Annotated in this window: 50 protein-coding genes (1 of these 50 only partly in view); 25 read left to right on the top strand and 25 right to left on the bottom strand. The window is 63.4% G+C overall.

Annotated elements, in window-relative coordinates:
- Window positions 1–338 carry the 5' portion of an ABC transporter substrate-binding protein gene (locus tag EN990_RS11365; RefSeq protein ID WP_013527993.1) on the bottom strand. The gene continues 1255 nt to the left of window position 1, outside the view, so 338 of the gene's 1593 nt are visible here — the first part of the coding sequence; its start codon is at window positions 336–338; its stop codon lies off the left edge, out of view.
- Between the two features lie 453 nt (window positions 339–791).
- On the opposite strand from EN990_RS11365, the gene EN990_RS11360 reads away from it, so the two are divergent.
- Together EN990_RS11360 and EN990_RS11355 are read left to right on the top strand one after the other, a co-directional pair.
- Window positions 792–2798, top strand: coding sequence for a long-chain fatty acid--CoA ligase (locus EN990_RS11360; protein WP_063171132.1), 2007 nt, complete (start codon window positions 792–794; stop codon window positions 2796–2798).
- Window positions 2795–3532, top strand: coding sequence for a methyltransferase (locus tag EN990_RS11355; protein ID WP_127384956.1), 738 nt, complete (start codon window positions 2795–2797; stop codon window positions 3530–3532). The genes EN990_RS11360 and EN990_RS11355 overlap by 4 nt, the downstream gene beginning before the upstream one ends.
- 359 nt (window positions 3533–3891) lie before the next feature.
- Here the strand turns inward: EN990_RS11355 and EN990_RS11350 are convergent, their stop codons facing one another.
- Complete coding sequence (locus EN990_RS11350) at window positions 3892–4614, bottom strand: HAD family hydrolase (protein ID WP_063173538.1); 723 nt, start codon at window positions 4612–4614, stop codon at window positions 3892–3894.
- A 5-nt stretch (window positions 4615–4619) separates the two neighbouring features.
- On the bottom strand, window positions 4620–6263 hold the full coding sequence (pgi, locus tag EN990_RS11345) for a glucose-6-phosphate isomerase (RefSeq protein ID WP_082827282.1): 1644 nt from the start codon (window positions 6261–6263) through the stop codon (window positions 4620–4622).
- Window positions 6264–6586: 323 nt separating this feature from the next.
- Here pgi and EN990_RS11340 point away from each other — a divergent pair, with 323 nt between their 5' ends.
- From EN990_RS11340 to EN990_RS11330, 3 genes are all read left to right on the top strand, one after another.
- Window positions 6587–8080 carry a PLP-dependent aminotransferase family protein gene (locus EN990_RS11340; protein WP_024503382.1) on the top strand — a complete coding sequence of 498 codons (1494 nt, stop codon included), beginning with the start codon at window positions 6587–6589 and terminating at the stop codon, window positions 8078–8080.
- Window positions 8081–8271: 191 nt separating this feature from the next.
- Window positions 8272–9861, top strand: coding sequence for a trimethylamine methyltransferase family protein (locus EN990_RS11335; RefSeq protein WP_024503381.1), 1590 nt, complete (start codon window positions 8272–8274; stop codon window positions 9859–9861).
- 62 nt (window positions 9862–9923) lie between these two features.
- Window positions 9924–11153: an aromatic ring-hydroxylating dioxygenase subunit alpha gene (locus tag EN990_RS11330; protein ID WP_063171129.1), complete on the top strand. Its 1230-nt coding sequence runs from the start codon at window positions 9924–9926 to the stop codon at window positions 11151–11153.
- A gap of 146 nt (window positions 11154–11299) precedes the next feature.
- Here the strand turns inward: EN990_RS11330 and EN990_RS11325 are convergent, their stop codons facing one another.
- The 4 genes from EN990_RS11325 to EN990_RS11310 all read right to left on the bottom strand — a co-directional run bounded on the left by EN990_RS11325 (window position 11300) and on the right by EN990_RS11310 (window position 15987).
- Window positions 11300–11698: a hypothetical protein gene (locus EN990_RS11325; RefSeq protein ID WP_082827526.1), complete on the bottom strand. Its 399-nt coding sequence runs from the start codon at window positions 11696–11698 to the stop codon at window positions 11300–11302.
- Window positions 11699–11762: 64 nt separating this feature from the next.
- Window positions 11763–13151 (bottom strand): chromate efflux transporter, encoded by a 1389-nt coding sequence (gene chrA, locus EN990_RS11320; RefSeq protein ID WP_013528002.1) that lies wholly within the window; start codon window positions 13149–13151, stop codon window positions 11763–11765.
- Window positions 13148–13966: a chromate resistance protein ChrB domain-containing protein gene (locus tag EN990_RS11315; protein WP_127368184.1), complete on the bottom strand. Its 819-nt coding sequence runs from the start codon at window positions 13964–13966 to the stop codon at window positions 13148–13150. The genes chrA and EN990_RS11315 overlap by 4 nt, the downstream gene beginning before the upstream one ends.
- A 215-nt stretch (window positions 13967–14181) precedes the next feature.
- A complete protein-coding gene (locus EN990_RS11310) occupies window positions 14182–15987 on the bottom strand; it encodes an IlvD/Edd family dehydratase (RefSeq protein WP_013528004.1) in 1806 nt (601 codons plus the stop codon).
- Between the two features lie 146 nt (window positions 15988–16133).
- Between EN990_RS11310 and EN990_RS11305 the strand changes: the two genes are divergently transcribed.
- A complete protein-coding gene (locus EN990_RS11305; protein WP_013528005.1) occupies window positions 16134–16586 on the top strand; it encodes a carbon monoxide dehydrogenase subunit G in 453 nt (150 codons plus the stop codon).
- Window positions 16587–16616: 30 nt separating this feature from the next.
- Here EN990_RS11305 and EN990_RS11300 read toward each other — a convergent pair whose 3' ends face one another.
- Window positions 16617–17798 (bottom strand): Mrp/NBP35 family ATP-binding protein, encoded by a 1182-nt coding sequence (locus EN990_RS11300; protein ID WP_127365781.1) that lies wholly within the window; start codon window positions 17796–17798, stop codon window positions 16617–16619.
- Window positions 17799–18067: 269 nt separating this feature from the next.
- On the opposite strand from EN990_RS11300, the gene EN990_RS11295 reads away from it, so the two are divergent.
- A complete protein-coding gene (locus tag EN990_RS11295) occupies window positions 18068–18445 on the top strand; it encodes a VOC family protein (RefSeq protein ID WP_063169927.1) in 378 nt (125 codons plus the stop codon).
- Window positions 18446–18456: 11 nt separating this feature from the next.
- Here the strand turns inward: EN990_RS11295 and EN990_RS11290 are convergent, their stop codons facing one another.
- Together EN990_RS11290 and EN990_RS11285 are read right to left on the bottom strand one after the other, a co-directional pair.
- Window positions 18457–19461: an inorganic phosphate transporter gene (locus tag EN990_RS11290; RefSeq protein WP_013528008.1), complete on the bottom strand. Its 1005-nt coding sequence runs from the start codon at window positions 19459–19461 to the stop codon at window positions 18457–18459.
- A 3-nt stretch (window positions 19462–19464) separates the two neighbouring features.
- The gene (locus EN990_RS11285) at window positions 19465–20106 is read right to left on the bottom strand and encodes a DUF47 domain-containing protein (protein WP_013528009.1); all 642 of its coding nucleotides are present in this window, start codon (window positions 20104–20106) and stop codon (window positions 19465–19467) included.
- A 151-nt stretch (window positions 20107–20257) separates the two neighbouring features.
- Here EN990_RS11285 and EN990_RS11280 point away from each other — a divergent pair, with 151 nt between their 5' ends.
- From EN990_RS11280 to EN990_RS11235, 10 genes are all read left to right on the top strand, one after another.
- The gene (locus EN990_RS11280; protein WP_013528010.1) at window positions 20258–21172 is read left to right on the top strand and encodes a LysR family transcriptional regulator; all 915 of its coding nucleotides are present in this window, start codon (window positions 20258–20260) and stop codon (window positions 21170–21172) included.
- A 176-nt stretch (window positions 21173–21348) separates the two neighbouring features.
- On the top strand, window positions 21349–21828 hold the full coding sequence (locus EN990_RS11275; RefSeq protein ID WP_023811689.1) for a formate dehydrogenase subunit gamma: 480 nt from the start codon (window positions 21349–21351) through the stop codon (window positions 21826–21828).
- Window positions 21825–23381, top strand: a complete 1557-nt coding sequence (locus EN990_RS11270) for an NADH-quinone oxidoreductase subunit NuoF (RefSeq protein ID WP_127368389.1) — start codon at window positions 21825–21827, stop codon at window positions 23379–23381. Before EN990_RS11275 ends, EN990_RS11270 begins: the two co-directional genes overlap by 4 nt.
- Window positions 23382–23391: 10 nt before the next feature.
- Window positions 23392–26304 (top strand): formate dehydrogenase subunit alpha, encoded by a 2913-nt coding sequence (fdhF, locus tag EN990_RS11265; RefSeq protein WP_127368388.1) that lies wholly within the window; start codon window positions 23392–23394, stop codon window positions 26302–26304.
- 2 nt (window positions 26305–26306) lie between these two features.
- Window positions 26307–27137, top strand: a complete 831-nt coding sequence (fdhD, locus tag EN990_RS11260) for a formate dehydrogenase accessory sulfurtransferase FdhD (protein ID WP_127368387.1) — start codon at window positions 26307–26309, stop codon at window positions 27135–27137.
- On the top strand, window positions 27127–27438 hold the full coding sequence (locus EN990_RS11255) for a formate dehydrogenase subunit delta (protein WP_013528015.1): 312 nt from the start codon (window positions 27127–27129) through the stop codon (window positions 27436–27438). The genes fdhD and EN990_RS11255 overlap by 11 nt, the downstream gene beginning before the upstream one ends.
- Window positions 27439–27551: 113 nt before the next feature.
- The gene (locus EN990_RS11250; RefSeq protein ID WP_127368386.1) at window positions 27552–29105 is read left to right on the top strand and encodes an alpha/beta fold hydrolase; all 1554 of its coding nucleotides are present in this window, start codon (window positions 27552–27554) and stop codon (window positions 29103–29105) included.
- A 110-nt stretch (window positions 29106–29215) separates the two neighbouring features.
- On the top strand, window positions 29216–29695 hold the full coding sequence (locus tag EN990_RS11245) for a carboxymuconolactone decarboxylase family protein (protein ID WP_013528017.1): 480 nt from the start codon (window positions 29216–29218) through the stop codon (window positions 29693–29695).
- 81 nt (window positions 29696–29776) lie between these two features.
- Window positions 29777–30139: a nuclear transport factor 2 family protein gene (locus EN990_RS11240; RefSeq protein WP_024503372.1), complete on the top strand. Its 363-nt coding sequence runs from the start codon at window positions 29777–29779 to the stop codon at window positions 30137–30139.
- Between the two features lie 54 nt (window positions 30140–30193).
- Window positions 30194–30508, top strand: a complete 315-nt coding sequence (locus tag EN990_RS11235; protein ID WP_013528019.1) for a hypothetical protein — start codon at window positions 30194–30196, stop codon at window positions 30506–30508.
- Between the two features lie 174 nt (window positions 30509–30682).
- Here EN990_RS11235 and EN990_RS11230 read toward each other — a convergent pair whose 3' ends face one another.
- The 7 genes from EN990_RS11230 to EN990_RS11200 all read right to left on the bottom strand — a co-directional run bounded on the left by EN990_RS11230 (window position 30683) and on the right by EN990_RS11200 (window position 38172).
- The gene (locus tag EN990_RS11230; RefSeq protein WP_013528020.1) at window positions 30683–32110 is read right to left on the bottom strand and encodes a gamma-aminobutyraldehyde dehydrogenase; all 1428 of its coding nucleotides are present in this window, start codon (window positions 32108–32110) and stop codon (window positions 30683–30685) included.
- A gap of 95 nt (window positions 32111–32205) precedes the next feature.
- Window positions 32206–33021, bottom strand: a complete 816-nt coding sequence (locus tag EN990_RS11225; RefSeq protein WP_024503371.1) for an ABC transporter permease — start codon at window positions 33019–33021, stop codon at window positions 32206–32208.
- Window positions 33011–33961: an ABC transporter permease gene (locus EN990_RS11220; RefSeq protein ID WP_196815398.1), complete on the bottom strand. Its 951-nt coding sequence runs from the start codon at window positions 33959–33961 to the stop codon at window positions 33011–33013. Before EN990_RS11220 ends, EN990_RS11225 begins: the two co-directional genes overlap by 11 nt.
- Window positions 33962–33975: 14 nt before the next feature.
- Window positions 33976–34986: an ABC transporter ATP-binding protein gene (locus EN990_RS11215; RefSeq protein WP_013528023.1), complete on the bottom strand. Its 1011-nt coding sequence runs from the start codon at window positions 34984–34986 to the stop codon at window positions 33976–33978.
- Between the two features lie 168 nt (window positions 34987–35154).
- The gene (locus EN990_RS11210) at window positions 35155–36309 is read right to left on the bottom strand and encodes an ABC transporter substrate-binding protein (protein ID WP_013528024.1); all 1155 of its coding nucleotides are present in this window, start codon (window positions 36307–36309) and stop codon (window positions 35155–35157) included.
- Between the two features lie 219 nt (window positions 36310–36528).
- Window positions 36529–37440, bottom strand: a complete 912-nt coding sequence (locus EN990_RS11205) for a LysR substrate-binding domain-containing protein (RefSeq protein WP_013528025.1) — start codon at window positions 37438–37440, stop codon at window positions 36529–36531.
- Between the two features lie 75 nt (window positions 37441–37515).
- Entirely contained in the window at window positions 37516–38172 is a 657-nt protein-coding gene (locus EN990_RS11200; RefSeq protein WP_081714289.1) for a DedA family protein, read from the bottom strand.
- A 263-nt stretch (window positions 38173–38435) separates the two neighbouring features.
- On the opposite strand from EN990_RS11200, the gene EN990_RS11195 reads away from it, so the two are divergent.
- Together EN990_RS11195 and EN990_RS11190 are read left to right on the top strand one after the other, a co-directional pair.
- Window positions 38436–38885 (top strand): Rrf2 family transcriptional regulator, encoded by a 450-nt coding sequence (locus EN990_RS11195; protein WP_027161832.1) that lies wholly within the window; start codon window positions 38436–38438, stop codon window positions 38883–38885.
- Window positions 38875–39774 (top strand): NAD(P)/FAD-dependent oxidoreductase, encoded by a 900-nt coding sequence (locus EN990_RS11190; protein WP_127368765.1) that lies wholly within the window; start codon window positions 38875–38877, stop codon window positions 39772–39774. The genes EN990_RS11195 and EN990_RS11190 overlap by 11 nt, the downstream gene beginning before the upstream one ends.
- On the opposite strand, the gene EN990_RS11185 is transcribed toward EN990_RS11190, so the two are convergent.
- A complete protein-coding gene (locus EN990_RS11185) occupies window positions 39771–40547 on the bottom strand; it encodes a DeoR/GlpR family DNA-binding transcription regulator (RefSeq protein ID WP_127368764.1) in 777 nt (258 codons plus the stop codon). The two genes, EN990_RS11190 and EN990_RS11185, sit on opposite strands and share 4 nt — an antisense overlap.
- A gap of 403 nt (window positions 40548–40950) precedes the next feature.
- Here EN990_RS11185 and EN990_RS11180 point away from each other — a divergent pair, with 403 nt between their 5' ends.
- Entirely contained in the window at window positions 40951–41838 is an 888-nt protein-coding gene (locus tag EN990_RS11180) for a phosphotransferase family protein (protein WP_127368763.1), read from the top strand.
- Window positions 41835–44288, top strand: a complete 2454-nt coding sequence (locus EN990_RS11175) for an FAD-dependent oxidoreductase (protein ID WP_024503363.1) — start codon at window positions 41835–41837, stop codon at window positions 44286–44288. Before EN990_RS11180 ends, EN990_RS11175 begins: the two co-directional genes overlap by 4 nt.
- Before the next feature lies 1 nt (window position 44289).
- On the opposite strand, the gene EN990_RS11170 is transcribed toward EN990_RS11175, so the two are convergent.
- Entirely contained in the window at window positions 44290–44922 is a 633-nt protein-coding gene (locus EN990_RS11170; protein ID WP_164753586.1) for a class I SAM-dependent methyltransferase, read from the bottom strand.
- A 103-nt stretch (window positions 44923–45025) separates the two neighbouring features.
- Here EN990_RS11170 and EN990_RS11165 point away from each other — a divergent pair, with 103 nt between their 5' ends.
- The gene (locus tag EN990_RS11165) at window positions 45026–45928 is read left to right on the top strand and encodes a phosphotransferase family protein (protein WP_027161837.1); all 903 of its coding nucleotides are present in this window, start codon (window positions 45026–45028) and stop codon (window positions 45926–45928) included.
- 7 nt (window positions 45929–45935) lie between these two features.
- Here EN990_RS11165 and EN990_RS11160 read toward each other — a convergent pair whose 3' ends face one another.
- Both EN990_RS11160 and EN990_RS11155 read right to left on the bottom strand, forming a co-directional pair.
- Window positions 45936–46859, bottom strand: coding sequence for a DMT family transporter (locus EN990_RS11160; RefSeq protein ID WP_013528034.1), 924 nt, complete (start codon window positions 46857–46859; stop codon window positions 45936–45938).
- A 105-nt stretch (window positions 46860–46964) separates the two neighbouring features.
- Window positions 46965–48245, bottom strand: a complete 1281-nt coding sequence (locus EN990_RS11155; protein ID WP_127368372.1) for an amidohydrolase family protein — start codon at window positions 48243–48245, stop codon at window positions 46965–46967.
- Window positions 48246–48414: 169 nt separating this feature from the next.
- Here EN990_RS11155 and EN990_RS11150 point away from each other — a divergent pair, with 169 nt between their 5' ends.
- Window positions 48415–50169 (top strand): ABC transporter ATP-binding protein, encoded by a 1755-nt coding sequence (locus EN990_RS11150; RefSeq protein WP_027161839.1) that lies wholly within the window; start codon window positions 48415–48417, stop codon window positions 50167–50169.
- Window positions 50170–50327: 158 nt separating this feature from the next.
- On the opposite strand, the gene ilvD is transcribed toward EN990_RS11150, so the two are convergent.
- The gene (ilvD, locus tag EN990_RS11145) at window positions 50328–52172 is read right to left on the bottom strand and encodes a dihydroxy-acid dehydratase (protein WP_063171117.1); all 1845 of its coding nucleotides are present in this window, start codon (window positions 52170–52172) and stop codon (window positions 50328–50330) included.
- A 253-nt stretch (window positions 52173–52425) separates the two neighbouring features.
- Here ilvD and EN990_RS11140 point away from each other — a divergent pair, with 253 nt between their 5' ends.
- On the top strand, window positions 52426–52896 hold the full coding sequence (locus EN990_RS11140) for a VOC family protein (RefSeq protein WP_027163762.1): 471 nt from the start codon (window positions 52426–52428) through the stop codon (window positions 52894–52896).
- A gap of 75 nt (window positions 52897–52971) precedes the next feature.
- Here the strand turns inward: EN990_RS11140 and EN990_RS11135 are convergent, their stop codons facing one another.
- The 3 genes from EN990_RS11135 to EN990_RS11125 all read right to left on the bottom strand — a co-directional run bounded on the left by EN990_RS11135 (window position 52972) and on the right by EN990_RS11125 (window position 56187).
- Window positions 52972–54564, bottom strand: coding sequence for a peptide chain release factor 3 (locus EN990_RS11135; RefSeq protein ID WP_063171116.1), 1593 nt, complete (start codon window positions 54562–54564; stop codon window positions 52972–52974).
- A 100-nt stretch (window positions 54565–54664) separates the two neighbouring features.
- Complete coding sequence (locus tag EN990_RS11130) at window positions 54665–55594, bottom strand: haloalkane dehalogenase (RefSeq protein WP_127368373.1); 930 nt, start codon at window positions 55592–55594, stop codon at window positions 54665–54667.
- Window positions 55591–56187, bottom strand: a complete 597-nt coding sequence (locus EN990_RS11125) for a TetR/AcrR family transcriptional regulator (protein ID WP_127368374.1) — start codon at window positions 56185–56187, stop codon at window positions 55591–55593. Before EN990_RS11125 ends, EN990_RS11130 begins: the two co-directional genes overlap by 4 nt.
- 121 nt (window positions 56188–56308) lie before the next feature.
- Here EN990_RS11125 and EN990_RS11120 point away from each other — a divergent pair, with 121 nt between their 5' ends.
- Window positions 56309–57385: an FAD-binding oxidoreductase gene (locus tag EN990_RS11120; protein WP_127368375.1), complete on the top strand. Its 1077-nt coding sequence runs from the start codon at window positions 56309–56311 to the stop codon at window positions 57383–57385.
- Window positions 57386–57438 lie beyond the last annotated feature (53 nt).

The raw sequence follows: 57438 nt of genomic DNA, 5'->3' as shown, positions 1-57438 counted from the left end.
ACGTCGTCGGCGTTGAAGTCGCGCGTCGGGGTGAAATAGTCGGTGGCGGCGAACTTGACGCCCTTGCGCAGCTTGAAGACATATTCCTTCCCATCGTCGGAGATCGTCCAGCTTTCGGCCAGGCCCGGCGAGGTCGTCGTCTTGCCGTGATCGAATTCGACGAGGCGGTTGAAGACGGTGCGCGAGGACGCGTCGAACGTCTGGCCTGCGGTATACGGCGCCGGATCGAAACCTTCCGGCGAAGCTTCCGCGCAGTAGACCAGAGTTTTCGCATTGGCCATGCCGCCCAGGACGCTTGCAGCCAGCAACGCGGCTGCAAAAGTCAGCTTCTTATTCATTGAGCACTCCCTGATGTTCTTCCAAGCCCCTCTATCAGGCTCGCGAAGCGCGCATATAAGCACCGTTTTTCCGGCTTTGGAACACCCCGTTTGCTTACCCCGCGGGAAGCAGGAAAAAAATCCGCAACTTTGCCAAATTGCAGAAAAAATTAGCCGTTTCTTCCGTTCACGAGATTATTAACAGCCGAATTTTTTTATTGATCGCCAGGCTGACGATATAAATGTTCCCGGCGCTTCCGAGCGGCCGTGGGATGCGTCAGGACACCGCCTGGAGCGCTGGCGGCGGCAAAGACTTTCGACGGCAAATCTTTCGCCGCGTTGCCGCAAGGGCAAGACTTGCACGCTCACCAAGGGAGGCAATACATAGGGTGTAGCGGCCGCAGCGGAGGGCGCCCTTGCCAATTCAGGGGCGAGTGCGGCACGGATGAACAAGACTTGTCCAGGGAGGAACGGTTGGCAAAAGCATCAAGGACGACGGCGCCGGTGAAAGCGGGAGCCAAGGCGCCGTCGAAAGCAGCCGGTACTGCCAAGCCGAAAGCACCCGTTGCCAAAGCCGCCAAGCCGAAGGCGGCCGCGGCACCTGTAAGGGCAAGCACAAAGCCGGCGGTGAAAGCCCCGGCCAAGGCTGCGGCCGGAAAGACGGCGCCGGGGCGTAAAGCGGGTGCGGCAAAGCCCGCTGCCAGGCCGGCCTCGAAGGCCGCGGCGGCGGTGAAGGCCCCACCGGCGGCAAAGCCGGCCGACGCCACCGCCAACCGATTGCCGAAAGCGCTGACGGCACTGGCCGCCGGCTTGCCGGAAAAGCCGTGGCTCAAGAGCTATCCGAAAAACGTGCAGGCCGAGATCGGCGCCCTGCCCTACAGCTCGATCGGCGATTTCCTCGTCGCCGCCTGCAAGCAGTTTTCCGCGCAGCCGGCCTTCACCTGCATGGACAAGTCCATCAGCTACACCGATGTCGAGCGGCTGTCGGCGGCCTTCGGCGCCTACCTGCAATCGAAGGGCCTGCAGAAAGGCGCGCGCGTCGCGCTGATGATGCCCAACGTGCTGCAATATCCGGTGGCGATGATGGCGATCTTGCGAGCGGGTTATGTGGTGGTGAACATCAATCCGCTCTACACGCCGCGCGAGCTCGAACACCAGCTGAAGGATTCCGGGGCGCAAGCCATCGTCATCCTGGAGAACTTCGCGAACACCTTGCAGGCGGTGATCGCCAGGACCGCAGTCAAGCATGTGGTGGTCGCCGCGATGGGCGACATGCTCGGCGGACTGAAGGGCACAATCGTCAATTTCGTCGTGCGCCGCGTGAAGAAAATGGTGCCGGCATGGTCGCTGCCCGGGCACGTCAAGTTCAATGCGGCCATGAAGGCCGGCGCCGGTTTGGGCTTCAAGCCGGCCAAGGTGGAAGCCGACGATGTCGCCTTCCTGCAATATACGGGCGGCACCACGGGCGTCTCGAAGGGCGCCACGCTGCTGCACAGCAACGTGCTCGCCAACGTCGCGCAGAACGCGCAGTGGATGGAGGACGCCTACACGATCAAGCCGAAACCCGCGCATCCCAACTTCATCTGCGCGCTGCCGCTCTATCATATCTTCGCGCTGACGGTGAACGCGCTGATGGGCATGCAGCAGGGCGCCCGCAATGTGCTCATTCCCAATCCGCGCGACATCCCAGGCTTCGTCAAGGAATTGCAGAAATATCCGGTGCACATCTTTCCCGGCCTCAACACGCTGTTCAACGCGCTGCTCAACAATGAGGATTTCCGCAAGCTCGACTTCAAGCCGCTGGTGCTGACGCTGGGCGGCGGCATGGCGGTGCAGAAGGGCGTCGCCGAACGCTGGAAGGCGCTGACCGGATGTTCGGTCACCGAAGGCTACGGCCTCTCGGAAACCTCGCCGGTGGCCACCGCCAACAAGTTCACCGCCGGCGACTTCACCGGCACCATCGGCTTGCCGCTGCCCTCGACGGAGATCGCCATCCGCGACGAAGACGGCAACAATTTGCCGCTCGGCGAGGTCGGCGAAGTCTGCATCCGGGGGCCGCAAGTGATGGCGGGCTACTGGAACCGGCCGGATGAGACCGCCAAGGTGATGACCAAGGACGGCTACTTCAAATCCGGCGACATGGGCTTCATGGACGAACGCGGCTACACCAAGATCGTCGACCGCAAGAAGGACATGATCCTGGTCTCGGGCTTCAACGTCTATCCCAACGAGCTCGAGGAAGTCGTGGCGATGCATCCGGGTGTGCTCGAAGTGGCGGCGATCGGCGTCCCGGACGAGCATTCGGGCGAGGTGCCGAAACTGTTCGTGGTCAGGAAGGATCCGGCGCTGACCGCCGAGGCACTGACCGCCTTTTGCCGCGAGAACCTGACCGGCTACAAGCGGCCCAGATACATCGAATTCCGCACCGAACTGCCGAAGACGCCGGTCGGCAAGATCCTGCGGCGAGCGCTGCGCGAATGATTGCAGCCGTCGGCGCGGATGCCGTAGATGCACCTTGCCGTCCTGACCCGGCAGAGTTCATCAGGACGAACATGCGCCTCGCCCCGGTGCCGTCGGTGCCTGAGATCCAGCTTTTTACACCGCACCCGGCCAGTGGCCTGAGACGGCTTACCGATACGCACCAAAGCGCTGACGACGATGACGACACGATCGAGGCGGACAACAATGGACCTGAGCCGCAGCCGCCTTACTGGGCTTATGTGTGGGCCGGCGGCGCGGTGCTTGCGCGCCATATACTGGATCATCCGCAAACGGTAGCCGGTCGCCGCGTGCTCGACCTTGGTGCCGGCTCCGGCCTTGTCGGCATCGCCGCAGCCAAGGCAGGTTCGCGCGAAGTGATCGCCGCCGAGATCGACCGTAACGGCGTTGCCGCGATCGGCCTCAACGCCGCGGCCAACGGCGTCGAGATCGCCATTGTCGACAAGGACATTACCACGGGTCCCCCGCCGGCGGTCGAGCTCGTGCTTGCCGGCGACGTGTTCTACGGCCCAGAGGTCGCTCTGCGGGTTATCCCGTTCCTCGACCGCTGCCTGGCGGCCGGCATCGAGGTGCTGGTCGGAGATCCCCGCCGCAACGACCTGCCGCTGTCCCGGCTGCAGTTGGTCGCCGAATACCGGGTGCCGGATTTCGGCGACGCGAAGGGTGCCGCGACGAGGCTTAGCGGCGTCTTTTCGTTTGAGGAGGGAGCGCGCTGACGCCACAGAGCAAGCCTAAATTCTACTCATTGTGGACAAACATCGAGGGCAGAAAATAGATTCGACTAGCCGTTGGTCGGAGAAGTCGAGTGGCGTGGATTAAAGTTGTTCAACGTATCGGTTTCACAGTTTGCCCAAAATGCGAAAATCGGGGCTTCGATCTTCAGCCAGGCGAAGACATCGACAGCGCAAAGCGCCAAGATCAGGTGCGGCAAATGCGGGTACGTTTGTTCTGCTGATGAGTGGCCCATTGTGTCCGAAAACAAACCAGAAGCTCGATAGTTTCCATGGACTGCTCCCCCATCTCGGCCATTGGCAGAAAATCCCGAGGTGAATCGAGTTTGACCTAGCCTTTCCCGTCAGATCGTCTCCCTGACCCGCGCCGAGAGAAAATCCGGCAGGTCGGCGACCGAATCCAGAACCACATCGGCAATGCCGGCCAGCGATTCGCGGGTGCCGGTGCCGGAGAGCACGCCGATCGCCAGCCCGCAGCCGCCGGCACGCGCCATTTCGAGGTCGTGCCTGTTGTCGCCGACCATAGCGATTTCCGCCGGTTTGAGGCCGGTGAGATCGCTGAAGGCCTGGATCGTGTCGGGGGCGGGCTTCGGATTGGCCACCGCGTCGTAGCCATAGGCCGCGTCGAACAATTGAGCGACGCCGAGCGTAACCAGCGTCTTTTCCGCGCCGCTGGTCGAATCGTTGGTGGCGACGCCAAGCCGGTAGGATTTGCTGTGCAGTGCCGTCAGCGTATCGACGATGCCCGGCAGCGCCACAGCCATCGCCGAGCCCTGTACGGAGGTGATCTCGTTGAAGCGGGCAACCGCAAGCATCTGATCCTCGTTGGACAGGCGTGGGAACCACAATTCGACGACGTCGAGATTGGTGCCGGAGGCAAAGATGGAGTCCGGCTTGAAACGCTTGTTGGCGAAATCGAAGCCGGCAGCGGCCAGCAGCCTGTCGGCTTTCCAGCGATCGCCTTCCGACGCATCCATGGCCATGAAGTCGGCAACGCCGAGCCAGGTGGCGTTGAAGTCGACAAGCGTGCCGTCCTTGTCGAACAATATTCCCTTGATGTCTGCCAAGCTTTTCACTCCGAGCCACGCAAATGCTGGATGAATCCCACAAGGCCAGCGGTCGATGCATCCCGATTGGCGGCACTTTCCTTGCCCTCCACGACAGGCAACAGGCCGGTGGCCAGTTCCTTGCCGAGTTCGACGCCCCACTGATCGAAGGAGTTGATGTTGAACAGCGTGCCCTCGACGAAGACGCGGTGCTCGTAGAGCGCGATCAGCCGGCCGAAGGTGCGCGGGTCGAGCTTTCTGTAGAGGATGGTGACCGAGGGACGGTTACCCGAGAAGACGCGGTGCGGCGCGATCTTGTCGACCTCGGCCGGCTTCATGCCCTTGGCCAGCATCTGGGCGCGCGCCTCGTCCAGCGTGCGGCCCTTCATCAGCGCTTCCGACTGCGCCAGGCAGTTGGCGAGCAGCAGATCATGCTGGTGCTTGAGATCGGGCTCGTGACCGATGGCCGCGGCAAGGAACTCGACCGGAATGAAATCGGTGCCCTGGTGCAGCAGCTGGAAGAAGGCATGCTGGCCGTTGGTGCCGGGCTCACCCCAGACCAGCGGTCCGGTCGGCGTCGTCACCGCCGTGCCTTCGAGGGTGACGCTCTTGCCGTTCGATTCCATGTCAAGCTGCTGCAAATAGGCCGGCAGCCTGGACAGGCGCTGGTCGTAAGGGATGACGGCGCGCGCCGGGTAACCGCAGATCACGCGATGCCACCAGCCGACCAGTCCCAGCAGTGCCGGCAGGTTCTCCTGCACCGGCGCGGTGCGGAAATGCTCGTCCATCTCATGCGCGCCATCAAGGAAGGCGCGAAAATTCCGCGGGCCGACAGCGATCATCACCGGCAGGCCGATGGCGCCCCAGAGCGAATAGCGGCCACCGACCCAGTCCCAGAAGCCGAAGACGCGATCGGGCGCGATGCCGAACTTGGCCACCAGGTCGAGCGCGGTCGAGACGGCGGCGAAATGCTTGCCGACCGCTTCCTTGCCGAGCGCCTTCTCCACCCAGTCGCGCGCCGTCTGCGCATTGGTCATCGTCTCGACGGTGGTGAAGGTCTTGGAAGCGATGATGAAAAGCGTGGTCTCGGCGGAGAGGCCCTTCAGCGTGTCGTGGATATGGGCGCCGTCTATGTTGGAGACGTAATGCGCGCGCGGCCCGTCATGATAGGGCGCCAGCGCCAGCGTCGCCATGGCCGGGCCGAGATCGGAACCGCCGATGCCGATGTTGACGATGTCGGTGATCTTCTTGCCGGTGGCGCCGGCCGCCTTGCCCGAGCGCACGGCATCGGCAAAGGCGCCCATGGCGTCGAGCACGGCGATGACGTCCGCCTTGACGTCCTGGCCATCGACGGTGACGCCCTTGCCGGTCAGGTTGCGCAGCGCCGTGTGCAGCACGGCACGGTCCTCGGTGACGTTGATCTTCTTGCCCGCGAACATGGCGGCGCGGCGGCCTTCGAGATCGGCGGCCTGCGCGAGCTTTTCCAGCAGCTCCATGGTGGTCGCGTCGACCGCGCACTTCGACCAGTCGAGCAGCAGATCGCCGTCGGTGGCGGAGAATTCCACGAACCGCTTGGGATCGGCGGCGAAGGTCTGGCGCATGCTGGCGGGCGCCGCCGCGCGGTGATCGCGCAAGGCGGCGAGCTGTTTTTGAAAGGACGATTGATCCACTGCCAAACTCCGAGACCTCGAGCCATCATTACGGACCGGATGTTTCCGGCGCGTGTCGTCGCGACAATCTATCGGGCCGAACTCCATCCGTATCAATGCGCAGCGATGACGCACACCCTCACGCCGCCATGACGCACGATGTCATCGCCGGGATGAAGCGCCGCGTCACCCCACGATGCCGCAACGCGGCATCAAAAGGACGTGAAGGATCACTGGCATAAATCCCAACGATCAGAAAAATTGATTGGCGCAACCCCTTGTGCCACGGTTACGTTCGGCTGGTCCAGCCAAACGAAAAAGGCTGGCCATCGAGGAAATCTCCCATGCCACAGCGAAACGACACGGCGATATGGTCCGGCCTGTTCCGGATTTCGGCCGAATCCGGCCAAACCCTGCAGGCGCAGATCCGCCAGGCCATCGTAGCCGCCATTCTCGACCGCCAGATCGCCGCTTCGATGCCGCTCCCTTCCTGCCGCATCCTGGCCGAAAAACTCGGCGTGGCGCGCGGAACCGTGGTGCTGGCGTTCCAGCAGCTCGTCGACCAGGGTTTCCTGGTGGCGCGCGAACGGCGTGGCCATTTCGTCAATCCCGATGTGCTGGCGACACCGGCCAAGCCGCACCAGAAGGCGCCCGACCAGGCCAATGAGATCGACTGGAAGGCACGCCGCAAGATCGCCGCAAGCGACATGCCGCCGCCGGCCAAGCACGAGAACTGGATCAAGTCGTCCTATCCTTTCGTCTACGGGCAGTTCGACCCGGCGCTGTTCCCGACCGCTGAATGGCGCGAGTGCAACCGCATGGCGCTTGCCGTGCTGGAAATCCGCAACTGGGCATCCGACATGGTCGACCGTGACGATCCGCTGCTGATCGAGCAGATCCAGGCGCGGCTCCTGCCCCGGCGCGGCATCTTCGCCAATCCCGACGAGATCATCGTCACGCTGGGCGCCCAGAACGCGCTCTACATGCTGGCGACGCTGCTGATGTCCAAGGGCTCCAAGGTGGCGATGGAGGACCCCGGTTACCCCGACGCGCGCTCGATCTTCCGCCTTGCGGGCGCAGAGATACAGCCGGTGCCGGTCGACCAGTCCGGCATCGTAACTGCTTCTATTCCCAATGATTCCGGCTTCGTCTTCGTCACGCCCAGCCATCATTGCCCGACCATGGTGCCGTTGTCGGCGGAACGGCGGCAGGATCTTCTGGCGCGCGCCAACCGCTACAACCAGATCATCATCGAGGACGGCTATGACAGCCAGCTTCTCGACGAGGCACCGCAGCAAGCGCTGAAGAGCCTCGATCGTTCCGGCCGCGTGGTCTATGTCGGCTCTATGTCCAAGACGTTGGCTCCCGGCCTGCGGCTCGGCTACATCGTGGCGTCCGCCGGACTGATCGCGGAGCTCCGGGCGCTGCGCCGCTTCATGCTGCGTCATCCGCCGGCCAACAATCAGCGCGCCGTCGCACTGTTCCTGTCGCTCGGCCACCACGAGGCGCTGGTGCGGCGGCTGTCGTCAGCCTTCGACGAGCGGCGCAAGCGGCTGGTCCATGCGATTTCCGCCTTCCTGCCGGAATGGCGTTCGACCGATTCGGCCGGCGGTACGTCGCTGTGGCTCGAAGGGCCGCGCGGCACCGATTCGCGCGGGCTTGCCGAGGCAGCGGCCTCGCGCAGCGTCATCATCGAGCCAGGCGACCGCTTCTTCGATCGCACTGAAAAGCCTTCGCGTTTCATGCGGCTGGGCATCTCGTCGATCGCGCTACAGCACATCGAGCCAGGCATCCGCGAACTGGCCACGGCCGCCGGACGCAGACCCGCGGCCGCCTGATCCATCATCGACCTCTCGTGACCGGAGCCGCTCGCAGCGGCTCCGGTATTTTAGTTCTGGCACATGGAACTGAGCCAGCTGGCCCATAGGATGGGCCAGTGCCGGCGGCATAGTCGGCGTCATCAGGGGAAGAAGCAGGCCGATGGTGGACCAACCGCCACGAGTTCCTGCCGACGAAGTTGGAGTGCTCCATGCCAGTGGCTGTCGAACAGCAGGACACGCCGGCGAACCGTCGTCCACAACGCTCCGGTCTTCGCGAAACAGGACATGCCATGCGATCATCTCCCCTGGTGGAGGATACCAGACCACAGCACAAGGCCATCGAGGGCGGCGGCTACGGGCCGCTTCGCGGGGATGACCGCGAGCGTATCCACGAAGGCGTACTGACGCTTCTGGAGACAGTGGGTTTCGCCAACGCCATTCCTTCCTGCATAAAGGTGCTGACCAAGGTGGGGGCGATCCATGGCGACGATGGCCGGGTCCGCTTTCCGCGCGCGCTCGTGCTCGACACCATCAAGCGGGCGGCACGACATTTCACGCTTCATGGCCAGGACCCCAGGCACGACATGGTGGTCCAGGGCAAGCGCGTGCACTACGGCACGGCAGGCATCGCCGTGCACCTGGTGGATCTGGAGAAGCGTGAGTACCGCGAATCCAAGCTGCAGGATATTTATGATGCCGCCCGCATCGTCGACGGGCTGGACAACATTCATTTCTTCCAGCGGCCGATGGTGGCGCGCGACATCGCCGATCCGCTCGAGATGGATTTCAACACGCTTTATGCCTGTGTGATGGGAACATCGAAGCACGTCGGAACATCCTTCACGGTGCGTGAGAACGTGAAGCCTGCACTTGAAATGCTGTACGCCATCGCCGGAGGCGAGGAGAATTTCCGCGCCCGGCCATTCGTTTCCAACTCCAATTCATTCGTCGTGCCGCCGATGAGGTTCGCCGAGGATGCGTGCGGCGTGCTTGAGGCCTGCGTCGAAGGCGGCATCCCGATCCTGCTGCTGTCGACCGGCCAGTCCGGCACGACGGCACCCGCGGCGATGGCCGGCGCCGTCGTGCAGGCAGTGGCCGAAGTGCTGGCCGGCCTGGTCTATGTCAACGCGCTCAAGCCCGGCCATCCGGCGATCTTCGGCGCATGGCCGTTCATGTCCGACCTGCGCACCGGCGCCATGGCCGGCGGGTCGGCCGAGCAGTCGGTGGCAACGGCGGCCTGTGCCCAGATGGCGCAATTCTACGACCTGCCCGGTGGCTCCGCCGCCGGCATGACGGATTCGAAATTGCCCGACATTCAGTCCGGCTACGAAAAGGGCATCACCAATGTGATGGCCGGCCTCTCCGGCCTCAACCTCGTCTATGAGGCGGCCGGCATGCATGCCTCGCTGCTCGGCTTCTGCCTGGAGAGCCTGGTCATCGACAACGACATGCTCGGTCATTGCCTGGGCTGCGCGCGTGGCATCGACGTGACTGACGAGGCCCTGTCGATCGACAGCATCGCGGAGGTCTGCCTCAAGGGTCCGGGCCACTATCTCGACAACGAACAAACGCTCAAGCTGATGCAGACCGAGCACTTCTATCCTGCCCTCGGCGATCGTTCCTCGCCGAAGGAATGGAACGAAAAAGGCCGGCCTGATATATTGCTGCGTGCGATCACCGAGAAGAAGCGCATTCTTGCCGAACGATTTCCGCGCCATGTGCCAAAACAGGTCGACGACAGATTGCGTGCCCGTTTCGGCAACCTGATCCACCTGCCGCGCACGCATATGGGCGGCTGACCGGAGACAAGTCTCGTGCAGCCATACAGCCATACACGACCAACCATCGGGCAGAACGACAAATGAGTGTGCATCCTATCCAGCAAGCCCCCACCGACGGCGACGCGATCGATCGGCTGGTGGCATCTCATCGGCCAGGCCACGGCCTGGTGCGTGCCTTCTATCATGACCCGGCGATCTTCGAGCGCGACATGGAACGGGTCTTTCGCCGCCACTGGCATTGCCTGGCCCACGCCAGCGTTATCCCGAACCCCGGCGATTTCGAGCTGTTCAAACTGGGCGACGAGGCGGTCATCCTGACACGCGGCATGGATGGCACCGTGCATGCCATGCTCAACGTCTGTCGCCACCGCGGCGCCGAGGTCTGCACCAAGCAGAAGGGCAACGCGAAGATGTTCGTGTGCCCCTACCACGCCTGGGCCTATTCCAATGACGGATCGTTGCGCGCTGCCCGCCTGATGCCGAAGGATTTCGACCGCACGGCGCACGGCCTGAAGAAGCTTCATGCCCGCGTCGCATCCGGTCTGGTCTTCATTTCCTTCGCCGAGACGCCGCTCGATTTCGATCCTATCGAACAGTCGCTGCGAACGAGCTGCGGCCAGTATGGCTGGGGCGACGCCAAGGTTGCGTATCGTCAGTCCTATCCGCTCGACGCCAACTGGAAGCTCGCCGTCGAGAACTATGTCGAATGTTACCATTGCGGGCCGGCGCATCCGGAATATTCGCAGACGCATGCGCTGGAAAAGCCGGCAGAAATGATCGAGCAGCTCAATGCGGCGATGGAGCAACGCACCTGCGCGCTCGGCATCGAGATCGGCAGCGCCAACCGCTGGCAGAACTCGGCGGCCGGCCAGGAAGCAATCCACACCTTCCGCTATGCGCTCTATGACGGCGTTTCGAGCGGCAGCCAGGATGGATCGCCGGTGGCCCCGCTGATGGGACGCTTCTCCGACTATGACGGTGGCGTCACTTCCATCCATCTCGGCGGCACGACCTTCCTCGTATGCTATCCCGATCACGGCATGATCTACCGCTTCATCCCGAAAACGGCTGGCACCTGCGAGATGGAGCTGATCTGGCTGGTGCGCGGCGACGCGGTCGAGGGCCAGGATTACGATCTGGAGAAGCTGACCTGGCTGTGGAAGATCACCACCGAAGAGGACAAGAAGATCATCGAGCACACCGCGCGCGGCGTGCGCTCGCACTATTTCGTGCCCGGACCTATCGCGCCGATGGAATACAACGAACTGCGCTACATCGGCTGGTATCTCGAGGAGATCAGCCGGGCCTGAACGGCTCGGCTGCCTTAGAGCATTCACCGTTTCACGGAAACGGCGATCTGCTCTAACTCTTTGTTTTGACGCAATTCTAGACGGAAAACCGCTCACACTTTTCCTAGAATTGCTCTAGGAGAATCAGGCAGATCTTGCCTTTCGCGTCATTCCGCGCTGAGCCCGTATCGGTCGACGACTTCGGGGTTGATGAGCTTGGCATGCAGCGTCATCAGCACGATCTGCGCGTCGAGGCTGTCACCGGCTTCAAGCGCCGCCTCGATGCGGCGCTCGGCTCCCAGCGCCCGCTCATGGCCATTGGCTTGCTCGAAGGTTTCGGGACCCGCGATGCAATAGCTGCATAATTGTGCCACCGACGCATAGGTGCCCGGTGGCGGCTCGTCGGGCCAGCGATCCTTCATGAGATTGACGAGGGTAAGCTTCACGCCCTCCGGCACAAGGGCTGGATGCAGATCGGCGCCGCGCAATGCATCGTCGAGCTGCCTCAAGTCGCCCGAACGGCCGAACACTCCGAGGAAGCCGAGGGAAGATCGCCGTCCGGCCATGATGTTTCCTTCCATTTCCAGCCCACTTAGGTGGTGGGCAAGCGGATTGCAAAGGCGGTGCTGTCTAACCAGCCGCCGCCAGCAAGATCCCTGCAAGGGCGGATAGCGCGAGTGTCGGCAGCATGCCGACTTTCAGCTTCAGGATGGCGACCATGGCGGCCACGGAAAGCAAGGCCGCGCGCCAGTCGATCGACGAAGGCACCGGCACGTTCATGCCAAGGCCCGTCGCGTGCACCTCACGGAAGATGACGTGCAAGGCAAACCATAGGGCCAGATTCATAATTACCCCGACAACGGCGGCGGTGATCGCGCCCAGTGCGGCCGACAGTGCCTTGTTGCCGCGCAAGGCCTCGATGTAGGGCGCACCGAGGAATATCCAGAAGAAGCAAGGCGTGAACGTCACCCACAGAGTGAGCAAAGCCCCCAGCGATCCGGCAACCAACGGGTCCAGCGAGCCGGAATGGCGGAACGCGGCGATGAAGCCGACGAACTGCAGCACCAGGATGAGCGGCCCTGGCGTCGTTTCGGCGAGCCCAAGGCCATCGACCATTTCACCCGGCGCCAGCCAGCCGAAGGACTGGACGGCTGCCTGTGCGACATAAGCGAGGACCGCATAGGCGCCACCGAAGGTGACGACAGCCATGAGACTGAAGAACCGGCCTATCTCGGTCCAGACGCTTGCAGAGCCGGTGAACCACCAGATCAAAAGAACAGGCCCGAGCCAGAGCGGCAGCCAGATGGCGACGGTGCGCGGTGCATGCCATCTGGTCGGTTTGACATGGGCCAGTTCGCCACGCTCGAACATCAGGTCGACCGCTCCCTTGAAGTCGGCAACATCGTCCTTGCCATGGGCCGAGCCGGAAAACAGGGCGGGAGCAATGCGATCCCCCAGCCATCCCGTCAGGCCGGCTAGCAGGACGATGAGCGGAAAGGGCACATTCAACGCATAGATGGCGATGAACGCCGCGACCGCGATCGACACCATGACCCGGTTCTTGAGGGCACGCCGGCTGATCCGGACCACCGCCTCGACGACGATGGCAAGCACAGCCGCCTTGACCCCGAAAAATAGCGCCGCGACAAGCGGCACGTCGCCATAGAGGACGTAGAGGCTGCTCAAGGCGAGCATGACGAGCGCGCCCGGCAAGACGAACAGGATGCCGGCGACAAGGCCGCCGGCCGTCCTGTGCAGCAGCCAACCGATGTAGATGGCGAGTTGCTGGGCTTCCGGGCCAGGCAGCAGCATGCAGTAGTTCAGCGCGTGCAGGAAACGCCGCTCACCGATCCAGCGCCGCTCCTCGACCAGTTCCTTGTGCATCAGCGCGATCTGCCCGGCCGGACCGCCAAAGCTGAGCAATCCGATTTTCGCCCAGACCTTCACGGCCTCGGTGAAGGTCGGTGCAGCCGGCACCGGGACGGTTCCCGCCTTATTGTCCGGGACAAGAGCGGTCACGACGGCTTACCCGCAGCCGGCCAGTTGTGCGTTTCTTCGGTGGCGTCGCGACACCAGCGGAAGAACGCGTCGTAGAGCAGCATGCCTGCTTCCAGTTGTTCCAGATCGTCGCGGTACATACGCGACAAACCAAGCGAGGCAGCCAGAAAGCCGGCCGCCTGAGGCACCAGGTCGAGGCTTGCAGTGTCGGCCGCCCGCACGATTGCAGCGAGGCGATCGAGCGCCACGGATTCCAGCCCGAACTCCTCGATCATCGTGTCGAAGGTGCAGCGCTCGCCGCGATGGCTCCAAAACACATTGTCGATGTCGAACGGCACGGCCTGAAAGCGGTCGGCAACAGCCAACACTTCAGCGGGTTCGACGAACAGGAACACCGCGTCGGGGTCGACGAAACGCCGGATCAGCCACGGGCAAGCGATGCGGTCGACCTTCGGGCGCGATCGCGTCACCCAGACGGTGGCGCCCTTTTCATTGCGTGGCGGCATCTTGGCGGTGCGGGCCAAAAGCCCTCCGGCATCGCGCCAGGCATCAAACCCGCCTTCGAGAGATTCAGCTGATATCCCCTCATGGCGCAGCCATGCGGCCACGCCTTGCGAGAGCTTTTGCCCCCTCTGGCAAACGACGGCCACCGGCTTGCCGGCGAACGTGGCCGCCCAGGTTGAAACGGTTTTGAAATCGCGACGGCACGACGCCGGCAACAGCCGCGGATCGGCGTCGAAATCTTCATCTATGCGAACATCGACAATGACTGGGGCGCCCGGCAGACCTATGAGCCGGGACAATTGCGGTACGGTGATAGCGGTTGTTGACGGCATGGCGTCCACCTCCTGAAAAGAGAAGCTTGGACGCGAACGTTGGGCTGACGCCTCACGGGGTCGTCGCGATGCACCCCTTGTCATGATGGTGGATTTGTTGGGCGCGCTTGTCAAGGACGGTGGCCGTTCTCGACCTACCCGGCCGCGATGCAACACGCTGACCGGAAAACCGACGGCGGCCTGATTTGATCAAGCCGCCATCCGTCGATCCAGAATCAATGATTGTCCCTGGGGACACCGCTGGTGTGCGCGACATCCTGGTATTTCACCGCCGGCTTCAGCACCATTCCCTCCGAAAACTGCGCGACCATACCGCGCTGGATCTCCTGCCAGGGCGTCTGGTGCTCGGGATAGTGGAAGCCGCCATTGTTCTGCAGTTCGGCGCGGCGCCGGGTGATCTCGTCGTCGGTGACGAGGATGTCGGCCGTGCCCTTGCGCAAGTCGATGCGGACCCGGTCGCCCGTCTTGAGCAGCGCCAGTCCGCCGCCGATCGCCGCTTCCGGCGAGGCGTTGAGGATCGACGGCGAACCCGACGTGCCCGACTGGCGGCCGTCCCCGATGCAGGCGAGCGCGTGGATGCCCTTCTTGATGAGATAGGCCGGCGGCTGCATGTTGACGACCTCGGCACCGCCGGGATAGCCGACCGGGCCGGCGCCGCGCATGAACAGGATGGTGTGTTCGTCGATGCCTTGCGCCGGGTCGTCGATGCGGGCGTGGTAATCCTCCGGCCCGTCGAAAACCATGGCGTTGCCTTCGAAAGCCTCGGGATCCCTAGGATTGGACAGATAGCGCTCGCGAAACTCGGGCGAGATGCCGCTGGTCTTCATGATCGCCGAATCGAACAGATTGCCCCGAAGATTGATGAAGCCGGCATTGGCCTTCAGCGGCTTGGCGACAGAGCGGATGACGTCGGGGTTTTCGTTGGCGACGCCCTCGCTATTCTCGCCGATCGACTTGCCGTTGACGGTGCGTGCGCCGGGATGCGGCAACAGGTCGCCCTTCATCAGTTCGGCAATGACCGCCGGCACGCCGCCGGCATGATGGTAGTCCTCGCCAAGATATTCGCCCGTCGGCTGCAAATTGACCAGCAGCGGCACATTGAGGCCGACCGTCTGCCAGTCGTCATTGTCGAGCTTGACCCCAAGGTGGCGGGCGATGGCGTTGAGATGGATCGGCGCGTTGGTCGAGCCGCCAATGGCCGAATTGACGACGATGGCGTTCTCGAAAGCCTCTCTCGTCATGATGTCGGACGGCTTCAGATCCTCATGCACCATCTCGACGATGCGTTTTCCGGTCTCATAGGAAATCTGGCCACGCTCGCGGTAGGGCGCGGGAATGGCGGCCGAGCCCGGCAACTGCATGCCAAGCGCCTCGGCCAGCGAGTTCATCGTGGTGGCGGTGCCCATGGTGTTGCAATAGCCGGTGGACGGCGCCGACGAGGCGACGATGTCCATGAACTCGTCATAATCGATCTCGCCGGCCGACAGGCGCTGGCGTGATTCCCAGACGATGGTACCGGAGCCGGTGCGCTTGCCCTTGTGCCAGCCATTGAGCATCGGCCCGACCGACAGCGCGATCGCCGGAATGTTGACGGTGGCCGCTGCCATCAGCAGCGCCGGCGTCGTCTTGTCGCAACCGATGGTCAGCACGACGCCATCGAGCGGGTAGCCGTAAAGCACCTCGACCAGGCTGAGATAGGCAAGGTTGCGGTCGAGCGCTGCGGTCGGGCGCTTGCCGGTCTCCTGGATCGGATGGCAGGGGAACTCGAACGGAATACCGCCCATCGAGACGATGCCTTCGCGCACACGCTTGGCCAGTTCGATATGATGACGGTTGCAGGGCGACAGATCCGAGCCGGTCTGGGCGATGCCGATCAGCGGCTTGCCGGACATCAGTTCGGCGCGCGTCAGGCCGTAATTGAGATAGCGCTCGAGATAGAGAGCCGTCATGCCCGGATTGTCGGGATTGTCGAACCACTCCTGCGAGCGAAATTTTTTCTTATGGGTGGGGGCGCCTGCCATCATGGTCTCCGTATTTGTAAGACAAATCGATATGGCAACGCGCGGGAGCAGGCAAGAGGGCGTGCGGTCGCAACCGGACTTTGGTGCGATAGACACGCACTAAGCCGTGCGTTACGGGTTCGGACAGTCTTGTCCGGGAGGTTTTCATGGCTTTGGTGATCGAAGGCGAGGAGCGCATTGCCGCACCGCTGCAAAAAGTGTGGGAAGCGCTGAACGATCCCGAGGTCTTGAAGGCGACCATTCCCGGTTGCCAGAGCCTGGAGATGAAGTCGCCGACCGAGATGGCGGCAACCGTGGTGGTGAAGATCGGACCGATCAAGGCGACGTTCAACGGCGAAGTGACGCTGAAGAACCTGAAGCCGCCGCACTCCTACACCATCCAGGGCGAAGGCAAGGGCGGCATTGCAGGCTTCGCCAAGGGTGGCGCCGACGTGACGCTGACGGCAGATGGACCCGACGCCACGATATTGAACTACGCGGCCAAGGCCGATGTCGGCGGCAAGATCGCCCAACTCGGCAGCCGGCTGATCGAATCGACCTCGAAGAAACTGGCCGGACAGTTTTTTTCCAGTTTCGGCGAGAAGGTCGGCGCGGCCTAGGCTGCAGAGCGGCGGCGGCTACCGAACAAGCTACTCGAAAACAATACTCGGCACCGCCGCTGCCGCAGCACCACGCTCTTCGTTAACCCGGTCCCAGACCTTCGAGGCGATGTCGCGGTAGATTTTCGCCTCGGCGCCGTCGGGCTTGGAGACGACAACCGGCGTGCCGGCATCCGAGCTTTCGCGAATGCCCATCTCGAGCGGCACCTCGCCGAGGAAGGTGACGCCAAGGCGCTCGGCCTCGCGCCGCGCCCCGCCATGACCGAAGATGTCGTAGCGCTTGCCGGTGTCCGGGGCGATGAAATAGCTCATGTTCTCGACGATGCCGAGCAGCGGCACGTCGACCTTCTTGAACATGTTGAGGCCTTTTCGCGCGTCGATCAGGGCCAAGTCCTGCGGCGTCGAGACGATGACGGCGCCAGCCAGCGGCACCTGCTGGGCCATGGTCAGCTGCGCGTCGCCGGTGCCGGGCGGCATGTCGACGACGAGCACGTCGAGACGGCCCCATTCGACTTCACGCAGCATCTGCGTCAGTGCCGACATCACCATCGGGCCACGCCAGATCATCGGCGTTTCCTCGTCGACGAGGAAACCCATCGACATCACCTTCAGGCCGTAATTCTCCATCGGTTTCAGGATCTTGCCGTCGACGGTCTGCGGCCGGCCGTGGATGTTGAGCAGCCTTGGCATGGACGGGCCGTAGATGTCGGCATCGAGCACGCCGACGCGCAGGCCGTTGGCGGCGAGGCCGAGCGCGATGTTGACGGCGGTGGTCGACTTGCCGACGCCGCCCTTGCCGGAAGCAACGGCAATGATCCCCTCGATACCGGGTACGCCACGCTTGCCCGAGCTGTGCGAGGCCGGCGCGTGCGGAGCCGCACGCGGCGCGGCGGCAGCGGGCGCAGCCGGCGGAACGGGCCTGGGTGCGGGGCGCGACGGAACCGGCGCCTCCATGCCGCCGCCCTTCTTCTCGGCCGTCAGCGCGACGACGGCGCCGGCGACACCGGGGATCGCCTTGACGACACGCTCGGCAGCGGCGCGCAGCGGCTCCATTTCCTGGGCGCGGGCGGCGGGAACGGTAATCGAGAAGAAGACCTTCCCGTCGGCGATGAAAATTTCCGAAACCATGCCGAGGTCGACGATGTTGCCGGTGAAATCCGGTCCGTTGACCGTCTTCAGACGCTCGGTGACGATTTCCTTGGTGACGGACATGGCAGTTTTTCCTTACGCAGCTTGCGCCTGAGATGCAGCTTGCACCTGAGATAATGCAGTTTCCGGACAGAACCAAGCCGTGGAGCAATGGCTGTCATGGCGTGCCTGAAAAACCGGCGGGTCCTGCCGGATTTCATCCGCGCCAAACGTCCTCCAGATAAGCGAGCGCCGATGCGGCCAGCAATCAATCCAGCCGACAGTCGCCAAACGATCGCGGCGACCTATTTCAACGACCAGCACGGGACCGACAAGCCGAGAAGGAGGCGATTATGCTCGCAAACAGCAACGCAACGGCAAATCTGGCGGTAAGCGATCTGGCAAAGGCCAAGGCTTTCTACGAAGGAACGCTTGGCCTGAAACAGGTGCAGGATGAGGGGGGCGAACTGATCGTGTACAAAAGCGGCGATACCACCCTCAACGTCTATCATTCCCAATTTGCCGGAACCAACAAGGCGACAGCGGTGACCTGGATGGTTGGCGACGAGATCGGCAACATCGTCAAGGAGCTGAAGTCGAAGGGCGTCGCCTTCGAGCACTATCAGATGCCGGGCTTGACGCTGGAGGGCGATCTCCACGTCGGTTACGGAATGAAGGTTGCCTGGTTCAAGGATCCAGACGGCAACATCCTGAACCTTGTGGACAGGTAGATTTCTTCACCTCACCTCGCCAGGCCAACCGCGAGGTAGGTGAGCGCCGAAATCAAAGCGGTGGCCGGCAAGGTAACGATCCAGGCGATGACGATGTTGCCGGCAATGCCCCAGCGCACGGCCGAGACGCGGCGGGCGGCGCCGACGCCGATGATGGCGCCGGTGATGGTGTGGGTGGTCGATACGGGAACGCCGAGCCAGGTCGCCGCAAACAGCGTGATCGCCCCACCGGTTTCGGCGCAAAAACCCTGCATCGGGTTCAGCCGGGTTATCTTCGAGCCCATGGTGTGGACGATGCGCCAGCCGCCGAACAGGGTGCCGAGCGCCAGTGCCGACTGGCAAGTGAGGACCACCCACAGCGGCACGTAGAAAGTCGCGCCGAGCATGCCTTGCGAATAGAGCAGCACGGCGATGATGCCCATGGTCTTCTGGGCGTCATTGCCGCCGTGCCCGAGGGAATAGAGCGAGGCGGAAAAGAACTGCATGACGCGGAAGGTGCTGTCGACCGCAAACGGCGTCTGGCGCACGAAGAGCCACGAGACGACGAGAACCAGGACGAGCGCCAGGATAAAGCCCGTCGCTGGCGACAAGACGATTGCCGCGACCGTCTTGCCAAGCCCGGTCCAAACGATGGCGCCCACGCCTGCCTTCGCAACACCGGCGCCGACCAGGCCGCCGATCAGCGCATGCGAGCTGCTCGAAGGGATGCCGGCGATCCAGGTGACGATGTTCCAGACGATGGCGCCGACCAGGGCTGCAAAGATCACCGCCGGGGTGACGATGCTGACGTCGACGATGCCTTTGCCTACGGTCTCAGCAACGTGGAGGCCGAAGAACATGAAGGCGATGAAATTGAAGAATGCCGCCCACAGCACCGCATATTGCGGCCGCAGCACGCGGGTGGAAACGATGGTGGCGATGGAATTGGCGGCGTCGTGCAGGCCGTTGAGAAAGTCGAAGAACAGTGCGACGGCGACGAGGCCGGCCAGCACGGGAAAGGCAATGGTTGCTTCCATCACCTAGACATTCTCAATGACGATGCCGCTGATCTCGTTGGCGACGTCCTCGAAGCGGTCGACCACCTTTTCCAGTTGGCCATAAATCTCGCTTCCGATCATATAGGCCATCGGATCGCTGCTGCCGTGCTTCCTGAAGAGATCCTTCAGCCCTTGCTCGTGCAGGTCGTCGGCCCGGCTTTCGACGCGCATCACCTCTTCGGCGATGGCGTTGAGGCGCACAGTATGCGTTGCGACCTTGTTGAGCAGCGGGATCGCCTCGGCCACCAGCTTGGCGGCGGCGACGATGACGCCACCCATTTCCTGCATCAGCGGATCGAACTCCTTGCGCTCGAACAGCTTCACCGTCTTGACCGTCTTGTGCATCATATCGATGGCGTCATCCATCGACTGGATCAGGTCCTTGATGTCGCCGCGATCGAAAGGCGTGATGAAGGAGCGCCGTACAGCCAGCAGGACTTCCGCGGTGATGTGGTCGGCCTCATCTTCGAGATCGATGATTTTCTGGCACCAGAGATCGATATCCCTGCCCTGGAGAAGCTGCTCCAGCGCCTCGGCGCCGCCGACCACGGTGCGGGAATGTCGTTCGAACAGGTCGAAGAAGCGATCTTCGCGCGGCAAAAGCTTGCGGAACCAGCCCAGCATGGTCGATCTCCCAGTTTCATCCACATAGCGCCGCATTCAGCCGCGGGAAACAGGTAGCCGGCTTAAAGGTGTGGATGCAGGGCAATTGTGCGTGGCGCTTGCGGTAGAGCACAATTTCCCCGACCTTGCAGCGAACGACCGGAAAGATCACATGATCGACAAGCTGGAATTCTTCATCGCGCTCGCCAGGGAGGAGCATTTCGGCCGGGCGGCGGAGGTGTGCGGCGTCACGCAGCCGACGCTGTCGGCCGGCATCAAGCAGTTGGAAGGCCAGCTTGGCGTCATGCTGGTTCTGCGCGGCTCACGCTTCCAGGGGCTGACGCCGGAGGGAAAACAGGTGCTGGTGTGGGCACGCCGCATCGTCGGCGACACCAGGACCATGCGCGAGGAAATGCGCGCGGCGCGCCACGGACTTTCGGGCCGTATCCGCATCGCCGCCATCCCGACGGCGCTCGCCATGCTGCCGCGGCTGACGACGCCATTTCGCGAAAAGCATCCCGGCGTCACCTTTTCGGTGCTGTCGCGGACCTCGATCGAGGTGCTGTCGCTGCTCGGCAATTTCGACATCGATGCCGGCATCACCTATCTCGACAACGAGCCGCTGGGGCGGGTGACCAGCGTGCCGCTCTATGACGAGCGTTACCAACTGATCACCGCGATGGGAAATCCCTATTCCGACCGCGACAAAGTGACATGGGCGGAGCTCTCAAGCCTGCCGCTGTGCCTGTTGACGCCGGACATGCAGAACCGCCGCATCATCGACCAGCATCTGGCCGAAGCCGGCGTGCAGGTGCGACCGACGCTGGAATCCAATTCGATGATCGTGCTGTTTTCGCACATCCGCACCGGCAAATGGTCGTCGATCATGCCGCTCAACCTTGCGGAAACATTCGGCTTTTCCGAACCGATCCGGGCCATTCCAATCATCGAACCAGACGCCAGCCACACGGTCGGCCTGGTGGCGACACCGCGCGAACCGCACACACCTTTGGTCTCGGCGCTGCTGGACGAGGCAATGGCGCTGGCGGACGATTTCCATGCCAACCGTTCCGCTAGACAGGGTTAGTCAAACGGAACGATAGAAGATTTCTATCGTACAACGAAACCGCTTTATTGATTTCAGAGGTTTTCTCTGGTTTCTTAAGCACTTAGCGATAAAGCGGCACGCGCATGTCGTTGTTCCAAAACAGCTTGATGCTTTTGGCCGATATGCGTGGGTCGCTACGATAGGGAGGGCGCTGCATGACAATGCAGCCTGCAAGTACCGAGATTACGTCGCGCACGGCCGCGATCATCCAGGAGATGAAGGGGCTCGAAGGCCCTTTGCTGCCGATCCTCCACGGCATCCAGGAAGAGTTCGGCCATGTGCCCAAGGATGCGCTGCCGGTCATCGCCGAGGCGCTGAACATTTCCAGGGCCGAGGTGCACGGCGTCGTCAGCTTCTATCACGATTACCGAAGCCATCCGGCAGGCCGGCATGTGTTGAAGCTCTGCCAGGCGGAATCCTGCCAGTCCATGGGGTCGGATGCCATCGCCGCCAAGCTGAAGCAACTGCTGGGCATCGGCTTTCATGAAACGACCCGCGACGGTTCGGTGACGCTGGAGCCGGTCTACTGTCTCGGCCTGTGCGCCTGTTCGCCCGCCGCCATGCTCGATGGCGAGGTGATCGGACGGCTCGATGACGAGAAGCTCGACGAGATCGTTGCAGAGGTGCGCTCATGATCCCGCGTATCTACATTCCCGGCGATTCCGGTGCGCTGGCGCTTGGTGCCGAAAAGGTCGCCAAGGCGATCGCCGGCGAACTCGCCGAGCGCGGCATCGAGGCCAAGATCGTGCGCAATGGTTCGCGCGGCGCCTATTTCCTCGAACCGATGGTCGAAGTCGCTACAGCCAACGGCCGCATCGCCTACGGGCCGGTCAAACCGTCCGACGTCAAAAGCCTGTTCGACAGCGGCTTCCTTACCGGCGGCCATCATAAACGCTGGCTGGGCGCGCCGGACAAGATCCCCTTCCTGGCCAAGCAGACGCGGCTGACTTTCGCGCGCTGCGGCGTCACGGATCCGCTGTCGCTCGAATCCTACAAAAAACATGGCGGGTTGAATGGACTGATGAACGCGCTGGCGCTGACGCCTGCCGCCATCGTCGCAGAGGTGACCGAATCGGGCCTGCGCGGACGCGGCGGCGCCGGCTTCCCGACCGGCATCAAATGGAAGACGGTGCTCGATACAGCAGGCGACCGCAAATACATCGTCTGCAACGCCGATGAAGGCGACTCCGGCACTTTCGCCGACCGCATGATCATGGAGGGCGATCCCTTCGTGCTGATCGAAGGCATGACGATCGCCGGTATAGCCACGGGCGCGACCAAGGGCTTCGTCTATGTCCGCTCGGAATATCCGCATGCGGTGGCGGCGATGAACAAGGCCGTCGAGATCGCCCGCAAGGCCGGCGTTCTTGGCGCCAGCGTGCTGGGTTCCCCTCACGCGTTCGACATGGAGATCCGGGTCGGCGCCGGCGCCTATGTCTGCGGCGAGGAGACGGCGCTGCTCGATTCGCTCGAGGGCAAGCGCGGCATGGTACGCGCAAAGCCGCCTCTGCCTGCGCATAAGGGGCTGTTCGGCAAGCCGACGGTGATCAACAACGTCATCAGCCTAGCCTCTGTGCCTGTCATCATGGACAAGGGTGGGGCCTTCTACAAGGATTTCGGCATGGGCCGCTCGCGCGGCACGATCCCGGTCCAGATCGCCGGCAATGTCAAATTTGCAGGGCTGTTCGAAGCCGCTTTCGGTATGACGCTTGGCGAGATCGTCGACGAGATCGGCGGCGGCACGGCCACCGGCCGGCCGGTCAAGGCAGTGCAGGTCGGCGGACCGCTCGGCGCCTATTTCCCGCGCGCGCTGTTCGACACGCCATTCGACTATGAAGCCTTCGCGGCCAAGGACGGGCTGATCGGCCATGCCGGTATCGTGGTGTTCGACGACACCGCCGACATGCTGAAACAGGCGCGCTTCGCCATGGAGTTCTGCGCCATCGAAAGCTGCGGCAAGTGCACGCCCTGCCGCATCGGCTCGACGCGCGGTGTCGAGACCATCGACAAACTCGCCGCGGGCATCGAGCCGGAGAAGAACCTCGCTCTGGTCACCGACCTCTGCAACACGATGAAATTCGGCTCGCTCTGCGCGCTGGGCGGCTTCACGCCCTACCCCGTGATGAGCTCGATCACCCATTTCCCCGACGACTTCAAGCCCGCGCCCGTGCGCGTGGCTGCCGAATAGGAGCTGGCAGATGAACATCAAGGCCGACTTCCCCTCCCTCGTCGAAGAGATCGACTACGGAACCCCGCAATCGAAGGCGCAGAAGCAGGTCACGCTGAACGTCGACGGGCGCAGCATCACCGTGCCGGAAGGCACCTCGATCATGCGTGCCGCGATGGAGGGCGGGGTCGAGATCCCGAAGCTCTGCGCCACCGACATGCTGGACTCCTTCGGTTCGTGCCGTGTCTGCCTTGTGGAGATCGAAGGACGCGGCGGCACGCCGGCATCCTGCACGACGCCTGTCGGCGAAGGCATGATCGTGCGCACGCAGACCGAGCGGCTCGATGCCATTCGCCGTGGCGTCATGGAGCTCTACGTCTCCGACCATCCGACCGGCTGGAACGAACAGGCCGGAACCGGCGCCAGCGAGTTCGACGCGGTGGCGAAGTCGATCGGTCTGACCGAGAACCGCTACGGCATCGAGGGCCGCAACCACGTCAAGCCGGAAGGTGGCGTGGCGCCCGGCCATGGCTCGCTGGCAGTCGATTACATCGCCCGCGACGAATCCAACCCCTATTTCACCTATGATGCCTCGCAATGCATCGTCTGCTCGCGCTGCGTGCGGGCGTGCGAAGAAGTGCAGGGCACGTTTGCGCTGACCATCGAGGGACGCGGCTTCGAATCCCGGGTTTCGGCGGGAATGCACGAGGCGTTCATCGATTCGGAATGCGTGTCCTGCGGCGCCTGCGTCCAGGCCTGCCCGACCGATGCGCTGCGTGAGAAGACGGTGCTTGCCAAGGGCCTGCCGGAGCGCTCGGCCGTCACCACCTGCGCCTATTGCGGCGTCGGCTGCTCGTTCAAGGCCGAGGTGAAGGGTGACGAAGTCGTTCGCATGATGCCCTACAAGGAGGGCAAGGCGAACCACGGCCATTCCTGCGTGAAGGGCCGTTTCGCCTATGGCTACGCCACCCACAAGGACCGCATCCTGTCGCCGATGATCCGCGAAAAGGTCACCGATCCGTGGCGCGAAGTAAGCTGGGAAGAGGCGATCGGCCATACCGCCAAGGAATTCCGCCGCATCCAGTACCAGTACGGACGCACCGCGATCGGCGGCATCACCTCGTCGCGCTGCACCAATGAGGAAACCTACCTCGTCCAGAAGATGGTGCGGCAGGGTTTCCGCAACAACAATGTCGACACCTGCGCACGCGTCTGCCATTCGCCGACGGGCTACGGGCTCGGCCAGACATATGGCACGTCTGCCGGCACGCAGGATTTCGATTCCGTCGACTTCACCGATGTCGCCGTCATCATCGGCGCCAATCCGGCTTCCGCTCACCCGGTGTTCGCCTCGCGGCTCAAGAAGCGGCTGCGCCAGGGCGCCAAGCTGATCGTGCTCGATCCGCGCCGCACCGAGATGGTCAAGTCGGCCCATATCGAAGCGGATTACCACCTGCCGCTGAAGCCCGGCACCAATGTGGCCGTGCTGACGGCGCTGGCGCATGTGATCGTCACCGAGGGCTTGTTCGACGAAGCCTTCATCCGCGAACGTTGCGACTGGACGGAGTTCCAGGATTGGGCATCGTTCGTCGCCTTGCCGGAAAACAGCCCCGAAACCGTCGGCAAATTGTCCGGCGTCGATCCCGAGCTGATCCGCGGTGCTGCGCGTCTCTACGCCACCGGCGGCAACGGCGCGATCTATTACGGCCTGGGCGTGACGGAACACAGCCAGGGTTCGACCACTGTGATGGCAATCGCCAATCTCGCCATGGCCACCGGCAATATCGGCCGGCCCGGCGTCGGCGTGAACCCGCTGCGCGGCCAGAACAACGTGCAGGGCTCCTGCGACATGGGCTCGTTCCCGCATGAGCTGCCCGGTTATCGCCACATCTCCGGCGAAGCCGTGCGCGATATCTACGAGACCTTGTGGGGCGTGAAGCTGGACGACGAACCCGGCCTGCGCATCCCCAACATGCTGGACGCCGCCGTCGACGGCAGCTTCAAGGGCATCTACATCCAGGGCGAAGACATTCTGCAGTCCGATCCCGACACCAAGCATGTCGCAGCCGGCCTTGCCGCGATGGAATGCGTCGTCGTGCACGACCTCTTCCTCAACGAGACGGCGAACTACGCCCATGTCTTCCTGCCGGGCTCGACCTTCCTGGAGAAGGACGGCACCTTCACCAACGCCGAGCGCCGCATCAACATGGTGCGCAAGGTTCTTGAGCCGAAGGCGCGCTACGCCGATTGGGAGGCGACGCAGGAGCTTGCCCGCGCGATCGGGCTGGACTGGAACTATAAGCATCCCTCCGAAATCATGGACGAGATCGCGATGACCACGCCGAGCTTCGCCGGCGTCTCCTTCGAGCTGCTCGACCGTGTCGGGTCCGTGCAATGGCCCTGCAACGAGAAGGCGCCGCTCGGCACCCCGATCATGCATATCGACGGGTTCGTGCGCGGCAAGGGCAAGTTCATCCGTACCGAATATGTGGCGACGGACGAAAGGACGGGGCCGCGCTTCCCGCTGCTGCTCACCACCGGCCGCATCCTGTCGCAGTACAATGTCGGCGCGCAGACCAGGCGCACCGATAACAGCATGTGGCATTCGGAGGACCGGCTGGAGATTCATCCGCACGATGCCGAGAACCGCGGCTTGCGCGACGGCGACTGGGTCCGGCTGACCAGCCGCTCGGGCGAGACGACGCTGCGCGCGCTGATCACCGACCGGGTGTCGCCCGGCGTGGTCTACACGACGTTCCACCATCCGGACACGCAGGCCAACGTGATCACCACCGACTTCTCCGACTGGGCGACCAACTGCCCGGAATACAAGGTGACGGCGGTGCAGGTCGGCGCCTCCAATGGGCCGTCGGAATGGCAGCGCGACTATGACGAGCAAGCCAAGCAGAGCCGGCGCATCGCGTCTTTGCAGGCGGCGGAGTAGTCTTGAGCGCGCGGCGCAAAGCCACGACGCAGGTATCGCGGCTGGCGCACCGCGCCAGCGGCACTGCTACGGCGAACCGCATGGTGCCGGAAGAGACGCCGGTGGCGTTCTCCTTTGCCGGCACCACGCATGCGGTGATGATGGCAAGCCCGGCCGATTTCGAGGATTTCGCGCTTGGCTTCTCGCTGACCGAGGGCATTGTAGCTGCGCCGGAGGAGATCGAAGCCATCGAGGTCGAGGACCATGGCGCCGGCATCGACATCCAGATCCGGCTGAAGGACCGAGCCAACACGCGCTTCGAAGCGCGGCGGCGAAGGCTCGCGGGTCCGGTCGGCTGCGGGCTCTGCGGCATCGAATCGATCGAGGAAGCGATGCGTTCGGTGGATGCGGTTGGTGTGTCAAAGCTTACGCTTGATGCCAACGATATTGTCCGTTCGGTCAAGCTTTTGTCGAAAGTGCAGCCGCTGCACACCGAGACCGGAGCCGTGCACGCCGCCGGCTTCTATGTGCCCGGCAAGGGCATCGTCATGGCGCGCGAAGATGTCGGCCGTCACAATGCGCTCGACAAGCTGGCGGGTGCGCTGGCCAAAGCCGGCATCGAGGGCGCATCCGGTGCTGTCGTGGTGACATCCAGGGTTTCGGTCGAAATGGTGCAGAAGACGGCTTCTATCGGTTCGGCCTTCATCATCGCCGTCTCGGCGCCGACCGCCCTTGCCATCCGCACGGCGCAAGAGTCCGGCATGACGCTGGTGGCGCTGGTTCGCGGCGACGATTTTGATATTTTCACCCACCCCGACCGGGTGGTTTGCGGAGTTGCCAAGCATGTCGCATGACGAAGAACACATTATGAGCACCGCCGAGAAGCTGGTGCGCATGGCAAACCAGATCGCCGACTTCTTCCATTCCAAGCCGCGCGAGGAAGGCATTGCCGGCGTCGCCGAGCATATCAACAAGTTCTGGGAGCCGAGGATGCGGCGGCAGTTCTTCGAAATGCTGGACGACGGCACCGGGAACTTCAACGAGTTGGTGGTGGCCGCCTCCGCCAGGATCAAGCGACCGATCACGCCGGCTGCGGCCGACCTCAAACTCGGGCTCAAGCCCTCCCCTGCCGACGTCGCCGCCTCGCAGGAATAGCCGCCAAGCCGCGCCAGCTTACATTCACAATCGCTAAAGTTTAAGCTGCCGCAATCTGCGCTGTTCTGCTATGGTTTGACGACCGGAAATCGTCAGGCCGGGGTGGAAATCTCGTGAGGCCGATCGAGACGCGATACGCCTGTAGCGGCGATGTGCGGATCGCCTATCAGGTGGTCGGGCAGGGATCGTTCGATCTCGTCTTCGTGCCGGGCTTCATTTCCAACCTCGACCTGCACTGGGAAGACGAGGGCTACACCAGGCTCTTGAAGCGGCTTTCGGCGTTCTCTCGGCTGATCCTGTTCGACAAGCGCGGCACCGGCCTGTCCGACCGTGTCGACGCGCATAACCTGCCCAGTCTCGAGACGCGGATGGACGATGTGCGCGCGGTAATGGACGCCGCCGGCAGCGGCCGTGCGGCGCTGCTCGGCTCCTCCGAAGGCGCACCGATGGCGATGCTGTTCGCCGCCACCTATCCGGAGCGGACACGGGCGCTGGCGCTCTATGGCGGCTATGCGCATTTCCACAAATGGGTGATGTCGCCCGAACGCCTCGACGCTTTCATCGAGATGGCGGAGACAGCCTGGGGCACTGGCGCCACGCTGCCCCATTTCGCGCCGAGCCGGGTCGACGACGCGCATTTCGCCCAGTGGTGGGCACGTTTCGAACGATTGTCGGCGAGCCCGACGGCGGCGGCGGCGCTGGCGCGCATGAACGCCGACGTCGACATCCGCCATATCCTGAGCGTGATCAGCGCGCCGACGCTTGTAATCCATCGCCGCAACGATGCGCGGGTCGACCCCGATGCCAGCCGCTTCCTTGCACAGAAGATCCCCGGCGCCCGGCTGGTCGAGATTCCCGGACGCGACCATCCGATCTGGACCGGCGATGTCGATGGGGTGGCCGACCTGATCGAGGAATTCCTGACCGGCGAACGCGCCGTGGGCGAAGTAGACCGCGTGCTGGCCGCACTACTGGTGACACGCATCTACGACACGGCACGGCTCGGCGACCGGATGTGGAGCGAACGCAGCCAACGCTTCCAGGAAACCTGGCGGCTGCTGGTCGGGCGCCATGGCGGGCGTTCGGCGGGCCTGCATGGCGAGTTGATGATTTCGCGCTTCGACGGCCCGGCACGCGCCATACGCTGCGCGGCAGCGCTGCGCGAGGCGGCGCAGGAAATCGGCGTGGCAAGCGCACAAGGGGCGCATGTCGGCGAGATCGAAGTGCGCGGTCCACCCGTTGGGACGACGGCGCGGGTGGCAATTCAACTGGCCGCCCATGCCGGCCGCGGCGACATTATCGCGTCGCGTCTGATCGCCGATCTGGCGGCTGGGTCGGGCCTGCATTTCACCGACGCCGGGCGCATCAGTGTCGACGAGCTGGAGCAGCCGCTGGCGCTGGTCCATGCGACGTCCGAACAGCATCTGGAACCCGCCTGCCGGCCCAAACCCAAGACCGCCGAGCCGGCCGCATTGACGGCGCGCGAAAGCGAGGTGGTGAGCCTCGTCGCCGACGGCAAGAGCAATGCCGCGATCGCCGCCGAATTGCGGCTGAGCGAACACACGGTCAAGCGCCATGTCGCCAACATACTGCTCAAGCTGGATCTGCCGTCGCGGGCGGCGGCGGCGGCGTTTTCGGCCAGGCACCCTGGCCCGCACGGGCCATGAGAGCCATGGCGCTTTCGGGCGAAGCGGCCATGGGCGGGTAAGCGCTATCAATTCTCTCCACGCAGGCTAGGCGGATGTCGCTGGGAAAGGCGCTGCGAACGGAGGAGGAAATGCTGAAGTCGAACCGGACACTCAAATTGCTTGTGATCGCTGCAAGCGTCGGCGCGTTGTTCGCCATCTCTCCCGCAAAGGCCGAGGACGCGTCCGCGGCGGCCGCCTACAAGGACATCGAGGCAACGCTCGGCTCGGTGCCGGACATGTTCAAGACCCTGCCGGATGTGGCCGTCGCCGGCGCCTGGGCCGAGATTAAGGGCGTGCAGCTCAACCCGAAGACGGCGCTTGACGGCAAGACCAAGGAACTTTTGGGCCTCGCCGTCGCGGCGCAGATCCCATGCCAGTACTGCATCTATTTCCACACCGAGGCGGCCAAGCTCAACGGCGCCAGCGACGAGGAGATCAAGGAGGCGGTGGCGATGTCCGCCATCGTGCGCCATTGGTCGACGATGCTCAACGGCAGCCAGGTCGATCTGACGACCTTCAAGAAGCAGACCGACGACGTATTCGCGGCCGTCAAGGCGAAGTCGCAGTAAGAACCACTGCCCGGCGATGAGCGCCGGACGGCACATCGACCATCAACCGCCCGGTCGGAAGACGGGCCAATGGAGGATGAAATGCTGACCAAGACCCAAACAGTGGACGGCGCCGCGATCAAGAAGGCGATCGAAACCCGTGACGGCAAGATGCTGTCGAGCTTCTATGCCGAAGACGCGCTGGTGCGGGTGATCGACCGCAACAACCCGCCGAGCAAGCCGCGTGAAATCCGCGGGCGCGCCGCGATCACCACATTCTGGGACGACATCTGCAGCCGGGCGATGACCCACAAGGTCGACACCACCATCGCCGACGGCGACAGCCTCGCCTTCACCCAAGCCTGCGCCTATCCGGACGGGACCAAGGTGTTCTGCGCAGCGATGCTGGAGCTGAAGAACGGTCGGATCGCAAGACAGACCGTCGTGCAGGCCTGGGACGAGTAGATCAACAACCGTGGATCAACCGCGGCCTGGGCCGCAAACCTAGAGGAGAAGACGATGTTCAGCGCCAGATGGCAGATCGACGCCAAGTTCGGACACAAGCAGACCGTGCTCGACCTGTTGAAGAAATGGGAACGCGAGATCGGGTCACAGGTCGGCCTCGACGAGCTGGAATTCCAGATCATGACCGGTTCGATCGGCGCGCGGGAGGCGACGGTCGAGTCCCATCACCAGGTCGAAAGCCTGGCCCAGTTGGAGGCGTTCTTCGCCAAGATCGGCAAGATCGACGCGCACGCGAAATGGGGCAAGGAGATCGAGCCCTATGTCGTGTCTGGCACCAGCCTGTGGAATATCTATCGCATCGTGGAGTAGTGGTCTGCGGTCTTACCTCTCCTCTTGTGGGAGAGGTCGGATTGCCCCGATTTGTCCTTCACAAATCGGTTGGCAACCCGGGTGAGGGGTAAGCTGGCGTCAAGCTGGAACACCCCTCATCCGTCTCGGCGCTACGCGCCGATCCACCTTCTCCCACAAGGGGACAAGGCAAAACTAGCCATGCGCAACCATCACATGCCGCACGGCGGTGTAATCCTCCAGTGCGTAGAGCGACATGTCCTTGCCGTAGCCGGACTGCTTCAACCCGCCATGCGGCATCTCGTTGGTCAGCATGAAGTGGGTGTTGATCCAGGTGCAGCCATATTGCAGGCGGGCGGCCGTCGCCATGGCGCGCGAGACATCCTTGGTCCATACGGATGACGCCAGGCCGTAGTCGCTGTCATTGGCCCAGTTCACCGCCTCGTCGACTTCCGAAAAACGAGTAACCGAGACGACCGGGCCGAACACTTCGCGGCGCACGATCTCATCTTCCTGCAGCGCGCCGGCGACGACGGTCGGCTGGTAGTAGAAGCCGGAGCCCTCGCCCGGCTTGCCGCCGGTGGTGATCTCGATGTGTTTCAGTTCCGAGGCGCGCTCGACGAAGCTCGAGACGCGGTCGCGCTGGCGGCGCGAGATCAGCGGGCCGATTTCGTTTTCGGTATCGTCGGGGCGGTCGTACTTGATGGTCGAGACGGCCGAGGAGAGATCGGCGACGAGCTTGTCGTAGATCTTCTTGCCGGCGTAGATGCGGCAGGCGGCGGTGCAGTCCTGGCCGGCATTGTAATAGCCGAAGGCACGCAGGCCGTTGACCACGGCGCCGAGGTCGGCGTCGTCGAAGACGATGACCGGCGCCTTGCCGCCGAGCTCGAGATGCGTGCGCTTGACCGACTTGGCGGCCGCCTGCAGCACCTTCTTGCCGGTGGCGACATCGCCGGTGATCGAGATCATGTTGACCTTGGGATGATTGATCAGCGTGTTGCCGACGCTGTCGCCGCGGCCGAGCACGACATTGACGACGCCTTCGGGCAGGATGTCCGCAAGGATTTTTGCCAGCTTCAGCGCCGTCAGCGGTGTCTGCTCGGACGGTTTGAAGACGACGGTGTTGCCGCCGGCGATCGCCGGCGCCAGCTTCCAGGCCATCATCATCAGCGGATAGTTCCACGGCGCGATGGAAGCGACGATGCCAATGGCATCGCGACGGACCATCGAGGTGTGGCCGGGAATGTATTCGCCAGCGACGACGCCCGGCATCGAACGGACGGCGCCGGCGAAGAAGCGGTAGCAATCGACGATCGCCGGGATTTCGTCATTGAGCACGGCGTTGATCGGCTTGCCGCAGTTGAGCGCCTCGAGCGTGGCGAACTCCTTCGCGTCGGCTTCGATGCGGTCGGCGATCTTCAGCAAATAGCCGGAGCGCTGCGCCGGCGTGGTGCGCGACCACAAGACGAACGCCTGTTCGGCAGCAGTGACCGCCGCCTCGATCTGCGCCTGGCTGGCCTCGGGCAGGTTGAGGATGGTCGCCCCGGTCTTTGGATTGAGGATCGGCTCCTCGGTCTCGGTGCCCTTCTCGAATTTCGAGCCGATCAGCATCTGGGTGTCCATAAGGTTTCTCCCTTTACAGAAGCGAGTAGCGAGTAGCTGAAAGCGAGTAGGGTTTGACCGTCGATCCCTATTCGCTACTCCCTATTCGCTGTTTTTCATTTCCCGCTTCCAGCGATCTGGTCGCCGTCACGGGTGAGGTAATAAGCGGCAAGGATCGGCAGCAACGTCACCAGCATGACGACCATGGCAACGACATTGGTGACCGGGCGCTGGCGCGGACGGATCAGTTCTTCCAGCATCCAGATCGGCAGCGTCTGCTGCTGGCCGGCGGTGAAGGTGGTGACGATGACCTCGTCGAAGGACAGCGCGAAGGCCAGCATGCCGCCGGCAAGCAGCGCCGTGGCGATGTTGGGCAGCACGACATGGCGGAAGGTCTGAAAACCGTCGGCGCCGAGATCCATCGAAGCCTCGATCATCGAACCGGAAGTGCGGCGGAAACGGGCGACGGCGTTGTTGTAGACGACGACCACGCAGAAGGTGGCGTGGCCAAGCACGATCGTCCAGAACGAGAACGGGATGTCGGCCAGCGAAAAGGCCGAGCGCAGCGCAATGCCGGTGATGATGCCGGGCAGCGCGATCGGCAGGATGACCAGCAGCGAGATGGTTTCGCGGCCGAAGAATCTTGTCCGCGACACCGCCGCCGAACAGAGCGTGCCGAGGATGAGCGCGATCGCCGTCGAAATCGCGGCCACCCTGACCGACAGCGACAGCGCCTGCCAGACATCTGGCCGGTTCCAGGTCACGGCGAACCACTGCGTCGTCAGCCCTGGCGGCGGCCAGACGAAACTCTTCTCTTCGGTGGTGAAGGCATAGACGAAGATCAGCAGGATCGGCAGGTGCAGGAACAGCAGCCCGCAGGCGGCGGCAATCTTCAGGCCGAGCGGAGCCGACTGGGAACCATCAGAGCGCATCGAAGGCCCCCATGCGCTTGGCGCCCCAGAGATAGAAGCCCATGATGACGATCGGCACCACGGTGAAGGCGGCGGCGAGCGGGATGTTGCCGGCGGTGCCTTGCTGCGAATAGACCGCCTGGCCGATGAACAGACGCGAGGTGCCGATGATCTGCGGGATGATGTAGTCGCCCAGCGTCAGCGAGAAGGTGAAGATCGAACCGGCGACGATGCCCGGCAGCGCCAGCGGAAACAGCACGTTGCGGAAGGTCTGTCCCGGTGAAGCGCCGAGGTCGGACGAGGCCTCGACCAGATTGCCGGGCACGCGCTCGAGCGCCGCCTGAACGGGGAGGATCATGAACGGTAGCCAGACATAGACGAAGACGATGAAGGTGCCGGTGAACGATACCGACAGGGAATTGCCGCCGACGATCGGCAGCGACAGCCAAGCGTCGAGAACCCACAACAAATGCAGCTTGGCGAGCAGCCAGGTGAGAATGCCTTCCTTGGCCAGGATCAGCTTCCAGGCGTAGATCTTGACCAGATAGCTCGACCACAGCGGCAGCATGATGCCGAGATAGAACAAGGCCTTCCAGCGGCCGCGCGCATAGCGCGCCGCGTAGTAGGCTATGGGGAAGGCGATGACGGCCGAGGCCAGCGTGACCAGAGCCGCCATCGTCACCGTGCGCAGGATGATGTCGAGATTGGCGGCCTGGAACAGGTCGCCATAGGTCTTGAGCGTGAACTCGCGGTTGATGAGGCCGGAAAACTCGTCGATGGAGAAAAAGCTCTGCGCCAGCAGCGCAAACAGCGAGCCGATATAGACGATGCCCAGCCACAAAACCGGAGGCAGCAGCATGAGCAGCAACAGGACCTTGGGCTTGCGCCAGAAAAGGTCCGACAGAGCGCCGCGCAGACCGCCGCTACCCGGCAGGATGGCGGGGGCCGTTGCACGCACCATGGCGGCGTCGAGGCTCATGCCGGCTCGTCCATCAGATGCAGGTGCTCGCGGTTGAAGGTCAGCACCACCGCCTCGCCTTCTGCCGGCAAGGCGATGCCGGCCGGCACGATGGCGTGCAGCCGCAGCCCGTCGGCGTCGAGCGCCAGCTTTGTCGTGGCGCCGAGATAATTGGTCGAGACGAGGCGGGCCGACACACCTTCACCACTTGTGACCCCCTTGGCCGCGCGGCCGACGCGAATGGATTCAGGGCGGAGACTCCCCCAGCGATGCTGGCCGGAATAGCGCTGCACGAAATCCGGCGGCAGCACATTGGAGGAGCCGACGAAATCGGCGACGAAGCGGGTCCTCGGCCGCTGGTAGATATCTTCCGGAGTGCCGATCTGCATGATCTTGCCATCGTTGAAGACGGCGACGCGGTCGGCCATCGACAGCGCTTCGCCCTGGTCGTGAGTGACGAAGACGAAGGTGATGCCGAGCGCCTTCTGCAGCGACTTCAACTCCTCCTGCATGTTCTCGCGCAATTTGAGGTCGAGCGCGCCGAGCGGCTCGTCGAGCAGCAGCACCTTTGGTTGGTTGACCAGCGCGCGGGCGAGTGCCACGCGCTGGCGCTGGCCACCGGAAAGCTGGCCGGGCCGGCGGGCGCCATAGCCGGGCAGCCGCACCAGTGACAGCGCCTCTTCCGCCGCCTTGTGCCGCTCAGCCTTGCCGACGCCCTTGACCATCAGCCCGTAGGCAACGTTGTCGAGCACGTTCAGATGCGGGAACAGCGCATAGTCCTGGAACACGGTGTTGACGTTGCGGCGATAGGGCGGAACGCCCTCGGCGCGGTCGCCGAAGATCGAGATCGAGCCCGATGTCGGCTGCTCGAAGCCGGCGATGAGGCGCAGGCAAGTGGTCTTGCCGGAACCGGACGGCCCGAGCATGGCGAAGAATTCCCCCGGCGCGATGTCGAGATCGACCGCGTCGACCGCGCGCACGCTGCCGAAATGGCGCGAGGCTTTCTGGAAGGAGACGGCGGAGGTCATGAGATGTCAGTCCGTTGCCGGTTTGATGTGTTGATGTCGCGCGACGTCCCACCTCCCCCTTAGGGAGGTCGCGACGAAGCCGCGGGTGGGGGTGTCTCGAAAAACCCCGAGCAGACCCCACCCAGACGCTATGCGTCGACCCTCCCCACAAGGGGGAGGTAAGGATGCTCATCGTCCGCCGATGACGCCGATATAGTCCGACACCCAGCGATAGTAGGGCACGCACTGATCGTTCTGGGTGGCGCATTTCGACACCGGCGTCTTCCAGAACTTGATCTTGTCGAAGTTCTCGTAGCCGTTGGTCTTGCAACCCTCGTCGGTCAAAAGCTCATTGCCCTTGCAGGCGGCGGGCACGACGGGCAGTGAGCCGAACCAGGCTGAGACATCGCCCTGCACCTTCGGCGACAGCGAATGTTCCATCCACATATAGGCACAGTTGGGGTTGGCGGCGTCGGCCTCCATCATGGTGGTGTCGGCCCAACCGGTGGCGCCCTCCTCCGGGATGGTGGAAGCGACCGGCTTCTTGGCCGCGACCAGCGTGTTGACCTGATACGGCCACGAGCCGGAAGCGACGACGCCTTCGTTTTGGAAATCGTCGACCTGGATGGCGGCGTCGTGCCAATAGCGGCCAACCAGTGTGCGTTGGACGCGCAGCAATTCGAGCGCCGCCTTGTACTGGTCCTCGTTCAGTTCATAGGGATCCTTGATGCCGAGTTCCGGTTTGTGGAACATCAGATAGTTGGCCGCATCCGCAATGTGGATCGGCCCGTCATAGGCCTGGACGCGGCCCTTGTTGGACTTGCCGTCCGGCAGCTTCATTTCCTCAAAGACGATGTTCCAGCTCTTGGGAGCCTCCTTGAACACGTCGGTGTTGTACATCAGGACGTTGGGACCCCACTGGTAGGGAACGCCGTAGTGGGCGCCGCCGACGGTGAACCACGGCGCGTCCTTGAGGCGCTCGTCGACCGTCTTCCAGCTCGGGATGAGATCGGTGTTGATCGGCTGCACGCGCTTGCCGGCAACGAGGCGCAACGAGGCATCGCCCGAAGCGGTGACGAGGTCGAAGCCGCCCTCATTCATCAGCGAGACCATCTCGTCGGAGGTGTTGGCGGTCTTGACGTTGACCTTGCAGCCGGTTTCCTTCTCGAAGGAGGTCACCCAGTCATAGCCCTTGTCGGTTTCGCCGCGCTCGATATAGCCCGGCCAGGCAACGATGTTGACCTGGCCTTCGCCCTTGCCAAGTTCCTTGACCTGGGCGACGGCCTGACCGGAAAAGGTCAGCGCGACCGTCAGAGCAGTGCATGACTTCAGGAATGAATTCATTGTCGATCTCCCATTTAGGCGCCTGACCCTGAAAGCCGGTTTCGGTCTTCGTTAGGGGTCACGCGCGGACTGAAAACTGTCAGTTCGTCCGTTGGGCTTGATGCCGCTCTGATGGCGGCTTTGGTCCCTGAACCGAAAGTGCTTTGAAAATTCCGGTTTCGCAAATTCATTTATCAGAAGGGTGATATCGGTTTTTCCGATAGATGTGCAGCCGGCCTCTCAGGGACGCTGGCGGACCGTCCGTTGCGACTGGGCAAGACCGATGAAATCGCGCGCGGCCTGCGGCAGACCGGAGCCGCGCCGCCAGACCATGCCGACCTGGACCACCGGCAAGGAGCCGGAAATATCGCGCGATTCGATGCGGTCGCCTTCCAGCGACCAGGGCCGGTAGACGAGATCGGGCAGCAGCGCCACGCCGGCACCGGTGGCGACCAGACTGCGCACGGCCTCCACGGAACGGGTGCGGAAGGCGACATGCGGCTTGGCGCCGATCGCCGTCAGCAGCTTGCCGGTATTCTCCTCGATCTCGTCGACGGTCAGCATGATCAGCGTTTCGGAGGCAATGTCGCCAATGCTGATGATGTCGGCGCCGACGAGCGGATGACCGAGCGGCAGCCACAGCCGATAGGCCGAGACTTCGAGGATTTCCGACTGCAACGCGGTGCGGTCGCGCAAATTGGAGGTGACCATGACGGCAATGTCGAGCTTGCCGCCGATCAGGAGGTGTTCGAGATAATCGCCATTGTCCTCGATGGCAGAGACCTCGACGCCCGGATAGGCACGGCGGTAGCGGGCGAGCAGATCCGACAGCACATAGCCGGCGACCAGCGAGGTGACGCCGAGCTGCAGCCGGCCGGCCGCCACCGCCTGCTCGCCGGAGAAAGAGCGGCGCGCGTCGGAAACATCGGCGAGGATTTTCGTCGCATGGCGCAGGAACTGGTGACCCTTGTGGGTGATGTTGAGGCCGCGCGGGTGGCGTTCGAACAGTTCGACGCCGAGATCGCTTTCGAGTTCCTTGATCGCTTCGGTGACCGACGATTGCGAGATGGAGAGGTTCTGGGCGGCGCCCGAGACCGTGCCTTGCTCGGCAACGGCGATGAAGAACTGCAGCTGGCGGATGGTGAAAGCCATGCCCGGACTAAACACCGGCGGCCGAATGAAGGAAAGCCGACTGCAGAGCTTATCCCATGACCTGAGAGCTGGCGCTCAACCGAGCGCCAACTTGATGCGCCGCCGGCATGCGGGGCCATAGCGCAGCGCAAGCATGAATGCCGTCTCCAGAGCCACGACGATGACAATGATGCGCAGGCCCACCGTGAAGGAGTCCCGGCCGCTGCCGCGCAGCAGATAGCCGGTGGTGAGAAAGCCCGCGTTCCAGAACGTGGCGCCGAGCAGCGTCGCGGCCGCGAAGGGCAAAGCGGGCAGGCAGAGTGCGCCGGCGGCGATCGGCAGGTAATTGCGCACAGTCGGGATGAACTGCGCCAGCAAGGACACCCGGACGTGATTGCGCCGATAGGCCTGGCCGAGCCTGCGGTAGGTCGCGTGACGCAGGAACACGTACTTGCCGAAACGCTCGACCAGCCTGTCGGCACGGTCAGGTCCAACCCGGCGGCCGACCGCATACCAGACAAGGCAGCCGCTGGCGGACGCAAGCGTCGTCACCATCAGCAGGATCGCCAGCGTCGAAGCATCCGGCGCCGCCGTCATGCCGAGGAACAGCAGCAGCACATGCGAGGGCGGAATTGGCAGGATCTTTTCGGTGAAGGCGAGGCAGAAAACGCCCAACAGACCGAAGCCGAGGATGGCTGCCAGCGGCCCCGTCATGCGAAGCGACATGGTGACGCCGACACCAAACGGTGCCACGGTCCATCTCTGGAGAAAAGACAAAGCATCAGGCAACCTTCATCCTGGATCCAACGCTTCGATCGGTCGGCGTGGCGTTTGCTGCAGTCAGCGTCGGACCCGAAATCCGTTGCATATGTCGGGTCCGACGCCTTGGCGCCGGCATACGAGGTGAATCGCGCACCGACTGGTTCTGTTTGCCGCGAATGGATTGCGTGGACATTGCGCCTCGGCGCGGATGAGACGTGCTTGACATCGACACCAATCGTAACTAACTAAGTTACATGAAGCGCAACAGCCGACTGTCCTCTACCCTGCACATTCTCGTCCACATGGCCGAGAAGCCCGAACAGGCGCTGACCTCCGAGCAGCTTGCCACCTTCATCCACACCAATCCGGTCGTGGTCCGCCGCACCATCGCAGGCTTGCGCGACGCCGGCATCGTCACCTCGTCGCGCGGGCACGGTGGCGGCTGGCTGCTCGGGCGGGCGCCCGAGAAAATATCCCTGGCCGAGATCAGCGTCGCCCTTGGCGAGACACTGCTGCCGTTCAGCACCGATCCGGAAAGCCCCGGCTGCCTCGTCGAGCAGGCGGTGATCGCCGTGCTCGACGATTTTCGCATCGCCGCCGAAAGGCTGCTGGCGGAGAAGCTGAGCCGCATCACGCTGGCTGACCTGACCGCCGATTTCCGCCGCCGTTTTGACCTCATTGGAGTCTCCAGCCATGCAGTATGATCTTGCCGTCGTCGGCGGCAGCTTTGCCGGCCTGTCCGCCGCCATCCAGGTGGCGCGGGCAGGACGCAAGGTGCTGGTGATCGACGCCGGCCGGCCGCGCAACCGTTTTGCCGAGCATTCGCACGGCTTCCTCGGACATGACGGGCGCGCGCCCGGCGCAATCCTGGATGACGCAAGGCGCCAACTACTGGCCTATCCGGCAGCCAGGGTTGTCGACGGGCGCGCCGACAAGGCCCTAGCCGCTGGCAGCAGCGATTTCGAAATCACCACCGAGGGTGGCGAGACATTCGGCGCGGCACGGCTGGTACTGGCCACTGGGGTGCGCGATATCCTGCCGGAGGTTGCCGGGCTTGCCGAGCTCTGGGGAAAGAGCGTGCTGCACTGCCCCTATTGCCACGGCTACGAAGTTTCCGGCGGGCCGCTCGGCGTGCTCGCAACCGGTCCGATGTCCATGCATCAGGCACAGCTGATCACCGATTGGGGCGATGTCACGCTGTTCGGCAATGGCCTGTTCGAACCTGACACAGAGCAGATGCGCGCGCTGGAGAGCCGAAAGGTGCGGTTTGAGCCCACCAACGTTGCCGAGCTAGAGGAAGACGGCTCCGGCGGATTGATCGTCCACCTCGACGACGGCAGAAAGGCCGGCGTCAGGGCGATGTTCACCGCTCCGCGCAATATCATGGCCAGCCCGCTGGCCGAACAGCTCGGCTGCGGCTTCACCGAAAGCCTCCTCGGCACGGTGATATCAGTCGACGACAGGCAGCAGACGACCGTGCCCGGCGTCTACGCCGCCGGCGACGCGGCACGTTCGATGCACAACATCGCCTTTGCAGTATCGGGTGGCACCTTTGCGGGCGTCTGCGCCCACCAATCGCTGGTCTTCGGCTAGAAGCCGGCTTCCGCGCCGGCGATGCTGAGCCGGGCGCCGGCCTGCGCAAGGGCGGCGGCCAGGTCGTGCGGCGGCGAGCGGTCGGTGGCGAGTTCGGAAAAGCTGTCGAAGCCGCAGACCTGGACCAGACCAAGACGGCCGAATTTCGAGTGATCGGTGATGACGAGGGACCGCTGGCCGCGCGACAGCACCATGCGGGCGAACTCGGCCTCATCCAGATCAAAATCCATGACGCCCATCACCGCGTCGACCCCCCCGGTGGAAATGATGGCGTGACTGACCGAGAAGCGACTGACAAAATCGATCGCCGAGGCGCCGAAAGCAGCGCCGGAATCGCTGCGCAGCTCGCCGCCGGCCATATAGACCTTGTTGCCGTTGACGGTGGCCAGCGTGCGGGCGATGTCCGAGGAATTGGTGACGACCGTCAGGCGCCGGTGGCCGAGCAGTTCACGCGCAAGGAACGAGGTCGTCGTTCCGGTGTCGAGCATGATGGATTCCCCGTCGCGGATGGTGGCGGCGACCATGCGGGCAATGACCCGCTTGACGTCGGCGTTCTCACGCATGCGCCGCTCGAACGGCGCTTCGCCGATCATTGACGGCAGGCCGATGGCGCCATGCATCTTGAGGACAGAGCCATCACCGGTCAGCGGCTTGACGTCGCGGCGCACCGTCTCGAGCGACACGCCCAGCCGGTCGGCCAGACTGGCGATGGTGACGGTGCCCTCTTCCTGCAGGAGCCGCAGGATCTCGCCGTGTCGTTTGGACTGGGCCATCTGGTTTCCCGAACTGATGCTCTTGACCGATTCTAAGGTAATTCAATTGCTTTTAAAGGAACTACCTTATGCTTTCAGGCAAAATACCCAAAAAAAGTCACAGCTTTTTATTGACAAGCGGGAAACCCTGGCGTGAAATCAAAGACATCAACAGGCTTCAGATCTGCGACTGGGGGCAGAGACGCAACTCAGTGGTCAGGCCGTTTGGAACGTGCCTGTACAAGGAATTTTCAGATCCGCGGGGGCGGATGCCGGGCTCAAAAACCTGGCCAAGGGGCTCGTCGGTGCGGTGCGGGATACCGATCCTGGCGTCCCGCACCGACGAGATTATTTACGTTTCTCCCCGCCGTCGTTGCGCTGTTCACGGCGCCTTGTCGAAGCCCAGCAAACCAGGGATGATTCCGTGACCGCCGAAGATCGCATCCGCGCCCTGCCCTGCTGGACAGGTGGCATCGAGATCGCACCGCTGCCCGGCGGTCTGAGCAACGCGAATTATGTGGTCACGGACGCGGCGGGACGACACGTCGTGCGCTTCGGCAAGGACTATCCGTTCCACCATGTCTTTCGCGAGCGCGAGGTGATGACGGCGCGGGCGGCGCATGCCGCCGGTTTCGCGCCGGCCGTCCGCCATGCCGAACCGGGCATCATGGTCACAGAGTTTCTCGGCGCCAAGACCTATCTCGCCGAGGACGTACGCGCCAATCTTGGCCGCGTCGCAGCCCTGATGCGCGCCTTTCACCGGGAGATGCCCACTCACGTCTCCGGCGCCGGTTTCATGTTCTGGGTGTTCCATGTCATTCGCGACTATGGGCGCACGCTTGAAGAAGGCGGCAGCCGCAAGCGCAGCGACCTGCCGCGCCTGCTGACGCTGGCCGACGAACTGGAGCGCGCGCAGAAACTGCTGCCGATCGTCTTTGGCCACAATGATCTGTTGCCGGCCAACATTCTCGACGACGGCAACAGGCTGTGGCTGATCGACTTCGAATATGCCGGCTTCAACACGGCGATGTTCGACCTCGCAGGCGCCGCCTCCAACGCCGGCATGAGCGACGAGGAATCCTTCGCCTTTCTGACCGCCTATTTCATGAAAGAACCGGACGAAGCGATCCGCCGTTCGCACGCGGCCATGCAATGCGCCTCGCTGCTGCGCGAGGCGATGTGGAGCATGGTGTCCGAGCTCTATCTCGACGCGCCCGGTATCGACTACGTCGCCTACACCGAGGAAAACCTCGCCCGGCTCGACACGGCGCTGGAAAACTACAGAACGAAGTACGGGATGCAGAAATCATGACATTGCCGACCCAGGCCGCCATCGTCGTCATCGGCGGTGGCATCATCGGCTGTTCGACGGCTTATCATCTGGCGCGCGACCACAAAGCCGATGTCGTTCTGCTCGAACAAGGCAAGCTGACCTCGGGCTCGACCTGGCATGCCGCCGGCCTTGTCGGCCAGTTGCGCTCGTCGGCTTCGATCACCCGCGTGCTGAAATACTCCGTCGACCTCTACAAGGGCCTCGAGGCCGAGACCGGCCTTGCCACCGGCTGGAAGATGACCGGCTGCCTCAGGCTCGCCACCAATGCCGACCGCTGGACCGAGTACAAAAGGCTGGCGACGACGGCGAAAAGCTTCGGCATGGACATGCAATTGCTGTCGCCGGCGGAAGTCAAGGCAATGTGGCCGCTCATGGAAACCGGCGATCTTGTCGGCGCCTCCTGGCTGCCGACCGATGGCCAGGCGAGCCCCTCCGACATCACGCAGTCGCTGGCCAAGGGCGCGCGCATGCATGGCGCCAAACTGTTCGAGGATGTCCGCGTCATCGGCTTCGAAATGAAGGACGGCCGCATCACGGCGGTGAAGACCAACAAGGGCGACATTGCTTGTGACAAGGTGGTCAACTGCGCCGGCCAGTGGGCGCGGCAGGTCGGCGCCATGGCCGGCATCAACGTGCCGCTGCAGCCGGTGAAGCACCAGTACATCATCACCGAGAAGATCGACGGACTGGCGACCGACGCGCCGACCATCCGCGACCCGGACCGGCGCACCTATTTCAAGGAAGAGGTCGGCGGGCTGGTGATGGGCGGCTATGAGCCGAACCCGCAGGCCTGGGCTACTGGTCTCCCCGGCGGCGACGTCCCCAATGATTGGGAATTCAGGCTGTTCGACGATGATTACGACCATTTCGAGCAGCACATGAGCCAAGCGATCGCGCGCGTGCCGGCACTGGAAACCGTCGGCGTCAAGCAGATGATCAACGGGCCGGAGAGTTTTACGCCGGACGGCAATTTCATTCTCGGCACAGCGCCCGAATGCGCCAACATGTTTGTCGGCGCCGGCTTCAACGCCTTCGGCATCGCCTCGGGCGGCGGCGCCGGCTGGGTGCTGGCGCAGTGGGTGGTCGATGGCGAAGCACCGCTCGACCTGTGGGTGGTCGACATCAGGCGCTTTGCTAATTTGCACCGTGACCGTCAGTGGGTCTGCGACCGCACGCTGGAGGCCTATGGCAAACACTATACGATCGGCTTTCCGCATGAGGAGTATGCCAGCGGGAGGCCGCGCATCGTCTCGCCGCTCTACGACAGGCTGAAACAGCAAAATGCCGTGTTCGGCTCGAAGCTCGGCTGGGAACGGCCTAACTGGTTCGCGCCCGAAGGCGTCGAGCCGCAGGACATCTATTCGATGGGCCGGCAGAACTGGTTTGTGGCGGTCGGCGACGAACACCGGCATGTGCGCGAAAAAGTCGGCATCTTCGATCAATCCTCCTTCGCCAAATACGAGCTGAGCGGGCCCGATGCGCTGAAGGCGCTGGACTGGGTCTGCGCCAACGACGTCAGCAAGCCGGTCGGCCGGCTGACCTACACGCAGCTTCTCAACACACGCGGTGGCATCGAGGCCGATCTGACGGTGGCGCGGCTGGCCGAAGAGAAGTTCTACATCGTCACCGGCACAGGCTTCCGCACGCATGATTCCTCGTGGATCGGCGATCATATCGGCGAAGGGCTCGATGCCAGGCTTGTCGATGTCACCGAGGATTTCGGCACGCTGTCGCTGATGGGTCCTCGGGCGCGCGACGTGCTTTCGGCCGTGACCGAAGCCGACGTCTCAAACGTGAGCTTCCCATTCGGCCATGTGCGTGAGATTGCCATCGCCGGCCACACAATTCGGGCGCTGCGCGTCACCTATGTCGGCGAGCTGGGCTGGGAACTGCACGTGCCGATCGCGGCCACCGGCGAAGTCTTCGACGCGCTGATGGCGGCAGGCAAAAAGCACGACATCCGCCCGATCGGCTATCGGGCACTGGAATCGCTGCGGCTGGAAAAGGGCTATCGTGCCTGGGGCTCCGACATCACGCCCAACGACACGCCGCAGGAAGCCGGGCTCGGCTGGGCGGTCAAGCTGCGCAAGAACACGGATTTCATCGGACGGCGCGCGCTGGAGAAGACCAGCGGCACGGCAATGAAGAAACGCTTTGCCGGCTTCACGGTCGACGACCCCGAGATCGTGCTGCTCGGCCGCGAAACCATCCTGCGCAATGGCGAGCCTGTCGGTTATCTCACCAGCGGCGGTTATGGCTATACGCTGGGCAAGACCATCGGCTACGGCTACGTGCGCAACGCCGACGGGGTCAGCGACGATTTTCTCGCCTCGGGCGACTACGAACTGGTGGTTGCGATGGAGAGGACGCCGGCCAAGATCCACCTCGAGCCGATGTACGACCCGGCAGGCGCGAGGGTCAAAGCGTAGGTCAGGTCACGCGCAGTGCGAGGCCGCGGCTGGGCACGGTGTCGGCTTCGCCGGGCATCGAGACATAAGGGCGCGTTTCCTCGACGCGGGTGACGAGGCCCTGCGCCTCGAGCTCAGCGACGCGCGTGGCGAAGCCCTGATCCCACAGCGAGTTCTTGACCGTCAGCACGATGATGCCGCCCGGCCGGCATATGCGGATCAGTTCGTCCAGCCCCTCGACGCCGACATGACCTGATGTGAAGACGCCGGCCGAGATCACTCCGGCATAGGCATCATCGGCAAAGGGCAGATGACCGCCCAGCGCCAGGCAATGGAGCGCGGAATAGACACCCTTGCGGGCCGCCTGATCCAGCATGCCTTGTGAAATATCGAGTGCCTCGACTTGCGGGTAACCGGCAATATCAAGCCATTCGCCGATGAGACCGGTGCCGGCCCCGGCATCGAGCAGCGGTGCTGAACCGCGCGGCAGATGGCGGGTCAGCAGCGCAAGGCAGATCGTCGGATGGCGATAGCCGGCGGCCGACATGTCGGCGTCGTAGGTCTGCGACCAACGATCATAAAGTGCGGCGACCTCTTCGGGCCGCTTTGCCGCGTAGGCCGCGCCAAGCGCGCCCTGATGTTTGCTGTCCGCCACTTTGATCCAGTCCGCCAATTTTTGATCTCGCAGTGATGATAGCCAAAGCGCGAAAATTGTGGAACCGTTGCCGCGACAAATAACAGTGTGTGGGGGCGCAGGCATGATTACAGACGAGGCGCGTGCGGCACTGGACGCCATTCCCATGCTGGCCGGCTACAGCGGGCCGCTGGAACGGCTGGGCGGCCTCACCAATCTCGTCTTCAAGGCCGGCGACTTCTGCCTGCGCATTCCTGGCAAGGGCACCGAGGAATACATCAACCGGGCCAACGAAGCGGTGGCCGCACGCGAAGCGGCAAAAGCAGGGGTCAGTCCCGAGGTGCTGCATGTCGATGCCGGCACCGGGTTGATGGTGACACGCTACATCGCCGGCGCCGAAACCATGTCGGAGGAGAAATTCAAGGTTCGGCCGGGCAGTCCAGCCCGCGCCGGCGAGGCCTTTCGCAAGCTGCACAATTCAGGCGCGGTGTTTCCCTTCCGCTTCGAGCTGTTTGCGATGATCGACGACTATCTCAAGGTGCTGTCCACCAAGGAGATCGCCTTGCCCGCCGGCTATCATGACGTGGTGCGCGACGCCGAGAGCGTGCGGTCGGCGCTGGCCGCCCATCCGCTGCCTCTCGTCGCCTGTCATTGCGATCCGCTGTGCGAAAACTTCCTCGACACCGGCGAGCGGATGTGGATCGTCGACTGGGAATATTCGGGCATGAACGACCCGCTCTGGGACCTTGGCGACCTCTCCGTGGAAGGTAAATTCGATCTGGCGCAAGACGAAGAGATGATGCGCGCCTATTTCGGCGGCGAGGCGAGGCCGGCGGAGCGCGGCCGCATCGTCATCTACAAGGCGATGTGCGACCTGTTGTGGACGCTGTGGGGGCTGATCCAGCTCGCCAACAACAACCCGGTCGATGATTTTCGCGCCTATGCCGACGGGCGGTTCGCGCGCTGCAAGGCGCTGATGGAGACGTCCGAGTTTTCACGGCATCTGGCGGCGATCCGCCGGGGGTGAGCCTGGACTAATTCACGCCCTTCGGCACGTTTTCGGGCGGCACCGTGGTCTCGACCACTTTCTGGCGGTGGAAGATGAACAGGCCGGCGAGAACGACAATGCCCGAGCCGATCAGGATGCGCGGACCGGGAACGTCGCCGAAGAACACCAGTCCGAACACCACCGCCCACAGCAGCAGCGTGTAATGCAGCGGCGCCAGCGTTGAGGCCGGCGCCAGCTTGAGCGCCCTGGTGATCATCAGATGGGCGCCGCAGGAGACGATGCCGAGCAGCAGCATGGCGCCGAGATCGAGCGCCGACGGCGTCTGCCAGGCGCCGATGCTCAGCACGCCGCCGACCAGCAGTGTGCCGATGGTCTGCCATGTCACCAGATTGGTGTCGCTGGTGCCACGCAGGCGGCGGTTGAGGATGATGGCGAAGGCGAAGGAGATACTGCCCACCAGCGCAAAGCCTGATGACAGCGAGAACGCCGCCGAGGACGGTTTCAGCATGATCAGCACACCGCAGAAGCCGAGCAGGATCGCCATCCAGCGGCGCCAGCCGACCTTTTCGCCAAGCAAGAGGTGCGAGAGTGCCGCGACGTAGATCGGCCCCGCCATGTAGAAACTCATCACATCGGCCAGCGGCAGATAGACCACGGCGGCATAGAAGAGCGCGGTGTCGAGCGTGGTCATCACCACCCGCAGCAGCTGCAGCTCCAGGCGTTCCATGCGAAACAGCTTGGCCGGGCCCTGGTTGGCGATCATCGGGCCGAGCACGAAGAAGGCGCCGATGGAGCGGATCAGCACCACCTGGCCGACGGAGAAGCTGGCGACCAGCCATTTGCCCATGGCGTCGTTCAGCGCAAACAGGAAATCGCCGGCCAGCATCAGCAGAATGCCGGCCAAAAGCACATTCCTGATCGTCGAATTCTGCGCCACGGGCTGCGTCATGCCGATCCCGATTCCTCCCTGGTAGCCGCGTCGTAGACGGAAGTGGCTGCCTTGACGAGGAGAATTCGGGCAATGGGTAAGACCAGCGCCGGGAATCGGCTGTATCTAGCTGGATATGTGCCGCCGGTTCACCATTCCCGGCCTTCCGCCGATGGACAGCCTGGTTTCCTGCTTCGTCCGCTCCGCCACCACCTTGCCCCTGGCGATGACGCACAGGCGCTCGGCGCGCAGCCGCAGGGCTTCGACCGGATTGCCGGCATCGAGGACGACCAGGCTGGCGCGCTTGCCGACCGCCAGGCCGAGATGATCGAGGCCCATGATCGCGGCATTGACGTTGGTGACCATGTCGAAGCAGCGCGCCATCTCTGCCGGGCTCGACATCTGAGCGACGTGCAGACCCATGAAGGCGACATCGAGCATGTCGGCGGTGCCCAGCGAATACCAGGGATCGAGCACGCAATCCTGGCCCCAACCGACGCGAATGCCGAGCGCCAGCATCTCCTTGACCCGGGTAAGGCCGCGGCGCTTCGGGAAGGTGTCGTGGCGGCCCTGCAGCATGATGTTGATCAGCGGATTGGGAATGACCGAGACGCCGGCCTCGGCGATCAGCGGCAGCAGCTTCGAGACGTAGTAATTGTCCATCGAATGCATCGAGGTGAGGTGCGAACCGGCGACCTTGCCCTGCAGACCAAGACGCTGCGTTTCATAGGCCAACTGCTCGATATGGCGCGACAGCGGATCATCGGTCTCGTCGCAATGCAGGTCGACCATCAGGCCGCGGCTGGCCGCGATCTCGCACAGCTCCGTTACCGAGCGCGTGCCGTCGGCCATGGTGCGCTCGAAATGCGGGATGCCGCCGACGATGTCGACGCCCATGTCGAGCGCGCGGATGGTGTTTTCACGCGCCGATGGAGAGCGATAAAACCCGTCCTGCGGGAAGGCGACCAATTGCAGATCGATGTAGGGAGCGACCGTCTTCTTGACCTCGAGCAGCGCCTCGACCGCCAGCAGGCGGTCATCGCAGACATCGACATGGGTGCGGATGGCGAGCAGGCCCATCGACACCGCCCAGTCGCAATAGGCCAGCGCGCGATCACGCACCGCCTCATGCGTCAAAAGCGGCTTCAACTCGCCCCACAGCGAAATGCCTTCGAGCAGCGTACCCGACGCGTTGATGCGCGGAATGCCGTAGGAGAGCGTCGCGTCCATGTGGAAATGCGGATCGACGAAGGGCGGCGAGACCAGATTGCCATGGGCGTCGACCTTCGTCCGCGCGGAACCCTGGAGAACGGGCTCGATCGCCGCGATCGTCTCACCGTTGATGCCGATGTCGGCAACCCTGCCATCAGGCAGTGTGCCGCCGCGAACGATAAGGTCGAAATCCATCCGTCGTCATCCCGTCAAAAGAATCATCTGATATAGCCGAGGCTGAAAATCGCATCCCGTCGATGCCGCTTGCAACAGCGATTTGTCCGCGGCGGCCGCGGATGGTTTCATCCGGCCGCAACTCCCTCTATAAGCCGCCTTCGTTGTCCCGGTTTCAAGGATCCGCCGTTTGTTTCGTTTCTTCCGCTCGACGGAAAACCAGCGCCTCGTCGCGAGGTTGATCCGGGAATCCTTTTATCAGCACAGGTTTGGCTACGGCGCCGCGATCTTGTCGATGCTTGTGGTGGCCGCCACGACCGGCGCCAGCGCCTGGATTCTCAAAGAGATCACCGACGAATTCGTAGTCTTCAAGCGGATTGACCGGGTCAACCTGATTGCGGGCGGGGTCGCCACGATCTTCATCCTCAAGGGCCTCGCCAACTTCATTCAGGCCTATTTCATGAGCCGTGTCGGCAACGCCATCATCGCCGACCGCCAGCGCAAGATCTACGACCGCATCCTGGCGCAAGGCATCGAATTCTACCATTCGACCTCGTCGTCCGACCTGATCACACGCATGACCAACAATGCGCAGGCGGCACGCAACGTGCTCGACCTCGTTGTCACGTCCTATGTGCGCGATCTGTTGTCGCTGGTCGTCCTGGTAGGAGTCATGGTCTGGCAGCAGCCAGCCTTGTCTATAATCTGCTTCGTCGTCGGCCCCTTGGCTATCTACGGGGTCAACCGCATCCTGAAACGTGTTCGCAAGTTCGCCGCGATGGAGTTTCGCTCGGTCGGCCAGATCGTGCAGGTGATGCAGGAAACGGCAATCGGCGTGCGCGTCGTCAAATCCTTCAACCTCGAAGGCGCGATGCGCAACCGCATGTACAAGGCCGTGTCGGACGTCGAGAACCGGGCCAATAACATCGCGACGCTGGAGGCTGCGACAAGCCCGGTGATGGAGACGCTGGCCGGGCTGGCAATTGCCGGGGCCATCTTCGTCAGCGGCTTCCTGGTCTTGCAGGGCGGCCAGATGCCGGGAAACATCATGGCCTTCATCGGGGCACTCCTGTTTGCCTATGAGCCGGCAAAGCGCCTTGCACGCGTGCGTATATCGCTGGAAAGCGGCATTGTCGGCGTGCGTATGATGTTCGAGCTCGCCGACCAGCCGCTCACTCTGGTCGAGAAGCCGGACGCGAAGCCGCTTCTGGCCGGACCGGGCGAGATCCGGTTCGACGCCGTCGACTTCGCTTATCAGAAAGGGCCGCCGGTGCTGGACAGGTTCGATCTGACGCTTGCGCCCGGCAAGATGACGGCGCTGGTCGGGCCTTCCGGCGGCGGCAAGTCGACGATTCTAAACCTGATCATGCGCATGTATGATCCGCAGAGCGGCAGGGTGCTGTTCGACGGTCAGGATATTTCCCATGCGACGCTCGCATCGCTGCGGGAAAAGATCGCCTATGTCAGCCAGGATACGTTCCTGTTTGCCGGCACCATCATGCACAACATCCGGCTTGGGCGCGAGGGTGCGACCGACGATGAGGTGATCGCCGCCGCCAAGGCGGCCAACGCGCATGACTTCATCAGCGCGCAGGCGAAAGGCTACGAGACGGATGTCGGCGAGAATGGCGGCCTACTGTCGGGCGGCCAGCGCCAACGGATCTCGATCGCACGCGCCATGCTGCGCAATGCGGAGATCCTGCTGCTGGACGAAGCGACCAGTGCGCTCGACGCCGAATCGGAAGCGCTGTTCCGCGACGCGCTGCAGCAATTGACGGAAGGCCGCACGACGATCGTCATCGCGCACCGTCTGTCGACCGTGCACCAGGCCGACACAATCGTGGTGCTCGAAGCCGGCAAGGTGGTGGAAAGCGGCCCGCACAAGACCTTGCTCAAGCAGGGCGGGCTTTACCAGAAGCTCTATGAGTATCAGTTGATGCCGTGATGGTGTTCCGGATATTGGAGCCAGCCCCCTCATCCGGCCCTTCGGGCCACCTTCTCCCCGAGGGGAGAAGAGATCGTCAGGGCCGGCGCCAGCCTCTTCTCCCCAGCGGGGAGAAGGTGGCCGCGTAGCGGCCGGATGAGGGGGCCTGGGCGCGAACCTTATTCCGGCACAAACCTCACCGCGCCCTTGGCCGCGCTGGTGGCCATGGCGGCATAGGCGCGCAAGGCGGTCGTCACCTTGCGCTTGCGCTTTTCCTCCGGCTTCCAGGCCATGGCGCCCTTGGCTTCCATCGCCGCCCGTCGCGCAACGAGTTCCGCCTCATCGACAGCCAGGCGGATGCTGCGGTTCGGGATGTCGATCTCGATCGTATCGCCCTCCTGCACCAGTCCGATCAAACCGCCTTCGGCAGCTTCCGGCGACGCATGGCCGATCGACAGGCCCGAGGTGCCGCCGGAGAAGCGGCCGTCAGTGACCAGAGCGCAGGCCTTGCCGAGGCCCTTCGACTTCAGATAGCTTGTCGGGTAGAGCATTTCCTGCATGCCGGGGCCGCCGCGCGGTCCTTCATAGCGGATGACGACGACATCGCCGGCCTTGATCTCATTGGACAGGATCGCCTTGACGCTGGAATCCTGGCTTTCGAACACGCGGGCCGGGCCGGTGAATTTCAGGATCGATTCATCGACGCCCGCCGTCTTCACGATGCAGCCGTCGAGCGCCAGATTGCCCTTCAGCACGGCAAGGCCGCCATCCTTGGAAAAGGGATGTTCGGTCGAGCGGATAACGCCTTTCTCGCGGTCGAGATCGAGCTCGTCCCAGCGGCGCTCCTGGCTGAAGGCGACCTGTGTCGGCACGCCGCCAGGGGCGGCGAGGAAGAAATCGCGCACGCTCTGGCTGGTCGTGCGGGAAATATCCCAATGGTCGAGCGCTTCGCCCAGGGTTGACGTATGCACCGTCGGCAGGTCGCGGTTGAGCAGGCCGGCATTGTCGAGCTGGCCGAGGATGGCCATGATGCCGCCGGCGCGGTGGACGTCTTCCATGTGGACGTCGGACTTGGCGGGCGCCACCTTGCACAGCACCGGCACCTTGCGCGACAGCGCGTCGATGTCGTCCTGATCGAAATCGATCTCGCCCTCATGCGCCGCAGCCAGGATATGCAACACGGTGTTGGTCGAACCGCCCATGGCGATGTCGAGCGTCATGGCGTTCTCGAAAGCGCCCTTCGAGGCGATGTTGCGCGGCAGTGCGGTTTCGTCGTCCTGCTCGTAATAGCGCTGGGCGAGATCGACGATCAGGTGGCCGGCCTCGACGAACAGACGCTTGCGGTCGGCATGCGTCGCCAATGTCGAGCCGTTGCCGGGCAGCGACAGGCCAAGCGCCTCGGTCAAACAATTCATCGAATTGGCGGTGAACATGCCCGAGCAGGAGCCGCAGGTCGGGCAGGCCGAGCGCTCGATGACCTTGACGTCCTCATCGGAGATCTTGTCGTCGGCGGCCGCGACCATGGCATCGACCAGGTCGAGCGCCTGCGTCTTGCCGGCGAGCACCACCTTGCCGGCTTCCATCGGACCGCCGGAGACGAAGACGGTCGGGATGTTGAGGCGCAACGAGGCCATCAGCATGCCGGGCGTGATCTTGTCGCAATTGGAGATGCAGACCATGGCGTCGGCGCAATGCGCGTTGACCATGTATTCGACGGAATCGGCGATCAGCTCGCGCGACGGGAGCGAATAGAGCATGCCGTCATGGCCCATGGCGATGCCGTCATCGACGGCGATGGTGTTGAATTCCTTGGCAACGCCGCCGGCCTTTTCGATCTCGCGCGCGACCAATTGGCCGAGATCCTTCAGATGAACATGGCCCGGCACGAACTGGGTGAAGGAGTTGACCACCGCAATGATCGGCTTGCCGAAATCCGAGTCCTTCATGCCGGTGGCGCGCCAGAGGCCGCGAGCGCCGGCCATGTTGCGGCCATGGGTGGTGGTGCGGGAACGATAGGCAGGCATGTTTTTTCCTTGGTGGCTGGCCGCAGCCCAGGGGTTGGCGCGGCGGAGCTGAATTCGGACCGCAGGCGTTATAGACGCGCAAGTATGGTCTGGCCACAATTTTGCAATGCGCCAGATTCTCTCAAAAAAATGCGTGGCACTGTCGGATGGCGCGCTGCATGTCCGTCCTTGGGCAGACGGCAAGGAGATGGCACCATGTTCGGAGTCAGCCGTTTCACAGGAACAGCGACCGAAACAGCACGAGGAGCACGACATGCAAAAGATCACCACCTGCCTGTGGTTCGATGGCCAGGCCGAAGAGGCCATGAATTTCTACGTCTCCATCTTCAAGAATTCGAAGGTGCTGAGCGTGATGCGCTGGCCCAAAGGCCACGCCGATGAAGGCAAAGTGCTGGTGACCACGTTTGAACTCGACGGCGTGCAGTTCCAGGCGCTCAATGGTGGACCGCAGTTCAAGCACAGCGAAGCGATGTCGCAGTCGATCGACTGCAAGACGCAGGAAGAGGTGGATTACTTCTGGGACAAGCTCATCGAAGGTGGCGGCCAACCATCGCAATGCAGTTGGCTGAAGGATAAATTCGGCGTCTCCTGGCAGGTTGTGCCGGAGCAGCTGCCGCGCCTGCTCCTGGATCCGGACCGGGCCAAGGCCGGCCGCGTAATGTCGGCGATGATGCAGATGAGCAAGATCGACATCGCCAAGATAGAGGAAGCTGCCAGAGGATAGTCGAGGGTCGCGCCGCCCCTCATCCGCCCTTCGGGCACCTTCTCCCCGTGAACGGGGAGAAGGAAAAAGCGCGACTTACGCCGCTCTGTCGCGGACCTGATAGTCCTTGATCGTGGCAAACTCGATCGCCTTCCAGCGCTCCGCTTCGTAGTTCAGCGAGAAGGCGTGCTGGGCGAGGAACACCGGGTCGTTGTCGAGGTCGCGGGCGATGTCGCCGCGATGCGCCTCGATGAAACGCAGGACCTCGGCCTTGTCGTCGGCCGAGATCCAGCGGCACACGGAAAAGCGCGACATCTCGAATTCGACCGGCAGGGTGTATTCGAAGTTCAGCCGTTCCTTCAGGACGTCGAGTTGCAGCGCGCCGACGACACCGACGATGGCCGGTGAGCCGTCCTCGGGCGAAAACAGCTGCACGACGCCCTCCTCTGCCATCTGGTGTAGCGCTTCCTTCAGCTTTTTGGCCTTCATCGCGTCGCCGAGGCGGACACGGCGCAGGATTTCCGGGGCAAAATTCGGAACGCCGCGGAACAGGATTTCCTCGCCCTCGGTCAGCGTATCGCCAATACGCAGCGTGCCGTGGTTGGGAATGCCGACGACGTCGCCGGCAAAGGCCTCGTCGGCGGTGACGCGTGTGCGGGCAAAGAAGAACTGCGGCGCCGACAGCGACATCGGTTTTCCCGTGCGTACCAGCTTGGCCTTCATGCCGCGCTCGAGCTTGCCCGAACAGACGCGGACGAAGGCTATGCGGTCGCGGTGGTTGGGATCCATGTTGGCCTGGATCTTGAAGACGAAGGACGTCATCTTCTCTTCGGTCGCCTCGACCTTGCGGGTGTCGGCCTCTTGAGCACGCGGCGGCGGTCCAAAAGCGCCGAGCGCCTCGATCAGGTCGCGCACGCCATAATTGCGCAGCGCCGAGCCGAAATAGACCGGCGTCAGGTGACCCTCGCGGAAGGCTTCTATATCAAGGGGTCTGCATGCTTCCCGCGCCAGCTCCAGCTCCTCGATGAAGGCCTCGCGCTCGTTCTCCGGCAAAAGGCCGGCGACGCGGTTGGAATCGGGACCGTTGACCGGCGTGCGCTCCTTCTCGTCGTCGCCCCTGCGCACGGCGTTCAGCGCCAGATGGTAGGTGCCGGAAAAATTCTTGCCCCGGCCGATCGGCCAGGTGATCGGCGCCGTATCCAGCGCCAGCTTCTGCTCGATCTCATCGAGGATCTCGAACGGATCGCGGCTTTCGCGATCCATCTTGTTGACGAAGGTGATGATCGGGATGTCGCGTAGCCGGCAGACTTCGAAAAGCTTCAGCGTGCGCGGCTCGATGCCCTTGGCGGCATCGATGACCATGACGGCCGAGTCGACCGCCGATAGCGTGCGATAGGTGTCGTCTGCGAAATCCTCGTGGCCGGGCGTGTCGAGCAGGTTGAAGACATTGTCCTCATACTCGAAGGTCATCACCGAAGTGACGACCGAAATGCCGCGCTCACGCTCGATCTTCATCCAGTCCGACCGCGTCTGGATCTTGTCCTTCTTGGCCTTGACCTCGCCGGCAAGCTGGATGGCGCCGCCGAACAGCAGCAGCTTTTCGGTGAGCGTGGTCTTGCCGGCGTCCGGGTGCGCGATGATCGCGAAGGTGCGGCGGCGCGCCACTTCTTCTTCTATTGCTTCGGGCATTCTCTGGGATTTCCGTGTGACAGGCCGGGCTTCTAGCAGCGCAGTCCGGGCCTGTCGACCGGTCCGGCGGCAGGGAAGCCGCCGGAAGCCATGGCTTGCTTCAGGCCAATTCGGCCGTGCGGCTCGCCTGAACGACCTCGGGGAGCCAGCCGGCAATGGTGCCGCCTATCGCGTCGGCATGGTCTTCTTGCAGATAGTGCGCACCGGGTCCGAGATTGATGAACCGGCAGTTCTTCAGCCCGGCGGCGAATTCGCGTGCGGCCTGCGGCGCAATCAGCGCGCCGGGATCGCCCGCAAACAGCAGTTTCGGATAGGTGGAGAGCCGAAGTGCGCGATGATCATGTTCGCTGATGGCGGCAACGTCGGCGGGCTGGCCCTCGATCGGCAATTCCCGAGGCAGGCGCAACACCGGCTTTCGCGATTGCGGTGTCGGGAACGGCGCCCGGTAGACGGCCATCTCCTCATCGCTCAGTGTACGCAGCACCGAGGCCGGCAACACTTTTTCGACGAAGACATTGTCTTCCAGGACCAGCTTCTCGCCGACACCCGGCGTGCGCAGCGCCTTGAACATTTCGCGGGCTTGCGGGCGCTGATGAAAATCCTCCCAGCGCTCGAAGGGTCGGATGAATTCCATGAAGGCAAGGCCGAGCACGCGTTGCGGTCGCCGCGCCGCGAGATGGAAAGCCAGGGCCGTGCCCCAGTCCTGCGCGACCAACACCACTTCCTGGATGTCGAGCACGTCCAGGAAGGCGTCGAGATAGCGGACGTGATCGAAGAAGCGATAATCGATATCGGGCTTGCCGGATTGGCCGTAGCCGATCAGGTCGGGCGCGATGCAGCGACCGAGCGGCGCGACATGCGGGATGATGTTGCGCCAGATGTGGGATGAGGTCGGATTGCCATGCAGGAACAGAACGGTGGGGCCGGACGCTCCCGTCTCGACATAGGACATGGTCGAATCGAGCACGGCGATCTGCGAGCGTCTCGGTGCAGCGACGCCAGCTTGAGAAATGTTGGCTTTCGAACTCATGGGGTCGGCTCCTTTGCAAAAACTGTGCTGAAGATGATTTTCTTGAACCGCTCGAGCGGCGCGGGGCTACGTTCAACCTTCATGCGCAGCATGGCGCCCTGCCAAGACGACAGCAGGAAGTCGGCAAGGTCCTCGGCCTCGAAGGTCTTGGAGATGTCGCCGGCTGCCTGGCCTTCGGCGATGCAGGCGGCGAAGGGCTGGCGCCAGCGTTCGAAGATGTCGACGAGTTGCAGGCGCAGCGGCTCGCTGTGGACCGCGGTCTCGAGGCTGAGATTGCCTATCATGCAGCCGCGTGCCCAATCATGCGCCTCAAGCTTCGAGGTGATGACATCGACGTAGCGCCTCAGCCGGCCGATGGGCGGCGTGCCGTCCTGCGCCAAGGCTTTCTCGACCAACGTGCCGACATAGGCGAAATAGCGGTCCAGCACCTCCCCGGCAAACTCCTCCTTGGAGGCAAAATGGTTGGTGAACGAGCCGGGCCGGGCGTCGGCGGCGGCAACGATGTCGCGCACACCGGCGGCGGTATAGCCGGAATTCCAGATGGTCCGGAACCCGGCGTCAAGGAGGTTTTCGCGGAGTGATTGTCTGGCCATACCGATATAATACGTACGTACGTATTGATGTCAAGCCGAATAATTTGCGTTGCCGATGTTGGCAAGCGGGGGTGGCACTGGAAGAGTGTCCCTCAGGGGGTGGCGAGTTTGAGGAGCGAACATGGCTGCCGTGAAACAAGTGATCGTCATCGGCGCCGGCATCATCGGTGCTTCCATGGCCTGGCACCTGACCAGGGCAGGCGCACAGGTGACGGTTATCGCCGCCGACAGCGCCGCCGGTGGGGTCGCCACGCCGAACTCCTTTGCCTGGATCAATGCCACCTGGGGCAATCCGGAGCCCTATTTCCGGCTGCGCACCCGCGCCATGGCCGAATGGTCGCGGCTGGCGCGGGACGTGCCCGGCCTGCCGCTCAACTGGTGCGGCGGCCTGTGCTGGGATCTATCGGCGGCCGACATGGAAGCCTATACCGCGCAGCATTCGGCCTGGGGCTACGGCATCGAGCGCGTCGACCGCGCCGGCGCGGCCCGTATAGAGCCTAATCTCACCGAACTCCCGGACGTCGCTTTGCATGTCGCCGAAGAGGGCGTTGCCGAGCCGGTCGCGGCAACGAAGGCGCTGCTGGCCGATGCCGAACGACGCGGCGCGCGGATCATCTCCAGCACGGTGACGGCGCTTGTCCAGACAGGCGGCAGGATTTCGGGCGTCGACACATCGCATGGGCTGCTTGCCACCGACGAGGTGTTGATCGCGGCCGGCGTCGGCTCGGCGGGCATTGCCGCCACCGCCGGCATAAATCTGCCGCTCGAGACGCCACCTGGCCTGATCGTCCACTCGCGGCCCTACGAGAAACTGCTGAACGGACTGGTGCTGGCCGAGCGGCTGCATATGCGCCAGACCGCCGAGGGCCGTATCATCGCCGGTTCCGATTTCGGCGGCGCCGACCCCGGCATGGATGCGCAAGCCACCGCCAGCGAACTGTTCGCGGTCCTGAAAGCCAGCCTGCGCGGCGGAGACGGGCTGGCGCTCGATTTCCACACGGTCGGTTACCGGCCGACGCCGATCGACGGTTTTCCGATCATCGGCCGCGCCGAGGGCATGGACGGCGTCTATGTCAGCGTCATGCATTCCGGCATCACGCTGGCGCCGGCCGTCGGCCTGTTTGCCGCTCGCGAAATCCTTGATGGCGAGCGCGATCCGCTGCTCGCGCCTTACGGGTTGGGACGGTTTGCTCAATAACCCGGACGGACGGCAGCGTCGGCCGATGTCTGTATAGGTTAACGCCCTACGGC

Source organism: Mesorhizobium sp. M7A.F.Ca.US.005.03.1.1, from assembly GCF_003997975.1.
GTDB classification, from domain to species: domain Bacteria; phylum Pseudomonadota; class Alphaproteobacteria; order Rhizobiales; family Rhizobiaceae; genus Mesorhizobium; species Mesorhizobium ciceri.
The sequence above is the reverse complement of the archived record's forward strand: the minus strand, read 5'-3'. Positions and strand labels throughout refer to the sequence as shown.

Excerpts from the sequence above, each read along its gene's own strand:
- EN990_RS11140 (WP_027163762.1), top strand. The coding sequence starts at position 52,426 with ATGCAAAAGATCACCACCTGCCTGTGGTTCGATGGCCAGGCCGAAGAG.
- fdhF (WP_127368388.1), top strand. The coding sequence starts at position 23,392 with ATGAACATCAAGGCCGACTTCCCCTCCCTCGTCGAAGAGATCGACTAC.
- EN990_RS11310 (WP_013528004.1), bottom strand. The coding sequence starts at position 15,987 with ATGGCAGGCGCCCCCACCCATAAGAAAAAATTTCGCTCGCAGGAGTGG.
- EN990_RS11230 (WP_013528020.1), bottom strand. The coding sequence starts at position 32,110 with ATGGACACCCAGATGCTGATCGGCTCGAAATTCGAGAAGGGCACCGAG.
- EN990_RS11190 (WP_127368765.1), top strand. The coding sequence starts at position 38,875 with ATGCAGTATGATCTTGCCGTCGTCGGCGGCAGCTTTGCCGGCCTGTCC.
- EN990_RS11300 (WP_127365781.1), bottom strand. The coding sequence starts at position 17,798 with ATGTCCGTCACCAAGGAAATCGTCACCGAGCGTCTGAAGACGGTCAAC.
- EN990_RS11235 (WP_013528019.1), top strand. The coding sequence starts at position 30,194 with ATGTTCAGCGCCAGATGGCAGATCGACGCCAAGTTCGGACACAAGCAG.
- EN990_RS11305 (WP_013528005.1), top strand. The coding sequence starts at position 16,134 with ATGGCTTTGGTGATCGAAGGCGAGGAGCGCATTGCCGCACCGCTGCAA.
- EN990_RS11175 (WP_024503363.1), top strand. The coding sequence starts at position 41,835 with ATGACATTGCCGACCCAGGCCGCCATCGTCGTCATCGGCGGTGGCATC.
- EN990_RS11325 (WP_082827526.1), bottom strand. The coding sequence starts at position 11,698 with ATGGCCGGACGGCGATCTTCCCTCGGCTTCCTCGGAGTGTTCGGCCGT.
- EN990_RS11285 (WP_013528009.1), bottom strand. The coding sequence starts at position 20,106 with ATGCTGGGCTGGTTCCGCAAGCTTTTGCCGCGCGAAGATCGCTTCTTC.
- EN990_RS11340 (WP_024503382.1), top strand. The coding sequence starts at position 6,587 with ATGCCACAGCGAAACGACACGGCGATATGGTCCGGCCTGTTCCGGATT.
- EN990_RS11205 (WP_013528025.1), bottom strand. The coding sequence starts at position 37,440 with ATGGCTTTCACCATCCGCCAGCTGCAGTTCTTCATCGCCGTTGCCGAG.
- EN990_RS11280 (WP_013528010.1), top strand. The coding sequence starts at position 20,258 with ATGATCGACAAGCTGGAATTCTTCATCGCGCTCGCCAGGGAGGAGCAT.
- EN990_RS11270 (WP_127368389.1), top strand. The coding sequence starts at position 21,825 with ATGATCCCGCGTATCTACATTCCCGGCGATTCCGGTGCGCTGGCGCTT.
- EN990_RS11240 (WP_024503372.1), top strand. The coding sequence starts at position 29,777 with ATGCTGACCAAGACCCAAACAGTGGACGGCGCCGCGATCAAGAAGGCG.
- ilvD (WP_063171117.1), bottom strand. The coding sequence starts at position 52,172 with ATGCCTGCCTATCGTTCCCGCACCACCACCCATGGCCGCAACATGGCC.
- EN990_RS11295 (WP_063169927.1), top strand. The coding sequence starts at position 18,068 with ATGCTCGCAAACAGCAACGCAACGGCAAATCTGGCGGTAAGCGATCTG.
- EN990_RS11275 (WP_023811689.1), top strand. The coding sequence starts at position 21,349 with ATGACAATGCAGCCTGCAAGTACCGAGATTACGTCGCGCACGGCCGCG.
- EN990_RS11220 (WP_196815398.1), bottom strand. The coding sequence starts at position 33,961 with ATGGTGCGTGCAACGGCCCCCGCCATCCTGCCGGGTAGCGGCGGTCTG.
- EN990_RS11330 (WP_063171129.1), top strand. The coding sequence starts at position 9,924 with ATGAGTGTGCATCCTATCCAGCAAGCCCCCACCGACGGCGACGCGATC.
- EN990_RS11185 (WP_127368764.1), bottom strand. The coding sequence starts at position 40,547 with ATGGCCCAGTCCAAACGACACGGCGAGATCCTGCGGCTCCTGCAGGAA.
- EN990_RS11245 (WP_013528017.1), top strand. The coding sequence starts at position 29,216 with ATGCTGAAGTCGAACCGGACACTCAAATTGCTTGTGATCGCTGCAAGC.
- EN990_RS11195 (WP_027161832.1), top strand. The coding sequence starts at position 38,436 with ATGAAGCGCAACAGCCGACTGTCCTCTACCCTGCACATTCTCGTCCAC.
- EN990_RS11290 (WP_013528008.1), bottom strand. The coding sequence starts at position 19,461 with ATGGAAGCAACCATTGCCTTTCCCGTGCTGGCCGGCCTCGTCGCCGTC.
- EN990_RS11130 (WP_127368373.1), bottom strand. The coding sequence starts at position 55,594 with ATGAGTTCGAAAGCCAACATTTCTCAAGCTGGCGTCGCTGCACCGAGA.
- EN990_RS11210 (WP_013528024.1), bottom strand. The coding sequence starts at position 36,309 with ATGAATTCATTCCTGAAGTCATGCACTGCTCTGACGGTCGCGCTGACC.
- EN990_RS11155 (WP_127368372.1), bottom strand. The coding sequence starts at position 48,245 with ATGGATTTCGACCTTATCGTTCGCGGCGGCACACTGCCTGATGGCAGG.
- EN990_RS11120 (WP_127368375.1), top strand. The coding sequence starts at position 56,309 with ATGGCTGCCGTGAAACAAGTGATCGTCATCGGCGCCGGCATCATCGGT.
- EN990_RS11125 (WP_127368374.1), bottom strand. The coding sequence starts at position 56,187 with ATGGCCAGACAATCACTCCGCGAAAACCTCCTTGACGCCGGGTTCCGG.
- EN990_RS11160 (WP_013528034.1), bottom strand. The coding sequence starts at position 46,859 with ATGACGCAGCCCGTGGCGCAGAATTCGACGATCAGGAATGTGCTTTTG.
- EN990_RS11255 (WP_013528015.1), top strand. The coding sequence starts at position 27,127 with ATGTCGCATGACGAAGAACACATTATGAGCACCGCCGAGAAGCTGGTG.
- EN990_RS11165 (WP_027161837.1), top strand. The coding sequence starts at position 45,026 with ATGATTACAGACGAGGCGCGTGCGGCACTGGACGCCATTCCCATGCTG.
- EN990_RS11225 (WP_024503371.1), bottom strand. The coding sequence starts at position 33,021 with ATGCGCTCTGATGGTTCCCAGTCGGCTCCGCTCGGCCTGAAGATTGCC.
- EN990_RS11315 (WP_127368184.1), bottom strand. The coding sequence starts at position 13,966 with ATGCCGTCAACAACCGCTATCACCGTACCGCAATTGTCCCGGCTCATA.
- EN990_RS11135 (WP_063171116.1), bottom strand. The coding sequence starts at position 54,564 with ATGCCCGAAGCAATAGAAGAAGAAGTGGCGCGCCGCCGCACCTTCGCG.
- EN990_RS11335 (WP_024503381.1), top strand. The coding sequence starts at position 8,272 with ATGCCAGTGGCTGTCGAACAGCAGGACACGCCGGCGAACCGTCGTCCA.
- EN990_RS11215 (WP_013528023.1), bottom strand. The coding sequence starts at position 34,986 with ATGACCTCCGCCGTCTCCTTCCAGAAAGCCTCGCGCCATTTCGGCAGC.
- EN990_RS11355 (WP_127384956.1), top strand. The coding sequence starts at position 2,795 with ATGATTGCAGCCGTCGGCGCGGATGCCGTAGATGCACCTTGCCGTCCT.